We start from the raw sequence: 57,671 nt of genomic DNA on the forward strand, positions 1-57,671 counted from the left end.
GCGAATGCGGTGAACTTCGTTATCTTATGTCGCGCAAAAAAAGCGAAAAGGAAGCGAAAATGCTTATTCGACGCATGGAATTGCGTGATTGTGACGCGATCAATACGATTTATAATTATTACATTACACACACTGCCATTACGTTTGACTTGTGCCCATGGCAACTAGCTGAACGTGAACAATGGTTCGCTCAGTTTGATCCGTCCTCCTGCTATCAAGCCTGGGTGGCAGAGCAAGACCAACAAATCCTTGGCTTTGCTTACAATACGCCTTTCAATCCCAAGCAGGCTTTCCACATCGCCTCAGAAATCACCATTTATGCGGCTCCCGATGCCGGTGGCCGTGGGGTTGGCTCGGCATTAATGCAAACCTTGCTTGACGGAATGCGCGATAAGGCCCTGCGCCGCGCCTATTCTCTCGTCACGCTACCCAACCCAGCGTCATTGGCATTGCATCGTCGCTTTGGCTTCCTACAAGTTGGACAGCTAAATGATGTCGGTGCAAAATTTGGCCAATACCACAGTGTGGCAATGCTAGAGTGCGACCTAACGGTTTGAGCATGTTATTTCCCTATCGAATAAGCCCCCACCTCCACTTTACGCCAGTAAGGTGCCTTGATTTGATGCCGTCATAACGACGTTTCAGGAGTTTAGTAGTATGAAAGTTCGCACCAAGGTTTCTGCGGCGATCATCTCCGCCTGTGTTATTTGTATTGTCGCCACCGCAGCGGTGTTGGCAAACCGAACCACCACACTGTTTGGCGATAAAATGCGAGAGCAGGCGATTAGCCAGCTTAAAGCCGTACGCGAAGCCAAGCACTCTGAATTAACCAGTTATTTTTCATTTATCGGCCAGCAATTAACCTCAATGGCCGACTCCACCATGACCGAAAATGCGGTGACCTCTTTTAGCCAAGCTTATCGACGCTACAGTCGTGAAGTCCGCACCGATAGAGCGGCCCGGCGCGCGCTGCAAGACTACTACACCGACACTTTCGGCGATGTTTACAAAGCGCGCAATGATACCAACGCCAATGCACGCTCCAACCTCGCAGCGCTAGCCCCTGCCACGCGGACACTGCAGCAATTTTATATCAGCGGCAGCCCCCATCCTTTGGGCGAGAAAGACAAGTTGGTGACAACCAACGATGGCTCCACGTATGACAAGGTGCACACTCAATATCATCCCAACTACCATCGCTTTGCCGAAACGTTTGGCTACCAAGACATCGTGTTAGCCGATGCCAATGGCCGTATCGTCTATTCAGTGGCCAAAGAGATTGACTTTGGAACCAGCTTATTTGCTGGCCCCTACGCTACCAGCGGCATGGGTGACGCCTTCTTAGAAGCCATTGATGCAAAAGCCGGTGACATCAGCTTTGTTGATTATCGCCCTTACTTTCCCAGCTACGATGAACCGGCCTCATTTATCGCCACCCCTATCGTCGAAAACGGCGAAACGCAGGGTGTACTTATCTTTAAATTGCCGATTCAGCGTTTAAGTGGCGTGATCAGCGGTCAAGGCCAATGGCAATCCGCAGGCTTTGGACAAAGCGGCGAAATGTTTATGGTGGGGCCTGATAAAGTCCTCCGCACCGAAGCACGCGCTTTACAAGAGGACAAATCTGAGTATTTACACTTGTTGCGCACCAATGGCGTCAAACCCGACTTGATTCGCCGCATTGAGTTCACCGATACCGCAGCGGGCCAAATGCCGATGGCATCCCAAAGCATTGCGCAAGCGCTGGCGGGCGAAACGGGCACTGGCAAAGAACAGAGTTATCGCAACCAAACCGTCTATACCGCTTACTCACCGATTGATGTCTTCGGCAAGCGCTGGGCGCTGGTCAATCAAATCAGTCAGCAAGAGGCGCTATCACAAGTCGCTGCCATGCAAGACACTATTTTAAAAGCGACGGTTATTACCTCGTTGGTACTTGTTGGCGTGGCGATCGTAATTGCCTATATTCTCGGTGGCAATATTGCCAAACCAATGATTGCGGTCACTACACGGATCAAAACCATTGCAGAAAATAAAGATTTAACCCAACGCTTACCTGATAGCGGTAAAGACGAAATGGCACTGCTCGGCCGCTCGCTCAATGACATGTTCGCCAGTTTCCAACAGGTGATTCAAGAGGCGCACCAAGCTTCTGGGTTACTCGGCCAAGCCTCTAACGACATTAATCAAGACGTGGTCACTATGCGCGATAGGGTCGCCGACCAGGTCAAGCATACCCATCAAGTTGCCTCGGCAGCGACAGAAATGGCCACTTCCGTCACGGACGTTGCCCAATATGCAGACCAAGCCTCCACCGCGTCTGATGACATCACAGAAGCCGTCAACACGGGCTCAAAAATTGGTGACGACCTGGTTGAGCAAATCCGCACCTTGTCATCGAGCATGGATGCTGCAACAGCGACCATGGGTCGCTTATCGCAACAGAGCGAAGAAATCGGTACCGTACTGGATGTGATTCAAGCCATTGCCGAGCAAACCAACTTATTGGCACTGAATGCGGCGATTGAAGCGGCGCGCGCGGGCGAGCAAGGCCGCGGGTTCAGCGTGGTCGCCGAAGAGGTACGCACACTCGCCTCACGTACCCAAGACTCTACCGAAAGTATCCGCGATAAAATTGCCGCATTACGTCAAGAGACGCAGTCAGCGGTGGCAGATATGGATACCACCAGCCAAACCGTCGACGCTTGTGTGGATTATTGTCAGCAAAATAACGCCGCACTGGTTGATATTGCCAACATGGTCATCGAAATCAATCAGATGACCTCACACATTGCCAATGCCACCCAGCAGCAAACGCAAGTGACGACAGAAATCAGCGAAAGCATCTCTGATATCGCGCAATCGGCTGAAACCGTCTCACAACGCACGCATGACACCGCAGAAACCGCCACCGGCTTAAGCCAACGGTCAGCACGTCTGGCTGATACTATCGGTCATTTCAAAACTGAGTAAATACTCACGCTACCTAGGGAGGTCATCGCACCTCCCTGCTTTACTCGCTGCCTGTCTAGAAACCACCCATTACGACTGACTAGCTAGACACACGCTCACCATTTGTTCAAGTTTTATCCCCTTTTCTACGCATTTTTTATCCGCCGTGACTAGATTCAAAACATGAGGTAGGAAGGAGTGTCACGATGAGAATCAGTAATAAGATCACGCTCGCAATCGTTGCGGCATCATTAACCTGTGTTTTAACTATTGCGGCTATCTTAGCGTTTAGAACCATCGGCTTATCATCACAAGCACTTGATAAGAAAGTAAAATCGCAACTAACGGCGGTGAAAGCGTCGAAAAAGTCGGAAATAAGTAATTACTTCAAGTTCATTGGTGATCAAATTAATACGCTGTCAGACTCCACCATGACAGAAGATGCACTGACACAATTGGCACAAGCGTTTAAAACCATCGCCGCAGACACTGCCAACTCCCCTAGCCAAGAGAGCCAACTGGCCAGTTATTATCGCAATCAATTCGGCGCGACCTATCAAGAGATTAACGATACATCCACCGACGTCATGGGAAGGTACAATCAGTTACCTGATGTAGCTAAACGGCTGCAACACGCGTATATCAGCGGCAACCCCCATCCATTAGGAAGTAAAGATGCCATGGCGAAAGCCAACGACGGCAGTGTCTACAGTGAGATCCACAGCGTCTTTCATCCCAACTTTCAGCATTATTTAAAGACCTTCGGCTACTACGATATTTTCCTGGTCGATAATCAGGGCAATATTGTCTATAGCGTTTACAAAGAGCTGGATTACGCGACCAACCTGTTAACCGGCCCGTATTCAACCAGTGGCTTGGCTGATGCCTATAAAGCGGTACGCAAAGCGCCTCAGGGTGAGCTGGGCTTTATAGACTTTCGCCCTTACTATCCCTCCTACGACAGTCCAGCTTCATTTATCTCGAGTCCAGTTTATAAAAATGGTCAGCAGATCGGGGCGTTGATATTTCAAATGCCGATCGATCGTATCAGTGAGCTCATTAGTAATAATGGTCAATGGGCAGAGTCAGGCATGGGCACAAGCGGTGAAATATTATTAGTTGGTCCCGATAACCTGTTACGCACGCAGCCACGTCTGTTGAGTGATGATAAAGACGCCTACCTCAGTGCACTAGAAAGCCAAGGGCTTAATGCCGATACCATTCACCGCATTGATTATCAAAACTCCGCCGCTGGTAACCAACCCCTCGATAACCCTGCGGTAAAAAGAGCGCTACGGGGAGAGCAAGGGTTTGTCACGCAAACGAGCTATCGTAATACTGAGGTACTGGCTTCTTATTCGCCCATTGACGTCTACGGGGTGACATGGGCGGTGATCAGTCAGCAAGACACCGATGAAGTCTTTACAGCCATTACCAAATTACGCACAGACATCGGCGTTGTGACCGCGTTTGCGGCAGTGCTGCTAGGCAGTCTCGCCGCACTAGCAGCGTATTGGTTGGGTAAAAGCATTGGCGCGCCTATCTTAAAACTCGCCACCAGTATCAAACAGGTGGCAGACAGTAAAGATTTGACGATCACGTTGCACCATACCAGTAAAGATGAGCTCTCTACGTTGGCTGACAGCCTCAATGAAATGTTCCAAAGCTTCCGAGACGTGATTCAAAAAACACACGACGCGTCAAAAACCTTGTTGTCATCAGCCAACGATATCAGTGATGACGTAGTGGCTGTGCGTGGGCAAGTGGACGAGCAAGCCAAAAGCTCGAACCAAGTCGCTACCGCTGCCACACAGATGGCCGCCTCCATCAGCGAAGTATCAGAGCATGCGAGCAATGCCTCTGAAGCGTCTGATACGATTACCCAAACCGCCAATGAAGGCAGCCAAAAAGGCGAAGCCTTGGTCAGCCAAATGCAAACACTCAAAGATCATATGGACAAAGCCACCCGCTCGATGGAGAAGCTATCACACGAGAGTGAGTCCATTGGGTCGGTGTTGGATGTGATTCAAGAAATTGCCGAGCAAACCAATTTGTTAGCCCTCAATGCGGCGATTGAGGCGGCCCGTGCTGGTGAGCAAGGACGCGGATTTGCGGTGGTCGCCGACGAGGTACGCTCTTTAGCCACACGCACCCAGTCGTCCACTGAAGAAATTCGCGCCAAGGTCGACGCCTTGCAACAGGAGACGCGCGGTGCCGCCGATGGGATGACCCAAGCCAATGACGCGGTGACCCAAAGCGTTGAGCATTGTCACGAAAACAACGACAAGCTGGGGCAAATCAAAACCATGATTGAGCAAATCAACGAGATGAACATGCAAATTGCCACCGCGGCCAACCAGCAAACGCAGGTGACCGATGAAATCAGCCAAAATGTCAACACGATGGCACAATCGGCCGACCATGTTTCAGAACGGACGCGCAACACTGAACAAACCGTCAACCACTTACGTGAGCATGCCCGTACCCTGGAAACGCGGATCAGTCACTTTAAAACCGACTAAAACCCAAAGGGGTCAACCTCACGGCCGACCCCCTTGTTTTCGCCTTGTCTTACGATTATTCCATCACCGGCTCACGCTCTAGCTCCCGACGCTTCTCTTCACCAAACCCGCGCAAGCCCACAACATGGACGTGCTCGCGATCATTGAAGATTTTACGGACCAGTTTATACGTTGTGCCTTGCTCTGGGCTGATGTTTTCTGGTGCCGCAATCAACAGCTGCATATCTAAACGATGACACAACTCAAACAAGGTCGAGATCGATTTGGCATCCAGACGGGCCGCTTCATCAAGGAAAAGTAAGCGACATGGGATCACATCTTTGCCACGCAGTCGGCGTGACTCCTCTTCCCAGCTTTGGATCACCATCAGCAAGATTGCTTGGCCGGTACCAATCGCTTCACCGGTCGACAACGCGCCGGATTCCGCTTTCAGCCAACCATCCGTTCCACGGTTGACTTCAATGCCCAAGTCCAGATAGTTGCGGTAGTCCAATAGCTCTTCGCCCAGTGTCTGCGGGGCACGTTGTCCCATTTCAATGTGCGGGTTCAAACGTTGGAACAACTTGGCCATCGCTTCTGAAAACGTGAGATTTGGATTGCCGAATAAATCTTGGTGCTGGTCAGCATGTTCAGCCAAGCCCATCAGCAACTGTGCATGGGTTTCACGGATAGACACATTGAGGCGCACACCTTGCACTTGACCAAAGCCCACGCTCTGTAGCCCTTGGTTGAGCATACGGATCCGGTTTTGCTCGCGCTGAATGGTCTTGCGAATAATGTTGGCTACTGACTCGGAGCTGATCGCCAGACGTTGTTCACGCTGCGTGAGCTCTTCAGTGAGCCTTGCCAGCTCGACTTCCATTTCCTCAATCGCTTCGACCGGATCATCGGTGCGAATAATGTCGTGACGGATACGCTCGCGCAAATGCTGATACACAGCCACATAGAATAAGACTTTACGCTCAGGCCGTCCGACATCCTCCGACGCACGCAAGGCATCACGCAAGGTTTCATTGTCAGCGACCGCAAGGCGCAATGCCCCCAAGGATTTATCCGACAAAGAGCGAAGCTCGTCAGCTGACATGTATGCCATTTCTCGACGATGCAGTTGTTTTTCCACCCCGTTGTCGCGCGCAATACGCAGGACACTGCACCAACCCGCTTTGGCGTTGACCACAAACTGACGAAGCGCTTGGTACTGCTTGAGCAGTTTACGCAATTCCTTGGTGAGCGACTTGGTTTCCATGTCCAGTGACGTAATGCCACGCGAGAGTTCACTGTGACGCTGCCGGGCCTGATGCATTTGCTCGTACAAGGCATCACGGCGGCTTTGTGCGCGCATTAAAGCGTCTTCATCCGCTTGCACACCTAACTCACCGAGCTCTCGCTTAAACTCGTTCAGCGTCTCTTGCTTAGACTGATGGGCACTTTTGAGTGAGGCAAGCACCTGGTGATATTGACTCGTCTGCGACTGAATTTGCTTGAGCGATTCGCGTTCACGTTGGCGCACCTGCTCGGCATCTTTCAGTTTGGCTTTAAGCTGTTCATTAAGCTCACTGCTTTGCGTCAGCATGTCTGACGCATCTTGATAGGCAAAATGCGGACGACGCTCCGCTAAATCGGCAACAGCAAACACTTGCTGCTTAATCGCCTGCAAGGTGTTATCCGCCTCTTGGTAGGCTTGCTCCAGCTTATCAAATTGCTCAGGATCACTGTCGAGTGTTGCCAGGCTGGTTTCCAATGCCGCTAAGGTTTCTCCATTTTGCTGGATAAAGCCTTGTGCCTCTTTCGCCGTCTCTACGCGTGCCATAGCCGCTTGCAAGCGTGCCTCAAGATTATCCTCTGTGAGCGCCTCGGCACAGTAGCGAAGCTTATCGAGGATTTGTAGCGCTTGCTGACAGCGCGCCACCTCCGCCTCGTGTTGTGCCAACACTTGCTTGGCATCGGTTATCGCCCGCTGAGTCTGTGCGCGTTTTTCGCGGCAAGCGGCGATCGCCTGCTCAGGATCGGGCTCAAACGCCACCGTGAGATGCTCGGCAATAAATTGGCTAAATGCGTGTGATAGGCGTTGCCACTTTTGTACATCAAAGGACGCTTTGGCGTGCTCTTCAACCAAGGCCTCCCGTTGTTCACGTAGCTGCTCAAGGCGGTGCTCACGCGCAGCACGACCAAACAGTGGCGTGGCCGGGAAGCGAGAATAACGCATTTGCCGATCGTTTAGATGTACACACACGGCACCCGACAGCTCTTGTGCATCAAACACGCTATCATCAAACGCGTCGGCATCCCCCTCAATGATGTATAAGTCATCAGGGCAAGCGTCCAAATCCGTGAGCTTATCCTTAACGCCTTTGAGATCGGGCACCACGATGGCATGCCGCGCCGGGCCATAGAGTGCGCTGAAGTAAGGGGCGTCATCTAGGGTGATATCATCATAAATTTCAGAGAGTAAGGTGCCACCAAGGGTATCGGCGAGACCTTGCAATTGTGCATCGTCGCTGCCACCAGGCTGCGCCAATTGCTCAATCGCTTGTTCAATGTCTGCTTTTTGTTTGCCCAGCTGATCTTGGTGCTGCGTGCGCGTGCGTACCGCCTCATGCGTGGCATGCATCGCCTCCATCACCGCTTGACTGTCCACCAAGGTTTTTTCAGTTTGGCTTTCCAGTTTGGTCAAGGCGTCATTGGCCGCAAACCAAGTCGGTGCTTTTAGCTCAAGATCGTGGATTTGCGCGTCAACAGCATCCTGTGTCCGCGCAAGCTCACGCAGTTGCTCAGCTTGGGTGTCTTTTTCCTCTTGTAGCGCGTCGCGTCGTGCTTGCTGCAGCGCGGCGGCTTGCTCGACCGCATCACTGTCAGCCAGCGATTCCCCTGTTAGGTCCTGATATTCCGACACGAACTGGCTCGCTTGCTGATATTGCTCAGCCCGTTGGCTCAGTTCACGCTGCTCATACTGGCGTTGCGTCAGACTGTCGGCTAGATAGCGACGCTCTCTGCCCTGCTCAACCCAGCGTTTGGCGGCCTTGCCAGCCTCAGCACGGGGCACAGAGGGATCAAGACGGTGCAAAAGATGCAAGCCCTGTTCAAACTGATTGGCCGTCGCTGACGCCAAATCGCGTTTATGCTTGAGTGACAGTACGCGATCGGTTTGTTCAGACTCTTGTGCTTTCAACGCGTGTAAGCGTGTCGTGGCCTCGTCTGCACTGAGGGTCTCATCGTCAGTGAGGCGACGGGCCGTCTCCAAGGCATTAAGGGCTTGTTGGTGCTGCAGGGAGCGCGTTTGTTGCGTGTTGAGCGCTTGTTGGTAGTCGGCAAGCTGAGTCTTCAGACTATCCACTTCCTCTTCACTCTGCGCCGCGCGCAATTCGGCGTCAGCAAGCTGCTCTGTGGCCTCTTCCACCACCATGATTTGCTCTTCGAGTCGCTCCGACAACTCGAGCAAATCTTCCTCATAACGCTCAATTTTTTCTTGTTGACGCATCGCCGATTGCACCAACTGCAGATGATCAGCCGCCGCTTGGTGATCTTGTTCGAGGTGATCTTGCCCGGCTTCCAGCTCGGCTAATTCTGCGCGCATGGTTTCCGCATGCTGCTGCTTTTGCTGCAATGTCTGTTGTGCGGCGTTCAGCTCCGCCCGCAACGACAGCGCTTGTTCCAGCTTGCTTCGGCGCTCATTGGCATGACGCATGTAGTCCGAGGCCACATAATGGGTCGCTTCCGTGATCAAATGCTTAAACAAGTCACGATCGCGCTGCGTCAGCTTAATCGCCTCAAGCGTCATACGGTTTTCTTTCAGCGCCACTTCCATATCTTGGAAGGCTTTTTTCACACCACCATTTTGTGGCAACAAATACTCGCGCAACGACTTGGTGATTGCGCTAGAAATGCCGCCGTAGAGTGACGCTTCAATTAATCGATAAAACTTGCCTCTATCTTGCTGGGTGCGCAGCTTTTTCGGTAGCACGCCAAATTCAAACATTTGCGCGTGATAGTCGGTGACCGAGTTAAAGGCTTTAAAGTGCGCGGTTTCATAGGCGCTCGCCGCCTCTTTTACCTCGTTCAGCTGGCGTACACGCGCTTGACCGTTATTTAAGGTCTCGACCAACACATCGGTTGGGGCCACAGAAGAAGGCAAGCCTTGTAAAACGAACGGCTTGATATCCACCTTCTTATCACGCCCTGCCACTTGTTGAAGACGCACACCAAACAGCACCCGCTGTTGGCGTGAATTCACTACATCCAAGGCGGCATAGCAGGCACCTGGCTGCAATTTACCGTGCAACCCCTTATCACGAGAAGCACTTGAGCTGCCTGCCTCTGTGGTGTTACGGAAATGCAACAGGGTTTGGTCAGGGATCAACGAGGTGATAAACGCCGCCATGGTGGTCGACTTACCCGCGCCGTTCCCGCCTGATAAGGTGGTGACGAGGGAATCAATATCAAAGGTTCGTGCAAAAAAGCCGTTCCAGTTCACCATGGTGAGTGAGTGATACTTACCGCGCTGGCTCATACTGTCGGCTCCTCTGTTGTCTCTGTATCGGCATTGTCTGCGTCTTCATCCGAGTGCTCATCGAGCAAGCTTGATTGAATGTGCGCTTGGCTATGCACCACGGCTTCCCCGTCACGAATCAGACGCAATTGGGCTTCTTGTGGATCGTCACCGCTTCGTACATCAGCACCAAAACGGAACGTTGCTTCACTGACACGGAATTTACTTCCCTCACCAATGGGTAAGATCATCCCGAGACGACGCAAACGTCGCAGCGAGGTTTTCACTTTGTCGAAAAGCTTCTCACGGTCAAGATCTGAACCTGTTGCGCGATGCGTGACCAACTTCATCAGTTTCTTCTCGTCAGCCAACGCTAATAGCTCATCAAAAAGCTCTTGGGTGGTAAAGATCCCCTCTTGGGCCAAGCGCTCTGGGCTTAAGTACAGAAAACAAAGGACTTTGCCAACCAGCATATCCAGTTCAGACAGCACGCTGCGCCTAATTAAACTGGTTGAGCGAGGACGAAGATAGAAAAAGCCCTCTGGCGCGCGGACCAATTCAGCGTTATAACGCTGGTAGAAAATATTCAGCTCTTGCTCAAATTCCATCAGCAAGGCGTGGTTATCCAGATCGTCGCTGGCAATATGGCGGCCAGCACGCAGTGCACTGTCCAACGCCGGGAACAAAGGGTTAGCAATGGCTTTGGCCAGCCCTTCTGGCATTGGCTGTTCAGTATTTATCGATGACATTCGCTTGTACCTTAGCTCCGAAGTCGTTAATCGCCTGCCAATCAGGCTGAATCGCGTTAAGATCAGATTGGGAGTAGCCCATGCGGACCGCTTGGTTAATCACTAAGCGCGCGAGATCAAAATGGCGAGCTTGTGGGTGCTCGGCTAAGTAATCTTTCAGGACACGACCTAAGTCGATCGCTTGTCCGGTTTCTCGATGGCGGTTGAGCATCTGTGACACTTTCTGTGAAAGGCCATCGTCAACCACACTTAATTGTTCGAACGCCACCTCTTCTGGCATCTCTCCGGTGACTTCATCGTCACGTAACACCAAGGCTTCATCTCGCGTATCACGCAGTCGCTCAGCATCGGCATACGTTAAAAACCATGGCCCGTCAAAGTAGTCCGATACCGACTGGCGCAAACGCTGGCTGAATGCACGGTTTTTATCCATATCAATCGCGGTGCGAATAAATTTATGCACATGGCGGTCGTAACCTATCCATAGGTCGATCGCTTGCTGTCCCCAGTTCACGATACGATCCAGCTTCATTTGCAAGCTGTATACCATGCGATCGACGAACTCAAGATCATCACGCCCCCGCACCACTTCTTGAATCTCAAGCAGCTGACTCTGAAGCTCATCCCCCGCGGCCTGCAGCGTTTCTTGTAACTCTTGCAAAGTACTCGAGGTTTCGTTGAGCAAGTATTCACAGTTAGCGATTGCGGCTTGCCAGTCCTGGGTGAGGAGCGCAGCAATATCTTCTTTTACCTGTTGTTGCTGCTCATCCATCACGCGCTGATTAAGATCGATGCGGTCAAAAATCTCGGCGACCGAGTACTTCAACACACCATAGACGTTATGACGCCAAAAGGTCGCATCCCCATCTTCTTCCGCCGCACGGCGCGCCTTAGCGATTTCGTCAGCCACCATAGACAGTTGTACCGACAGCTTTAGCGTTGAGTATTCACGATGACGGGCGTAATAGTCCGCAATACCTAGCGCCAATGGCGTGAGGCGGTAAATGCTATCACCATCGGTCATTTCACTGGTAAACCGGCTTAGCAACCGTGCTTGCACCATTTCGTTGATCGCATTGTTGGCGCGATAAGCAACATTGCCAAGCGTGGCACCTTCACCGCTAACAAACTGCTCACTGACCAGTCGAAAGACATCCACGAGCTCATGCTCGCTCAGTTCGTCCTCCAACCGCTCTTGACTCATCACCGCCATTGCCAGCAAGAATGCCAAGCGCTCTGGCGGCAGGTTTAACCCTAAGTCACTTTGTTTTACCCAACTGACCAACTCAGGTACTGTCTGAGCGTCGTCTGTCCACGACTGGGAAGACTGAGCCTGATCACTCATCCGTTGTCCTTGTTTTTATCTTGATTGCTTGGGGCACTGTGCTGTCCCCATACATGGATATATCGCCCCAGAGACACAAATGGCTCTTGGCGGCAAAGCTGTTGCTCCAACGCCATGACCTGCTCAAAGGTAAAATCACCAATATTGGTATCACGCATATAATCGTGAAAGGTGCGTACGCCTGTTTTACCTTTGAGGATAATGTCACTGTCTTGCATCCATCGATACACGCTCTCTGGTTGCAAGCCTTTAGGTGGCTGAAGCTTAAACCGCTTACGATGCGGCATACCTTCCTCAACATGCGTGAGGTTACCGCACACGAGGTTCTTAAAGAGCAACCCGGTTTGGTTATAGAACATCACCGATGCGATCCCCCCCGGGCGCAGTTGCTTAAGCAAGTCTTTCAACACCTGCTCCGGCTCAGCGGTCCACTCCAGTACCGCATGAAATAAAATCACATCCGGCGGATCGCTCAAATGGTCACCAATCGTCTGCACCGACGAATGAACCAGCTGATACTGCGCAAGTAAGCCCTGTTGTTCAATCTCCTGACGGGCTAAGTCGAGCATTTGCGAAGAAAGATCACATAAAGTGACCCTGTGACCGCGCGCCGCCAAGTGCCGAGACATAGGGGCAACCCCACCGCCGGCATCTAAAATATGCAGGGTCTGCTCAGGCGCAAAACAGTGCAGGATCTGCTCGATGTCCTGCCAAACGACCGCTTGGCGGATTTCGCCTTTGCCCGATCCATAAATGTTTTTAACAAATTTGTGGGCAATGTCGTCGAAATTTTTATCCTCAGTCACAATGGCATTCGTTATCATTGAGTGGTAGAAAGGCATATTCTGTCACAAGCCTTACGTTAATAAAGGTTTATGGCATTATTTGTGCCTCGTTTGACTATATTTCGGGCGACATTGCATGTTTGAATTAAAAAAACTTATCTCAACCTTGATAATGCCCTTGCCCGCGCTGTTATTGTTGGGTCTTTTCGGGCTATGCCTGCTTTGGTTCTCTCAGCGTAAAAGGCTGGCATCTTTTGTTATCTTCGTTGCGTTTGCTGGGATTTTTCTCACTTCGTTTCAACCGGTCGCCTCTGGGCTCCTTCGTCCACTTGAGCGTCAATACACCGCGTTTCTCCCCACGGAAAAGCCGGTAGACTTTGTAATGGTACTGGGCAACAGTCATGTCGTAGATGACGCCATACCCCCAACCTCAGAGCTTTCTCGTGCGGCGTTAATGCGCCTCGCAGAAGGCATCCGTATTCACCGAATGTACCCCACCTCCAAGCTAATTTTGTCGGGCTATGACCATGGTTATGAAGTCAGCCATGCGCGTATGTTGGCACGCGTCGCAATGGCGTTGGGTGTCAATAAAAACAGTATCCTGTTGCTTGAAACCGCCAAGGATACGTGGGAGGAAGCCTACCAAGCCGCATCGGTGGTTGGGAGTAGTAACCTAGTGCTCGTGACATCCGCGGCACATATGGATCGTGCCGTTTACGAGTTTCAAAGCGCTGGACTCGATCCCATCCCGGCTCCCACTAACTTCATGGCGCAAAAGCAAATTAAGCAGCCATGGATAAAATACGGCCCACGTGCGCAATACCTCGAGCAGTTCGAACGCTATTGGCACGAGCGATTGGGACAAGCGTGGCAACGTCTCCGTGATTTTATCGCTCAGCCGGCCAATTAAGGTCCCACAGCACATCACCCACCAAAAAAGCCGCGATTGATTCGCGGCTTTGTTATTACCATTCGCAGTAGACGTAAAACCGCGCCTATGCGTTGCTATCTGCGGCTAAATAAGCGCGCACTGCCTCTAAGTCTGCTTGGGTATCGACGCCATGTGGGGGCGTCTGTGTGGCAACCGCCACATGGATTTTCTCACCATGCCACAATACGCGCAGCTGCTCTAACGATTCAATCTTCTCCAACGGGCTCGGTGTCCAGTGGATGTAACGGCTAATAAATCCCGCTCGATAGCCATAAATACCAATGTGCCGCAACAATGCTTGTGGGATGTCGGGAGAGTCAGCCTCGAAATGGGTGCGATCCCAAGGGATGGTGGCGCGGCTGAAGTACAAGGCAAACCCTTTATGATCCGTCACTACCTTGACCACGTTGGGGTTAAACACTTGCTCTTTGTCATCAATTGCAACTGCCAAGGTGGCCATCGGAGCCTGGTCATTCTGACTGAGGTTCTCCGCCACTTGACCAATCACCGCAGAGGGGATCAACGGCTCATCGCCTTGTACATTAACGATAATGTCATCTTCAGCAAAGCCATAGCGTTCAACCACTTCGGCTAAGCGCTCAGTGCCAGACTCATGGTCGGCACGTGTTAAACACACCTCGCCGCCAAACGCCCGTACCGCCGATTCAATACGTTGATCGTCCGTTGCAACAATCACCTGACTGGCACCGGCCGCTTGGGCGCGCTCATAAACGTGTTGGATCATCGGCTTGCCAGCAATATCAGCCAACGGTTTACCCGGCAAGCGGCTCGAACCAAATCGCGCCGGGATCACCACATAAAACGGGCTCATCCCTGGACCTCTTCCAATGACATATCGCGAGCTTCTGATTCAAGCAGCACGGGAATACCATCAATGATCGGATAGGCAACACGATCAAACTTACAAACTAACTCATTGTTATCGCGTTGATAATAGAGTTTGCCCTGGCATGATGGGCAGGCCACAATTTCAAGCAGGCGGTGATCCATAGCGTTCCTTTATTTTTTATTCGCGTTTGTTTGCAAACGTTCTATCTTGGTGAATACGGCCTGAGCTACCTCGTCAGGCAGCCGTGCCTCTACCGGTAAATACCACCAGTTATCTTGTGCGATCCCTTGGTATTTTACCGCATCTTTTTCTGTCATCAGCAAATGTTGCCCCTTCTTGCTCAACCTGTCCAGCTCGTCGGCGTTGAGGGTTTGATGATCATTTATTCCCTGGCTGTGAACGGGTGTCAAGCCCATTTGCTGCAAGGTATTAAAAAAGCGTGGTGGATGGCCAATCCCGGCGACTGCCACCACTTGCGGTAGCATTGAGGCTTGACAGCGTTGTCCCGTACGTAGATTAACGGCCAAGCCAGGCACCAGGTGCATCCCCCACTCTTGGCCTTGTGGTGTCCCACCGTTAGTGACCAACATATCGACGCTCTCAAGCCTATCGAGTGATTCGCGCAACGGCCCCAAAGGTAGATAATGACCGTTACCAAACCGGCGCTGGCCATCAATGATCACGATCTCTATGTCTCTTTCAAGCTGGTAGTGCTGGAGACCATCATCTGTGATCACGATATCGACACCTTCTTGCAGGATACGTTTAACCGCCTCGCTGCGGTTGGGGTCGACACAGACAGGAACTTGGGTGCGACGTGCTATCAAAACCGGCTCATCCCCCGCCGTGCGCGGTGGCGTGGTTTGGCTGAGTAAGAGTGGATAGTGCTCAGATTTACCGCCATACCCGCGTGACACCACCCCTGGACGGTAACCATTCGCTTTTAGTTGTTCCACCAACCAAATCACAAACGGGGTTTTGCCATTGCCGCCAATCATGATGTTCCCCACCACGATAACCGGCACTGGCGCCGAATAGCGCTGCGTTTTGCCGCGCAGATATTGACGCCGACGATGGCGCGCTATCATGCCAAACAACGCACTAAACGGTCTTAATAATACCGACCATAGCGGGCGTTGATGACCAAACCACAGTTGCTCTAGCATACTCAGTCACCAAACTGAATACGGTGAAGCTGCGCATAGGCCCCCTCACGTTCAAGAAGCGCTTGATGACTGCCTCGCTCGACAATCTCACCTTCATCCACAACCAAAATTTGATCAGCATCTTCAATGGTCGACAGGCGATGGGCGATCACCAACACCGTACGGTTTTTTTGCAATTCATCCAGCGCCGCCTGAATAGCGCGCTCCGACTCTGTATCCAGTGCCGACGTTGCCTCATCCAGGATCAAGACGGGTGCATTACGTAACAAGGCACGTGCGATGGCTAAACGTTGGCGTTGTCCGCCAGACAGGCTGACGCCGTTTTCACCAATCATGGTGTCATAGCCATGATCGAGCCCGCGGATAAAATCATCGGCATAGGCAAGTTTCGCGGCGTGCTCGACTTGCTCACGGCTATACTTGTCTTCTGCGGCATACGCGATGTTATTCGCGACCGTGTCATTAAACAGATGAACGTTTTGCGACACCACCGCGACATGCTGACGCAAATTACCTAGGGTATAGTCCTCAATCGGTACGCCATCGAGCGTAATCACACCACTGTCTAGTTCATAAAAACGGGTTAACAGGTTAGCAATGGTGCTTTTTCCTGACCCTGAACGCCCAACCAAGGCCAGCGTCTGCCCTGCTGGCAATTCAAAGCTCACATGGTTGAGGGCCGGCGCATCTCGAGTGGGATAGGTGAAAACCACATCCTCAACCTTAATGTCGCCACTCACTTTCTCAACCGCGTGTGTCCCGGTGTCTTTTTCCGTTTCCAGCTCCATCAGGTTAAATAAACTGTGGCAAGCCGCCATCCCGCGTTGGAACTGAGAGGTCACGTTGGTCAAGGATTTAAGTGGGCGCATCAGACCAAACATGGCACCAAACACCACCGCAAAGGTACCTGCAGTTAGCTCAGAGCGAATCGCCTCTGTGTTGGCCAAAATCAACACCACCACCAATGCCATTGATGCAATCAACTGGATCACTGGGTTGGCAATCGCTTGTGCGGACACCAGCTTCATGGTCTGCTGACGCATACGGTTACTGACTTTCTCAAAACGTGTCTTTTCAACGTCTTGTCCACCGTAACTAAGCACCACTTTGTGCCCTTTGAGCATTTGCTCGGCGGAGCTAGTCACCGACCCCATTGCATCTTGCATATTGGAAGAAATGCGACGGAAGCGCTTAGAGACGATGCGGATAGAAACCGCGACCACCGGCGCAATCACCAGAAGAATGGCGGAGAGCTGCCAGCTTGACCAAAACATCAACGCCATCAAACCAATGATGGATGCCCCTTCGCGCACCAAACTGACCAACGCGCTACTGGTCGCTGACGCCACTTGTTCTGAGTCATACGTAATCCGAGAAAGCAGTGCCCCGGACGACTCTTGGTCAAAAAAGCTGACGGGCATTTTCATAAAGTGATTGAACATCCGGCGGCGCATGGTCATCACCACATGACCCGACACCCAAGATAAGCAATAAGCGGACACAAAGCTCGACAAGCCACGTATCAACATGAGTGCGACCAAATAGACAGGCATCCATTTGAGGAAATCGCCTTTGACATCATCATAGGTAAAGCCTTGATCAAGCAACGGCTTCAGCATTGAGAGCATCAGGGTGTCACTGGCGGCATTAATCACCAAGGCGATAATGGCAACAATGAGCCCTACTTTATAGTTGGCAATGTAGGGCCACAGCTGCTTAAACGTCTGCCAGGTCGTTTTATCTTGATATTCGCTCATTAAAATCGTTTAGATGTGTTAAACAGACGGGCATTCTACTCTTTTACAAGTCCGCGTCCAAATATACTGGCCGACGTTTAAACATCTGACGATACCAATAATCGCTGCGATCCTGCCGCCAACGTGTTAACTGCCAACCAGAGCCGACACTCTGCCAACGCACTTGGCCATTCGCCGCCGTATCAAGCCAGGTGATACCGGCGTTTTGATAAGCCAATTTCACCTCTAGTGACGGAAGCTGCCATGGGTTGAGAAGCCCGGTTGACGCCACGCCCCAAACCGGATCAACGGCGCGAATAAACGCGGAGGAAGACGAAGACGCACTACCATGGTGGGGCACCAAAATGATGTCACTATCAAGTGCCTTTTTGTCGGTCAGAGACGCCAACAAATCAGCCTCCCCACTGGCTTCTATATCGCCAGTGAGCAACACGCTACGCCCATCGCCAGACACTCGGATCACACAGGAATCATCATTATCAGCACGCCGCTTTTGTGCCGGAGGCCAGAGTACCGAAAAGGTGAGTCCTTGCCAGCGCCAACGCTCGCCGGCCACACAGGCTTGATACCCAACCCGACGCTCACTGGCGCGGCGCCACTGTGGTGAATAGGTCTCAGACATAAACGTCGCGCCACCATCGTGATCACTGTCGCCATGACTGAGAATGAGGCCATCTAACTGCTTGATTTGCCGATGTGTCAGAATCGGCGCGATAACCGCCTGAGCAATGCCACCCACCTGCCAGCGGTTGCCAGTGTCATAGAGCACCGCGCGGTTATTCTTACTGATCAATACCGCCAACCCATGCCCGACGTCCAACACATCAATTTGCCAGTTGACCGGTTTGGGATCTCGCCAAGCTACCACGGCTGCGACAAGGACCAGCATCACCGCCTTTAAACGATGCCAATGCCACCCGTAGAGTCCCCAAGCGAGCACCATCGCCGATATTGCCCAGCCTGCCGAAGCGACTGGGGCGGGTAACCAGGTGTCCGCCGCCTGATCGGCCAGTGCCATCACCGGTTGAAGGCTGGCATTTGCCCCATCCCACACCAAATCTGCGACACGGGAAAGTGATAAACTCTCACTCAGCAGGCCGACAAAGACCAGCGGTACGGTCACCATACCCACCCAAGGCACCGCCACGAGGTTAATGGTCGTGGCAGCGGCGCTGATCCCTGCAAATAACCCTAGCTGCAAAGGAAGCATTCCTACCAATAGAATCAATTGTATGCCGATAAGCTGCTTGATAGGACGAAGCCAAGGCCGTGTTTGTTTTCGACCCTCGGTGGTGTGAGCAAGCGTGTAATGCGCCATGCATAAGGCCCCCACGGCGGCAAACGAGAGCCAAAAACTCATTGAGAAACCGGCGAAAGGGTCGCGGAGCAATACCAATAATAAGGTCAACTGCAACAGATTTAGCGGCGAAATCCGCGCTCCCAAGCGCTTACTGATCGAGACCAACATCAAGGCAATGAGCGCGCGTTGAGTGGGCAGTGCAAACCCGGCTAATGCCGCATAGAGCGACGCCACCCCAACTGCAACGTACAAAGGCAACCATAAAAACAGGCGTCGTTCTGGGAGAAAGACGCGCGCCCAACGGCCGATTTGCCAACCTATTCCGTAGGCCAAACCAATATGCAACCCTGAAATAGCCATCAAATGCGCCAAACCACTGTGCGTCAGCGTGTCCCAGTGCGCTGGGGTTAACCACCCTCGCTCGCCAAGGCTCAATGCCAATAAATGCGGCCCATAGGACAGTGTTGATAAAGCGGGACTAAGCGTATCGAGTAGTTGTTGACGCCAACTCACTTGCTCAGTCAATTGCGTTGCTTCTTTTAGCCGAGCTTTGGCATGTACTCGCCGTGCAACATAATATTTTTCAGCATCAAAACCTGCCTCGTTTAATCGCCCATAAGGCGGCTTAAACGTTACCACCAATTGCCAGCGCTCGCCTTGCTTAGGATACGGGGGAGATTGCCAATAAACGCGCACTCTGGCTGAGCGAAAAGGCGGCAATCTTGTCTGATTAATTTTATCAACGTCAAAAATAATCGCTTGCGCCCCTTTTTTTGCGCTGAAAAGGGTGCCCACTGTCCCACTGATTGTAGTATCCTCTTGGTGTGAAATGACGTGGATCACGTCGGCTTGATACAAGTTTGCGGATAATACAGCCCAAGTGAGCCCTAACGCGCTTCCAGCAAGCCACCACCAACGTCTTTTCCACCCAACAAAGAAGACGATCACTGTCATGATGCAGACCCAAATTGGCGGTAACATTGGCCACCAAGGTAGCGACAGCACAGCCAGTGCGGCAATCAATGTAAAGGTCAGCGTCATTGCGTAATTTCCAGGTAATGTAAACAGGTATGCCTAAGAAGTTTTTCCAACGCTACATGCCCAAGCGCGAAACATTGCGCGACAATAAGGCACTCAGGGTGTTTGGTAGCCTGTTGCATGATCCCAACTTATGGTGCCTTAACCGCCGGTCGGCCTCCGGTGCCTTTGCTGTCGGCCTGTTTATGGCATTTGTCCCCCTACCAAGCCAAATGATCATGGCTGCCGGCCTAGCGATTTTGTTTGGGGTCAACCTGCCGCTCGCCGTTGCGCTAGTATGGGTAAGCAACCCCATCACCATGCCTGTGCTTTTTTATCTTGCTTATAAGCTCGGCACCTGGATGATGAACAGTCCCCCATACCCGTTCCACTTTGAACTATCGTGGCATTACTTGGCGGAGCAAATGAGCCACATCGGCCCACCGTTCTTATTAGGCTGCGCCACCAGCGGACTGGTGATGGCTGTCATCGGCTATTTCACCGTACGTGGCATCTGGCGCTATTCTGTGGTCAGAAGCTGGGAAAAACGTAAGTTACGCTTGCCTAAGAAAATTAAAGAAGTGTTGCCTAACCCAAACAAGCCCTCTTAAATCGTCCTGATTTAATCTACGTGAGGCATCAAACGCGTCCAAACGCCGTCAGGCAGAAGTGCGATTCAGGCGTCAGCGCCGCGTATACACATGATATTCCCTGCAGGGTTCAACGAGGCAGATCAAAAAGAGCCCATTGTCGGGCTCTTGGTTTTTATAAAATAAAGCGTATCAGTGACCAAAGCATACCAAGCGATATGGCCACTATTTAGCACTCAACACCGCGGCAGGCTCAAGCTGACAGGCTCTTCGGGCTGGATACCAAGCGGCAAGCAAACTAAGCAGTATGGCCGTGGTACTCACCAGTATGACATCGGCGGCATGCAGCTCACTGGGTAAGAAATTAATAAAGTACACATCCCCTGATAAAAAGCGATGCCCGAGCCACTGTTCGACCTGAGACAATATCGCCGTGAGGTGAGTGGCGAGGGTAACCCCCAATAGACTGCCCAACACACTGCCTAAGGCACCAGAAAAGAGCCCATACCAAATAAAGATGCGGCGGATCAGTCGATCGTCCGCCCCCATGGTGCGCAAAATAGCAATGTCAGCGGCACGGTCTTTTACCGACATCATCAAGGTTGAAACCACATTAAAACAGGCCACGCCGATCACTAACACCATCACCAAATACATGATGGTTCGCACCAACTGAATATCCCGATATAAATAACCGAACTCACTCGTCCAGTCTTTCAGATACACATAGGTGGTTAGCGTTTGCCCGACTTCATGCACAATCTGACGGGCCTGCAACACCGGAGACACCTTTAGAGACACACCGGTCACTGACTGTCCTATTTGCATAATAGTTTGCGCGTCCTGAAGTCGCATCAGAGCCAATGAATGGTCGATTTGTCCACCGAGACGCAACAGTCCAGCCACTTGCATTCTCACTCGCTTCGGGGCGCGCAATGCAAGTTGGCTATCCGTCGCGGGAACCATGACCGTTAACCAATCTCCTTGACTGACGCCCAACTTCGCCGCCACGCCTTGTCCCAACACAATCTGCGACTGCCCAGCTGGCAAGCTCTCCCAGCTACCTTCAATATAATCACCAATGCGACTCACGGTTTGCTCATCATCCGGATCGACAGCGCGAATTTGTGCAGGTTGCAGCGCAGAGCCATGCTCCATCAACACCGTCATCTCAACATAGGGAGCCGCAGCCTTGACATTGGGATGCTGCTCAGTCTGATGTTTGACCTGTTGCCAGTTATCGATAGGGCCATTGACACCAAACACTTGTGCATGCGGCACCACAGACAGCACACGTTGATTCAGTTCGCGCTCAAAGCCGTTCATCGTAGACAGACCCACAATGATCACCATCACCCCCACCGCAATCCCGATCACTGACGATAAGGAAATAAAAGAGACCAAGCGATTGCGTTGTCTGGCGCGACTAAAACGACGACCGATGGCCAACGATAAAGGCTTCATGCTCCCTCCTGCCCCAGCAGTTGACCATCTTGCATGGTCAGTTGACGATCCAATTTTGCTGCCAGCTCACCGTCATGGGTCACCACTAAAAAGGCCGTGCCATGCTGGGCATTTAACTGGCGCATCAAATCGTAGATTTCGAGCGCAGTGGTATGATCCAAGTTGCCGGTCGGCTCATCGGCCAGTACCAACTTGGGTTCATTGACTAATGCACGTGCAATGGCCACACGCTGCCGTTCGCCACCTGATAGCTCTGCCGGGCGATGGCTGAGCCGGTGTCCGACCCCTACCGCGTTGAGCATGGCCGTCGCACGTTCAGACGCGGCGCTGTGGCTCATTTTGTTGATCAAAAGCGGCATCATCACATTTTCCAGCGCGGTGAAATCGGCGAGCAAATGGTGAAATTGATAAACAAACCCAAGCGTTTGATTGCGCAGCTTTGCTTGCTGCTTGGCCGTCATCGCATTGACCGCCTCACCCTCAATCCACACGTCACCTTCCGAGGGCAAATCGAGCGTCCCCAAGGTGTGTAATAATGTACTTTTCCCTGAGCCAGAGGAGCCCACTATCGCCACCAGCTCTCCCGGGGCAATGGTCAAGGAAACATCGTTTAACACGCAGGTCGGCTGTCCGCCCTCTTGATACGTTTTACTGACGCGGTGACAGGACAACAAAGATTTACTCATAACGCAGTGCCTCAGCAGGGTGAACAGATGCCGCTTTAAACGCAGGAAATAGCGTGGCTAGCACACTTAGCACGACCGCTAAGCCTAATACCATCGCCACATGAAAAGGATTAATAACCACAGGTAACGCTAGGCCGTTACCCAGCAGACTCACACCAAAAATAGACATGATTTCATTGATGTATGCCGATAGGAGCACACCGAGCACGCCACCTACCGCGGCGCCCAGCACACCACTCAAACTGCCCTGGGCAATAAAGACAGCAACAATGTCTTTATCTTGCATCCCAAGAGTTTTTAAAATCGCGACCTCAGATTGTTTCTCCATGACCACCATGATCAGCGCGGAAATAATGTTAAACGCGGCGACAATCACAATCAGGCTGAGCATCAAGCTCATCATGTTCTTTTCCATTTTTACCGCTTGAAACAGCTCGCCGCGCCAAACACGCCAATCCGTCCACGTATCGGGATCGGCGTTTGCCTTTAATTGGGTAATGGCAAATGGATCATCTAAAAACAGGCGTAAATCGTTGGCTTGAGACGGTGACACCCCACTGAGTCTCGCCACATCGTCGATGTTAGCCAGCATTAATTGCCCGTCGACATCCGTCCCTGTGTGAAAGATACCCGCCACCGTAAATAAGCGCTGTGCGGGGATCCGACCTATCGGTGTAAAACGACTGGCACTGGTTACCATCACGCGGACAGCATCCCCGACGCGAAGTTGTAACTCAGTGGCCATGCTACGCCCAATGATCACTTGATAGCGCCCGGCTGCCAGTGCCGACAGTTCACCTTGCAATAGGTGGGAAGCCAAGGGCTCATGTGCACTGGGGTCGATGCCCTCTAACAAGCCGGCGCTTAAGCCTTTGCGGCTTTGAATCACGGCATCCGTGGTTTGTATCGGCGCCGTATCAATCACGTGAGGCCAACGCTCAATCGCGGTTTGATCTGGGTTTGCTTGCCCGTTGGCAATAATCGCGTGAGGCAACACGCCGAGAATTCGGCCTTTCAGCTGAGCTTCAAAGCCATTCATCACCGACGAGACGGTGATCAACGCCATCACGCCAATGGCAATGCCCGCCGTCGACATCGAGGAGACGAAGCGTCCAAAACGGTCGGCTGAGCGGCCGCGTAAGTATCGCAAGCCAATAAACACCGACAAGGGTTGAAACATAGCGCACCTAGCTTATTGTTTTGATTCGCTGCAAGCATACCTGTCCAATGGGGGGACGCCAAGCCGACCTTGTACGAAAGGCACCATTGTCACCCCAATTAACGCCTCACCGCCCCCAGAAACTGCGACTGATCTTTACCTCTTGCCAAGGGTGCGTGATAATCATTAATACAACTGCAATCTAAGGCACAGTGATGAGCCAAGACGAATATTTTTCTGTGCGAGCGGCGATTCGCATTAATGTTGAGCCTCTTGCTGACAATCAAGCCCAGCCAGATGCGCAGGCTTTTACCGCCGAAATCCCGGCACCTTTTCGCCTGGCGAGTCAATGCGGCCAGCTCGATAGCGACGTAGAAAAAGATCTTAAAGCGATCGATCCGGAGGATGCCTCTGCGTTATTCCGGGTGCTGCAGGCGCAAAACGAAAAAATGACACTGATGATGGGCTATATGCTCAGCCACGAAGATCAGCCCGACCATCGCTTTGTGACACACGCCTTTGGGGCGAGCAGTTTTTCTTATCATAGTCATTCGCCGCTTAAAAAAGGCGTGCACGCGCGCGTGAAGTTGTTTCTCGATTATCCGCCGACGGCCATCTATTGCTACGGCGTCGTGACGAGATGCGAGCCTCACAACGACAGCGATCAAGAAAACCCTGACTATGTGATCCAAATTCAGTACACGCGTTTATTGGAAGAAGACCGCGACACGCTCATTCGTGCGGCGCTGCATCATCAGCAAAAACTACTAAAAAAGCGTGCACGAAACCGAAAACAATCAAGCAGTTAAACTCATGACCCAACAACCGCTCTATGCTTTTACCCTGCCCTCAGGGCCAGGCGACGTCAAACATCTTGGCAATTTATCAGGGGCTGCGTTACCGCTAGCCATTGCGACGCTCACCCAGCAACACGCCGGTCCGGTGTTCCTTTTGGTGCCCGACAACCAGACTGCGGTGCGTTTGCAGCCCGCCATTCGTCAATTTACCCAGGGTAACTGCGACCTCCTGCCTGATTGGGAAACCCTGCCTTACGACAGTTTTTCTCCCCATCAGGATATTATTTCCGCGCGTTTGTCTTGCCTGTATCAGCTTCCTCATCAACAAGACGGGGTACTCATTGCGCCCGCGAGCACCGCATTACAGCGCGTGACGCCGCGACATTTTCTCCATCAACATGCCTTAATGGTGAAAAAAGGCGATATCTTATCGCTTGAGAAGTTGCGTGATCAGCTGACAGACGCCGGCTACCGCCACGTTGACCAAGTGATGGAGCATGGCGAGTTTGCGAGCAGAGGCTCGATTCTCGACTTGTTCCCAATGGGCAGTGACGAACCTTACCGGATCGATTTTTTCGATGATGAAGTCGATACCATTCGCCAATTTGATCCAGAAAACCAACGCTCCACGGGTGAGCTAGAACAGATCCAGCTATTACCCGCGCATGAATTCCCCACCGATGACGCGGCAGTGGAATATTTCCGAGGCCGTTTTCGCGAGCATTTTGAGGCGCGCCGAGAGCCAGAATCTATTTACCAACAAGTGAGTAAAAAAACCTGGCCGGCTGGGATTGAATACTGGCTGCCACTGTTTTTTGAACACACCGAAACCTTGTTCGATTACTTACCGAACAACACCTTGGTTTTATCGGTCGGGGATATTGACAGTGCGATTGACCATTTCCAAGCCGACGTGGCAACCCGCTATGATCAACGACGTGTCGACCCGCTTCGCCCACTGTTACCCCCCGAGGCGTTGTGGCTCAGTAAAGAGCGCTTACACACCACCTTAAAGCAGTACCCTCGCTTAAAGCTAGAAAGTGACAGCGTCACAGAAAAAGCGGGGCGAGAAAACCTCGACATTGCGCCGCTGCCAACGTTGACGGTCAATCACCAAGCCAAGGAGCCCCTCGCGGCGCTACGCCAATTTAGTGAGCAATTTAGCGGCACCTTGGTTTTCTCGGTCGAATCGGAAGGACGACGCGAGGCTCTGCTGGATCTTCTCGCCCAAGCCAAAATTCGTCCCATGGTGGCCGACGGCTTGCAAGAAGCTTTGTCGCAACCCGGTCGATTTGGCTTAATCATCGGCCCGGTAGACCAAGGCTTTATTGATAACACCCGACAATTTGCCCTGATTTGTGAAAGCGACATGTTTGGTGAGCGCGCGGTGCAGCAGCGCCGGCGCGATAAACGCAAGCAAAGTGTCAGCAGCGATGCGGTGATCAGAAGCTTGGCGGAGCTAAAACCCGGCCAGCCTGTTGTCCATCTCGAGCATGGTATTGGTCGCTACCAAGGCTTACAAACTCTGGAAGCGGGCGGGCTCAAAACAGAGTACATGACGCTCGAATACCAGCAAGGCGCCAAGTTATATGTTCCGGTTGGCGCCTTACACCTGATTAGTCGCTATTCTGGCGGCGCAGAAGATGCCGCTCCCGTGCATAAGCTTGGCGGAGAAGCCTGGGAGAAAGCACGCCGCCGCGCCGCAGAGAAAGTGCGTGATGTCGCCGCTGAGCTACTCGATGTGTATGCCAAACGAGAGACCAAGCCTGGCTTTGCGTTTAGCCATGACAAAGACGCGTATCGCGCTTTCCGGGCGACTTTCCCGTTTGAAGAAACCAGTGATCAATCACAAGCGATCAACGCGGTGCTTTCGGATATGTGTCGCCCCATTGCCATGGATCGCTTGGTATGTGGCGATGTCGGCTTTGGTAAAACCGAAGTGGCCATGCGTGCCGCCTTCTTAGCGGTCAATAACAGCAAGCAAGTTGCCGTGTTAGTCCCCACCACCTTGCTGGCGCAACAGCATTTCGAGAATTTCCGCGACCGCTTTGCTAACCTTCCCGTCCGGGTGGAGGTGTTGTCACGCTTTAAGTCTGCAAAAGAGCAAAAAGCAATTTTGGCCGATTGTGAAGCGGGTAAGGTCGATATTCTGATTGGCACCCATAAGTTACTGCAATCGGATGTGAAGCTACGCGACCTCGGTTTATTGATTGTTGATGAGGAGCACCGTTTTGGGGTTCGCCAGAAAGAGAAAATTAAGGCGATGCGAGCCAACGTAGATATTCTCACATTAACCGCCACGCCGATCCCCAGAACACTGAATATGGCGATGAGCGGCATGCGCGATCTCTCGATTATCGCCACCCCACCGTCACGCCGCCTCGCGGTAAAAACCTTTGTCCGTGAACGCGAAGATACCCTAATTAAAGAGTCATTGCTGCGTGAGATTATGCGCGGTGGCCAGGTATACTTTTTACACAATGATATCGAGACCATAGAAAAAACGGCGAATGAAATCAGTGAAATGATCCCAGAAGCACGCGTGACCGTGGCCCATGGTCAAATGCGCGAGCGTGAGCTAGAAAAGATCATGAGCGATTTCTACCATCAACGATACAACGTGTTGGTATGTACTACCATTATCGAAACCGGTATCGATATTCCCTCAGCCAACACCATTATCATTGATCGCGCCGATCACTTTGGCCTCGCACAGCTCCACCAGCTGCGTGGTCGTGTTGGTCGTTCGCACCATCAAGCCTATGCGTATCTGCTGACCCCCCATCCAAAACGGATGACCAAAGATGCGGTGAAACGACTGGACGCCATTGCCTCGCTCGAAGACCTTGGCGCTGGCTTTACCCTCGCGACCCAAGATCTAGAAATACGCGGCGCCGGTGAGCTACTCGGTGACGAGCAAAGTGGTCAAATCCAATCGGTCGGTTTCACCCTGTACATGGATATGCTTGAGCAGGCCGTCGAGGCACTAAAAGAAGGTAAAGAGCCGAGCTTAGATGTATTGCTGAATGAACAAACAGACATTGAGCTGCGTTTGCCTGCGCTGTTACCGGATGATTATATTCCCGATATCAATATGCGTTTATCGATGTATAAACGCATTGCCAGCGCTAAGTCCAACGATGATATTAATGAGCTGCAAGTTGAGCTGATAGACCGCTTTGGCCTGCTGCCTGACGCCACCAAAAACCTCCTTCATATCCAGCAGCTCAAGATACGCGCCGCGGCATTAGGAGTGAAAAAGATCGAAGCCAGTGATCGTGGCGGCATGGTCGAGTTTCATGAGGACGCGCAAATTGATCCCGGATTCTTGGTCGGGCTGTTACAATCGCGGCCAGACAAGTATAAATTTGACGGGCCAACCAAAATTAAGTTTATCGAAAGTCTCACCGATCGACGGGAGCGGATGAACTTTATTGATGAGCTGTTGACTCAATTTGCAAGTCACCAACTGGTCGCATAATGGCTTGCCAAAGAAAACGGAGTAACCTGTGAAAAATCATTCATGTCACCCACCAGGCTGGCTAGCACGCTATACCAAGCAGAGCCTTTGGGCGTTGCTACTGATCTCACTTAGCCAACCGGTTTTAGCTAAGCGACTTTATGATGTCGAATTGATTGTGTTTAAGCGCAACCAAGACCCTGCTAGCGTGGAGGAAAGCTGGCCAGCACAAACCGATATGGGATCGGTACGTCGTGCAACGCCAGTGACGAACAACAGCGCACTACAAAATGCAGGACTGACCCCACTACCTCGTAGCCAATGGCAGCTGACAAATGCCTACAACAAACTGTCTAACCATGCGGGCTTTACGCCCATGGTGCATGTTGCATGGCGTCAAGATGACAGTGGCCGCGCTGCCCTGCCTTTGCTGCGTGTCAGTGCCGGAAAAGACTATCGCGACCGTTTTAATCCAGACGGTACGCCGGTGACAGCGCAAGCCACCCCGTCAAGCAATACAGCGTCAGATAGCGAACAAGCGTGGGATGAGCAGGCGCTTGAAACCGCGCCCCCTCGCCAGCCCCTCTATGAGCTAGATGGCACACTGCGCGTCTACGTCCAGCATTACTTGTTCGTCGAGGCCGACATGGTGCTACGAGAGCCAAGCGAGCGGCGCGCACTGGTGGAAGACGTGGTCAATATGCCACTGCAAACCACAGATGCGCAGCAAGGGGCCTCATCAAACACGAATAACGTGCAAGTCGCGGGCCTAGAAAAGGTAAAGAAGCAGTACCACATCGAGCGCTTTTTGCAGCCCTATGCATTCACGCACAAACGACGGATGCGCAGTGGCGAAACCCATTATTTGGATAACCCCATGATGGGAATGATTATTCAAGTACGCAAAGTGCAGGAGCAATAAGTCCCCGATTGCCGGTGCGACTTATAAGCCTTAAAACAAGAAAGCCGGTGTCACCACACCGGCTTTTTACTAAACAAACTTAGGCACTCAATCAGCATGCCGATGCCTACCCATGAGCCCCATTTATGATGGCGTTTTACTCTGTGAACGAGATGAGTTGGGCTTACCACCACGTGGTTTGTCGGTATGGCGACGATTTTTCCCTACCGGCTTGTGGCCACGTGCATTGTCACCAGAGCGTTGACCATCCTGACGCGGTTTATTCTTTTTCGGCTTCTTGGGCTTGATCGGACGCGTGTCGAGTTTAGACTCTGGCACTGGATTCGCCACCGGAAAGTCCGCCAAGCTATGGCGCGGGAGCACCTGTTTAATCAAGCGTTCAATGGCAAACAAATCTTTGGCTTCATCAGCGCACACCAAAGACACGGCATTGCCTACCGCCCCCGCGCGACCGGTGCGACCAATACGGTGAACATAATCTTCCGCCACATGAGGTAAATCGAAGTTCACCACTTGTGGCAATTGGGCAATATCAATACCACGCGCTGCGATATCCGTTGCCACCAACACTCTCACGTCACCGGTTTTGAATTGTTCAAGTGCTTTGGTGCGCGCGCCTTGGCTCTTGTTACCATGAATGGCGGCGGCACTTACGCCGTACTCATCCAGATAACGCGACAAGCGGTTGGCGCCGTGCTTGGTTTTGCTAAACACCAGCACCTGTTGCCAGTTATTGTCAGCAATCAAAGAAAGCAGCACCGCGGGCTTTTTCTTTTTATCAACCGGATAAATGCACTGCTCCACCCCTGTCGCGGTTTGGTTCGCAGGGCTCACCGAGATCTCAACCGGATTATTCACCAGCTCTTTCGCTAGCTGGCGGATGTCAGCCGAGAAAGTGGCAGAGAACAGCAAGTTTTGACGCTTGGCTGGCAACAGTCCCAAGATCTTACGAATATCACGAATAAACCCCATGTCTAGCATGCGATCAGCTTCATCCAGCACCAGCACTTCCAGCTGAGAAAAACGCACCGCATTTTGCTGATACAGATCCAATAAACGCCCTGGCGTCGCCACCAGCACATCAGCGCCTTTGCGAAGCTTCATCATCTGCGGGTTTATCTTTACCCCGCCAAATACCACCATAGAGCTCAGCGATGTATGCTGGCTGTACTGCTCAACATTTTTATGCACTTGGGCGGCAAGCTCACGGGTTGGGGTCAAAATCAGGGTGCGCACGTGGTTAGGGCGCGCGCGTTTACCTGCTTGTAAACGCTCTAAAATAGGCAAAGTAAAGCCTGCGGTTTTGCCCGTCCCGGTTTGCGCGGCCGCCATCACGTCTTGCCCTTCAATCACCGCTGGAATCGCTTTTTCCTGAATCGGTGAGGGTGTGGTATAGCCTTGTTCTTCTACGGCTTTTAATAGTGGTGCAGATAGTCCTAAAGAGGAGAAACTCATCAATTGATCTCAATAAATTAAAAATGTCGTCACAGGCCGCATGGCCCATCACTTAGGGTCATGAATATCAATATCGTGGTATGAGAAAAACTCGGCGTCAGGAGGGTTGCTCTAGAAGTGATATCAATAATCTTGATTGCGGGGCTATTGTGACGCCTTTCATGTCAGGCGGCAACCTCTATTGGAAGCTCGTGGCAAGAAAAAGACCGAGGCATGCCCCGGTCTTATCGTTTAATGTCGCGGTGCCTGATTCAGGCGCAACGTTTAGTGCAACTTTAGACTCGGACGCAACACGCGGTTAATCCGCCCAACCAGCATCATCAAACCGGTTTTGACATAACCGTGTAACGCAATTTGGTGCATCCGGTATAGGGAGATATAAACCATGCGAGCAATCCGGCCCTCAATCATCATCGAGCCTTTGGTCAGGTTACCCATCAAGCTACCCACGGTAGAAAAGCGGCTGAGTGAGACTAACGAACCGTGGTCTTTAAACACATACGGCTTCAGTTCACGCCCATTCAATTTCGCCACAATGTTACTAAAACAGCGACTGGCCATCTGATGCGCAGATTGTGCACGCGGCGGTACTTTGCTGCCGTCTTCTTGCGTGCACGCCGCACAGTCACCGATCACAAAGATATCGTCATCACGGGTAGTCTGCAGGGTATTTTTCACTTCTAACTGATTGATACGGTTTGTTTCTAACCCGGCGATCTCTTTCAAAAAGTCAGGCGCTTTAATGCCAGCGGCCCACACCATAATATCAGCATGAATGCGCTCGCCTTCTTTGGTTTCTAGCCCTTCTTCATCGGCCTTGGTGACAAAGGTATTGGTTTTCACCTTCACACCTAACTTTAATAATTCTTGATGTGCGGCACTAGAAATGCGTGGCGGCAATGCGGGTAATATCCGCTCACCAGCTTCAACCAAGGTCACGTTCAGTTTCGAGTTATCTAAATCACGGAAGCCATAGTTCCGCAGTTCTTTAATCGCGTTGTGTAGTTCGGCAGACAGCTCCACCCCGGTGGCACCGGCCCCGACAATGGCGATATCAACACTGCCTTGGCCGTGTTTGGCGTGCAATCGCATGAATTCGTTGTTCATCTCACGACGGAAACGATGCGCCTGCTTAGGGTTATCGAGAAAAATGCAATTGTCCCGTACCCCTGGCGTATTGAAATCATTCGACGTTGAGCCAATCGCCATCACCAAGATGTCGTAATCCAACTCACGCTCAGGCATCAACAGTTCGTTGTTTTCATCATACATGGGCGCTAGCGTGATCACTTTCTGGTCACGATCAATGTCCCACAGCGTGCCCATTTGAAAGTCAAAACCATGGTTTTTAGCATGCGCACGGTAACTAAGCGCATCGACGCCTTCGTCCATCGACCCTGTCGCGACTTCGTGTAACAACGGCTTCCAAAGGTGGCTGCTATTTTTGTCCACCAAGGTAATCTCTGCTCGGCGCTTGCGGCCTAACGTGCGGCCCAGCTTGGTTGCAAGCTCAAGCCCGCCTGCACCGCCACCGACAACGATAATTTTGGTCACTTCTACATCCTTACCTAACTAAAAAAATACACGCTAGCCGCCCATCGGCGACTGGCTAAAACTGGCACTCATTGGCATTTTGTCAGTAACTAACAACATCTGTTGCGTATTCTGCGTTCTTTTTTTATTGGGTTGTTCGTCAACGCAAGGCTCTATTTTGCCGTAAAACGACAATTACTTCGAGCCTTGTCTGCGCTTAATTAATGGATTACATGTAAGAAAATTACACCAAATGCTCGCAACACTGTGGTTACGAGCATGGCATTAGGCCGATTGTTTAAACTCGGCAATGGCTTGTAGGTGGGCGGAGAGGTTTTTAAATTTGTGGCTTTGTTTTTCATCCCAACGTACGGGATAAAACGGAGACAGCAGATGGTAGCTACGTTGACTGTCTAACACGTCATCTTCTCGCGACAAAATAACCAACGCGCGCTGCTGATTACGTTGGCGAAAATCGGTAACGCATTTCGTGGCGATATCTTCATACTCTTCCGGACGGTCGATTTTGCCCTGCATGTTTTCATAAGGATGCAGATTGGGGTTAATGATCACCTGCTTAATGCCACACAGAAAGCCAATGCGCTCAGACCAATAAGCACCAAGCCCCACGCCGCAAATCAAAGGGGCTGGATCACTGCTTGCTTCAATTTGCGTCTGAACTTGTTTCAGCAGGTGTTGCATATCGTGCTTGGGGTGCATGGTGCTGTAGTTGATGGTGCGCACATCGTCATCAACAAATTGAAGCTGCAGCACCTTTTCATGGTTGCCTGGGCTCGTGGCATCGAAACCGTGAAGATATATGATCATGTAAAGCCATCCTTGGTTGTCGCAAAGCTGTGACCCTTATCAATAGCATAGCCCTCCGGACAGAAAAATGAGCAAGATCACCCTAGAAATAATCAGGGTATTTGACCCGCCACGATGTCACACCTCGTCCCGATAATAAGATAACACGACCCGCTCCAGCAGACATTGCGCTAGGCAAGGCTCAACGGCTCATGTCACTAAGGCGCGTTTGCCACTCACTAAGGCTTTCCACTAAGCGGTTGCGTTGTCCGTCATCCAGGCTGCGATCCAGGCGCAGCAGCCAATCAAGCCGCCGAGAACGATAGATTGCCATTTCGGTTTCCGTACCTGGCCCGGCTCGCCACGCCACCACATCATTCACCCATTGCGACAACGCCGCTTCGGTATCAATCGATTGTCTGTTATTGATAATGTTGAACAGGCGGCTGACTACCCGCTCACGTACTTGACGGAATGTCGGCATCGCCGCTTGTTGGTATTGCGCCATTTCGGTGAAGAGCGGCTGCTGATGGCGGTCGGTATCACCCACCCACTCTTCGGTATCTTCTTCCAAGTCATCCCGCTGATAGGCAAATTGCTCGTCCTCAGAACGCTTAGCGCGGCGCTGGGTGGCTTGTTCAATTTCCTCTTCCATCCACTGCGTCAGTGCTTTGGCTTGCTCATTGTCAAAACTATCAAGTAAACGTGCGGTGGCGGGCACAAAAGCCTGTAACGTCGCGCGAATTCTCTCTTTCACCGCGTCTTGATGCGCGCGTAATTGCGCCATGGTTTGCCGTTCGGTACTTTGTGTGGCGATCAGTCCTAAGCGCTCAGCAATCGCCGGTAATTCGTGTGTGCGGTGCCATTGTTGAATCTTGTCGAGGTCGGCTTTGACTTGGCGGGACTGCTCGGGGCGCAAATTGACAATATCGTCAATGTAGTAATGAATCCAAAACGGCAAGGTGTTATAGGCCAGCTCTGTGGTACAACCTACCAGCAAAAGCAAACAGCCAACTAGCCACCCTGTTCGACAACCTTGTTTGACCATCCCTTCCTCCGTGTTCAATTAGCCTCGCCTTTGTGCCGCCAGCTGTTCAAAAAGCTGATTAGCCGCCTCTTTATAGGCCGGTAGCCGATACAAGTTCGCACCTACCTCATACCAGCATAGCGCCAAATAGTCGGCAAACGGCAACCACGCCAACACACGCCTGCGCACCGCCTCCGTCGCTTTTATCTGTTGCTGCGCACAGTAGGTTTCAATCACCGCATCAGGCTGAAGGGCATTGGCACGACAAAACAGCGCAATATCAAGGTGCGCATCGGCCGTACGTGCATATTCCCAATCAAGCACAACCGCCTCTCGAGTCGGCGTTATCACGATGTTGTAAGCCCCCAGATCCATGTGGCATACCACGCGCTTCTCTCCCTCCGCGGCAGGTCGCTGCGCGTTTACCCACCCTTTCACCTCTTCGAGTTGCTGCTTACAGGTTAACGAAAGCTGCCGCTCGTAATGCTGGCATTGTGCATCCACCGAGGCGGTTTCAATTTCAACCGGTAATTGGTGTATACGAGCCAACAGGTCGATTAAGATCGCTGTGTGATCATCGTTACATTGATCAAGCGGCTGACCTGGCACCCAGGGCACCAGTAAGCCTTCGTCCAACAACGCAACCGGCTGACGTGCCAAACCATGATTGGCAACCAAGGATTGTGCGCTTGCTTCGCGTGAGCGATCGATATCAAACGCCCTGACTGCTTCGCTATTGGGACGCCATACAGCCAGCCCACCTTGCGAGTCCGTCAAACGCAAGCATCGGTTGGTCAAGCCTGCTTCCAGTGGCTCAACCGCCGTAATCTGGGTAGGTTGCGCGTAATATCGGCTTAGCTCGGTGTTAAGCTTGGCCTCTAACGCTGGTGCCCAATCATTCACTGACAAACGATTCAACCCCTTGCCACGCGATAACACCAGAGTGTAAGTCCATCAGCTGTAAACGCAGTCGATGCGGACTGCCGCCAATGATTTTGCCACTTAGCTGATACTCTGCGCCCAGCATGCGGCCATACTGAACAATGGTAGAGGGATCCACCAATGCTTGATTTTGCGCGAGCCCAAGGGATTGACGCACCGCTTTTACTCTCGCCTCTGGTACTGGCGTGATGCGGCCAGCGCTAACGAGCCCCGCTTCAAGCTGCTCGGAATAGCGCTGTGTCGGAAAGTAGGTGTTACTGAGGTTTTGAATCGGCTGCACCAAGGTCACCGGCGAGGATTGCAACGGCTGACTATCGAGCAGTGCACGTACTGCTGCGCGCATCGCTAGCTCAACGCTCCGATGTGGCTGACGAGATGCTGGCATGGGAGATGGGTTATCTGTGCCTGACGGTTGATAGACAGGTTGGGTGCGCGGCGCACAACCCACCAAGCCGAGCAGAAAAATGGCCACCACGAGCTTGATTAGCTGTGGACGCTGATGTCCCAGCCAACCTGGAGACGAAAAAGCAGAGCAAACAAGTGCCATTGTGTTGTTTCCTAGATTGTAAACGTGAGTCTGCGGGTGTATTGGGGCTTGAGCAGCCCCTAGTGGACAATCACCATACGGTATTGCGTCGCGCTTGCAGAAGGGACCTGAGTGTCAATATGCTTTGAGGCTTCTGCTGGCAAGGTAATACGTTGCCAATCAGTCGGTGAAGCCTCAACTTGTAACCCTTGTTTGTCGTACCAGTAGAAACGGTATCGCATCCACTGTGAATGCTGGCTACGGTTAATAAGCGTTAGACAGGTTTGTTGCGTGGTCTCAGATGCAGCACACGCGCGGCGCTTAACATCCAGTGCCTGTGCAAGCGCACTGTCTGAAAAAACGACAGATTGCCTAGGCGTGATGGTCAGAGACTGCGACTCGGTAGCGCACCCAGTCAACACGCTCAGGGTTGCCAATAGACACAGCCATTTCTTCATACCCTTCCTCTCTTCACACTTGATACTTATCGCGACTAGCCGACCACCATCGGCCCCAACGCCCGGCCACCCACTAGATGCATGTGAATGTGGTAAACCTCTTGCCCACCATGCTGATTACAATTCATGATCAAGCGGTAACCGTCTTCGGCGATCCCTTCGTCAGCGGCTAATTTTTTCGCCACCGTAATCATACGTCCCAGCGCAAGCTCATCATCGGTATCCACATCGTTAGTGGTCGGAATCAACTTATTGGGCACGACTAAGATATGCACAGGGGCACGCGGGTTGATATCGCGAAAGGCGGTCACGAGTTCATCCTGATACAAAACATCCGCAGGGATTTCTTTACGAATGATTTTGCTAAAAATTGTTTCTTCCGCCATGGTTCACTCCCTTTTATTGTTGTTTACCGCGCCAAGTATGCGGCAGCCCTACTTGAAGGGCAATATGCTGACAATGCTAATGTACAACAATTGCGTCAACATCCGGTTAAAACTTGGTTAATCTCCCTAAACAATCAGGGGCTGAATCAAGTAATCGATTGCGTTACCATAGCGACAATACCTTGACATGTAAGGATCACAGCATGACCACCCTATTATTTAAGAATGTCTCCGTTGTCAACGAAGGACAGATTGTTGAAACGGATGTCCTGGTTGAAAATGGCCGAATCAGCCAAATCGCCCAAGATATCAGCGCGCCCGCCGCGGCCGATTGCCGCGTGATTGATGCCACTGGCAAGCACCTTCTCCCTGGGATGATTGACGACCAAGTGCACTTTCGCGAACCCGGTTTTCCGAAAAAAGGTACCATCGCCACCGAATCCAAAGCGGCGGTAGCGGGAGGCATTACCACCTACATGGAAATGCCTAACGTCAACCCACCCACCACGACGCTAGACGCGCTGGAAGAAAAATACCAACGCGCCGCGCAATCCAGCCATGCTAACTATGCATTTTACCTCGGCGCGACCAACGACAATATTGACGAAATTCGTCGTTTAGACCCAAATAGCGCCTGCGGGGTAAAAGTGTTTATGGGCGCCTCCACCGGCAATATGCTGGTGAATGATCCAGAGACACTCAACGCCATTTTCGCTGATTGTCCCACGCTCATCGCCACCCACTGCGAAGACACTCCCATGATCAGCGAACTCGAGAGCATCTATCGCGAGAAATATGGTGAAGATGTGCCGATTGATGCCCACGCGCACATTCGCTCTAAAGAAGCGTGCCTTAAATCATCCCAGCTGGCGGTTAACCTCGCTAAAAAGCACGGCACCCGTTTGCATGTGCTGCACTTGACCACCGAAGATGAGCTGTATCAGTTTGAGCCAGCCAAAACGCTCGAAGCCCTGCAGCAAAAGCAGATCACTGCTGAAGCCTGTGTCCATCACCTGTTTTTCAACCGAGATGATTACGCGACCAAAGGCACGTTGATCAAATGTAACCCAGCGATCAAAGAAGCTCACCATCAGCAGGCACTGATTCAAGCGGTCAAAGACGGCGTGATTGATGTGATTGCCACCGATCATGCCCCCCATACGTTTGAAGAAAAGCAAAACAGCTACTTCAACGCGCCGGCTGGCCTGCCACTTGTGCAACATGCGTTACAAGTGGCCTTAGAGTTTTATCATCGTGGTATCTTCGATTTGCCTTTGGTGGTGCAAAAAGTGGCACACGCCCCTGCAGTTCGCTATCAGGTGAAAGATCGTGGCTTTATCCGTGAAGGGTATTGGGCCGATTTAGTGCTGGTGGATCTCAACCAAACCCAGACGGTTGGTCAAGATAACCTCTTCTACCAATGCCAATGGTCACCGTTTGACGGCCACACTTTCGGCTCTAGCATTGATATGACTATCGTCAATGGCCAAATTGCCTTTGAGCACGGTCAACACAGCGACGAACGCTATTCAACGCGCCTTGAGTTCGACCGTCAGTAAGTCATTGCATAGGCGCGCGACTATGTGTCGCGCGCACAAGACAGATATTTCACTGTATAACGCGTCAACAAGGGTGTTTTTGTCTGACAGGTCAAACTCTGGCATCACAAACCTTGCGCACAATAACGATTTGCTTTTATATCCGAATCGTATATTGTGTGGGTGATATATGGATATTCACGCTGCTTGGTTTCAACACCGGATGATGTTGAAAAGCTGTGTTCGCAAGGAGAGGTAACCTTAAGCGTCTTTCGGTTATCGCGACACTCGTATCCTACCTCTTCCACTGGCGCAAGCTGTTCATCATGCCTGTTTTGGCCTTTGATGAAACGCTCCAGCTGGCTGATATCCGCATCAGGGCGTGCATTGTGGCTCCGGCCAACAATGACCAACCCAACACGAATGACGGGCGTTTGCGCATAAATCGCAGGCGACCATCCAAATCATCGAGTATCTGCCGTGCCAACGATACTGAGCGCATTCAGCGTCTATGGCTATCGGTGAACTCGTGACGTCGAATAATCAACCAGTGAGGTGATGATGTCTTCATCTGCTTCTAAGCCACTTCTCAGTGTCGAAAACCTGAGTGTGTCATTTACGACCAACGACGGCATGGTCGATGCCGTTAAAAATGTTAGTTTTGACATCATGCCCGGTGAAACCGTGGCAATCGTTGGTGAATCAGGGTCAGGAAAATCGGTTTCTAGTAGCGCCGTGATGGGGCTGCTCCCCAATAACGCATTAGTTAAGCCGGCCTCTAAAGTGACCTTTAATGACACCAATGTCTTGACGCTGTCCACCAAGCAAATTCAGAAGATGCGCGGCGATCGTGTCGCCATGATCTTCCAAGAGCCGATGACTTCGCTTAACCCTTACATGCGTGTTGGCGAGCAGTTAACCGAAGCGATTCAATGTCACCATCGCACCACAGCTGATAAGGCAAAACAGCGCATCATCGACTTGTTAAACCTGGTTCACTTGCCTAACCCAACCAGCGCGTTAGAAAAGTATCCGCACGAGTTTTCTGGCGGTCAGCTTCAGCGCATCATGATTGCCATGGCACTGGTTAACGAACCGGATTTGTTGATTGCCGACGAGCCAACCACCGCCCTTGACGTCACGGTGCAAGCGGAAGTGCTTAATCTGATTGGCGAGCTCCAGCAAAAAATGGGCATGGCCATCATGTTTATCTCGCACGACCTCGGCGTGGTGAAACACCTGGCCGATCGTGTGGTGGTCATGTGCAAGGGTGAAGTGGTCGAGACCAACGACACCCAAGCCCTGTTCGACAATCCACAAAAAGATTACACCAAGATGCTGATCGACGCCGTGCCGCGTGGCCGCAAAGAAGCCCCGCAGGACGATGCAGAAAACTTGCTGACGGTGGATAACGTCACCATCAAGTACTTCTTGGGGGCAGACTTCTTTGGTGGCAACAAACGCTATTTTGAGGCGGTCAGTGATATCAGCTTATCACTGCGCCGTGGTGAGACATTGGGCATTGTCGGTGAGTCTGGCTCAGGGAAATCGACCCTAGGCCGCGCCATTATGCGCCTGTTACCCGTCGCTGAAGGTCGCGTTTGCTTTAAAGGCCAAGATATTCACGGGATCAAAAACAGCGAGAACAAAGCGCTTTGCCGCGATATGCAGATGGTGTTCCAAGACCCATTTGGCTCTTTGTCGCCACGCATGACAGTCGGCGAAATTGTTGCCGAAGGCTTGCGCACGCATTTCCCCGAGTTGAGCAAAAAAGAGCGTCTCGAGCGGGTGAAAGATGCACTGTATGAGGTACGTCTAGATACCTCAGCGATCAACCGTTATCCGCACGAGTTCTCCGGCGGTCAGCGTCAGCGTATCGCGATAGCCCGAGCACTGATTTTGAACCCTGCGTTTATCTTGCTGGATGAGCCAACTTCGGCACTGGACCGCTCCGTACAGCTGACGGTCATCGACTTGCTGAAAGATATCCAAAAACGCCATAACATCGGTTATCTGTTTATCAGCCACGATTTGAGTGTGGTTCGTGCCCTATCCGATCGCGTGATGGTGATGCAAAAAGGGAAAGTCATGGAAGCCGGTACCCCAGAGGAAATCTTCCATCACCCACAAAACGAGTACACGCGTAACCTGATTGCTGCCTCGTTCGACCTTGCAGAAGAGGAAGTGGCCTAGCCCACACAGTGATGCCCAAACGGGCAACATCGTTAAACAAAAAATGCGCCAATTTGGCGCATTTTTTTATGGTTTCTATCCACTTATACGCTGCCCGACTCAACGCCTTCTTGTTAACGCAAGCAGGCGTTAAGCCAAACAGGCACCATTAACGGATTAGTCATCCATTTCGGCTATCTTCACCTTCCAGGTGTCTGGGCCAATCTGATGCGCATTTTGTCCTTGCGCGTCGACGGCCACCGTGACCGGCATGTCTTCCACGTCAAATTCGTAGATGGCTTCCATTCCCAAATCTTCAAACGCCACCACACGTGCGTGCTTAATTGCTTTTGAAACCAAATAGGCCGCGCCGCCAACCGCCATCAAGTACACGGCTTTGTGGTTTTTGATTGACTCGACCGCCGCCGGGCCACGCTCGGCTTTACCAATCATGCCCATCAAGCCGGTTTCGGCGAGCATCATATCGGTAAACTTATCCATACGGGTCGACGTGGTAGGGCCTGCAGGGCCAACCACTTCATCGCCTACCGCATCAACAGGACCCACGTAATAGATAAAGCGACCGTTAAAGTCGACGCCTTCGGGAAGGCCTTCGCCATTGCGCAGCATTTCTTGCAAGCGTTTATGTGCGGCGTCGCGTCCAGTCAGAATCTTGCCTGATAAAAGCACGGTTTCACCGGTTTGCCAGCTTTGCACGTCTTCTTTGGTGACCGTATCCAGGTTGACACGACGTACATTCTCGCCGACTTCCCAAGTGACTTGCGGCCACTCTTCCAGTTTTGGTGGTGCCAACTCGGCAGGCCCAGTACCATCAAGTGTAAAATGCACATGGCGTGTGGCAGCACAGTTTGGAATTAAGCACACAGGTTTAGACGCAGCGTGCGTTGGGGCGGTTTTCACTTTTACATCCACCACCGTGGTTAAACCGCCCAGCCCTTGGGCACCGATGCCCAGCTTGTTCACACGATTGAAAATATCGAGGCGCAGCGCTTCATCGGCATTGCTTGGACCACGCTCGATAAGTGCTTGAATGTCAATGTGCTCCATCAGTGACTCTTTGGCTAACACCGCGGCTTTTTCTGCCGTGCCGCCAATGCCGATACCCAGCATGCCCGGTGGACACCAACCCGCGCCCATTGCAGGCAACGTTTTTTCTACCCACTCGGCAACATCATCCGATGGGTTAAGCATCACCATTTTGGTTTTGTTTTCAGAGCCTCCGCCCTTCGCGGCGATTTGAATATCTACGGTGTCGCCTGGCACCATATCAATGTGCACCACCGCAGGGCTGTTATCACGGGTGTTTTGGCGTTTACCTGCCGGATCAGCCACCACAGAGGCACGCAACGGGTTGTCAGGATTGGTGTACGCACGTCGCACCCCTTCATCCACCATTTGCTGCACCGTCATATCGTGGCGGTCCCACTGTACGGCCATCCCTACTTTGACAAAACAGGTGACAATACCCGTGTCTTGGCAAATCGGGCGCTTGCCCTCGGCCGACATTCGCGAGTTAATCAAAATTTGCGCGATGGCATCTTTCGCCGCTTGGCTTTGCTCCTTGTTGTAGGCTTTTTCAAGGGCTTGAACAAAATCAAGAGGGTGGTAGTAAGAGATATATTGCAGGGCATCTGCAACGCTTTCGATCACGTCTTGCTGTTTAATAGTGGTCATCATTGCCTCTGGTGTCATTTGCAGGACCCAAAGCGGGTATCCAGTGTTGGGGAAGCCTTCCCCTCGTTATTATCGTTTGGCTAGGCAGTTTTACTGCTCTGTGATGAGAGAAGTCGATGGTTGACAGCAACCTCGCTTCGTCTTTTATTGTTGCTCGTGCCGGAAAAGGCCTAGCTATGATACGCTTAGCGCTATCTGCGCGCCACACGGCGTCTTAACCGTGATCACAAAAAGAAGAATGCAACCACAAAACGCCATGAAGCTCACTACCACGCCAATCGACTACGCCCCGGATCTTGCGTTGACCCTGTTTGATAAGATAGCTCATCAGCCCTGGGCGATGTTGCTCCACTCGGCCACACGGACACATCCAGATAGTCGCTTCGATATCCTGGTCGCCGATCCCATCGCCACGGTGACCGCGCGCCACAACCAAGTGACCACGCGGTATCCCGATGGGCACACCACCACTGACGATCACGATCCGTTTCACTGGGTCGCACAATTACAAGCACAGCTGTTACCGGCGGTTTCTGAAATCGCCCCCTGGCCGTTTGCCGGCGGTGCCCTTGGATATTTTGGTTATGACTTAGGGCGCTGTGTTGAAACCCTACCCACGCGGGCTAAAGACGAGCTCAATGTCCCTGACATGGCGGTTGGCCTCTACGACTGGGCAGTGGTGATTGATCATCACCAGCATCAAGCGGTGGTGATTGCCCCTGACAGCGATCAGCGCTGGCAATGGCTCACTCATCAGGCTGCACCGTCCCGTCCATCATTTGCACTCACCGAACGCTGGCGCGCGAACATGACCGAGGCGCAATACCAGCAAAAATTTGCCCAAGTGCAAGCCTATTTACATGCCGGTGATTGCTACCAAATCAACTTAGCTCAACGCTTTTCCGCCCACTATCAAGGGGATGAATGGCACGCCTATCGTAAACTGGCGACCCGCAATGGTGCCCCCTTCTCTGGTTTTATCCGCTTGGCAGACAGCGCCATCTTATCGGTCTCGCCCGAGCGCTTTCTCTCGCTACACAACCAACAGATTGAAACCAAACCTATCAAGGGCACGCGCCCTCGCTATACCGATCCGCAACAAGATGCAGACAGCGCTCAGGCACTGAAATCGGCGGAAAAAGATCGTGCTGAAAACTTGATGATTGTCGATTTGCTCAGGAACGATATTGGCCGAGTTGCCTCGCCAGGTTCGGTTTCTGTGCCTAAACTCTTTGATATAGAGAGTTTTCCTGCCGTGCACCATATGGTGAGTACGGTCACAGGTAGGCTCCCCGAAGACAAAACTGGCCTCGATCTGCTTCGCGCGGCGTTTCCCGGTGGCTCGATTACCGGGGCACCCAAAGTACGCGCAATGGAAATAATTGAAGAGCTTGAGCCACATCGTCGCCATATTTATTGCGGCAGTTTTGCCTACCTCAGCCGCTGTGGTCGCATGGACTCGAGTATTACCATTCGCACCCTGGTCGGTCATCAAAGTCAACTGCACGTGTGGGCGGGCGGTGGCTTGGTTGCTGATAGCAAGGCAGACGCCGAGTACCAAGAGACGCTCGACAAAGTCAGCCACATTCTCCCCGTGCTGGCAGACGATGACAGCTTGGCTGTCCCTTTAACTGATTTAACGGAGTCACGATGACGCTAATCGCCGAAGAGCATGCTTATTTCACGCCTATCCGCTGTACGTTACGCGCGAAAGCCGCCTCTTGGTCTGCGTCCTCGACTCATCCTCAACCCATCTGTGACGCGCCAGGCCACCCCTTATCGCCCGCGGATGTCACCCGGGCTTTTTCGTTAACCCCGCTGGCGCGCCACGACAGTCGCATTTTAAACCGCGTTCGCCTCTCGCCCAGGATATTGGGAGGCGCCGATTTTCAACCTGCCGCGGTATTGATTGGCTTAGTGCCACGCGAAAACGGGATTCAACTGGTGCTAACCCAGCGCGCGAGTCACCTAAAACATCATCCTGGCCAAGTCAGTTTCCCTGGCGGCAAGCGAGAGCCATCCGATAAAGATAATACCGACACCGCCACGCGGGAAATGTGGGAAGAAACCGGGATTCGCGTTGCCCCTGACGCGATTATTGGCCACCTGTGCCCGCTTCCCACCGTCACCGGCTACTACATTCACCCGGTCCTCGCGTGGGTAGCACCGGATTACCAACCTTATCTTGATGACAATGAAGTCGCTGCCTGCTTTGAAGTACCGTTAGATACCCTTTGCCGTCCCGGGCATATTCGCGAACAGTCTTTCCTACTGTATGGCCAGTGGCACCCTGTGTGTGCGTTTTATCACCAAGACCGACTGGTTTGGGGTGCCACTGCGCAATTACTTCGCGCATTAATCAGCCAGCTAACATTGTTTTCACCCTCGGGTAACCACCCATCAACCCACTCATAACCATGTAGTCAATGGGGATTTAGACGCACTTTGATGCATATTTATCCAACAAATATCTATACATCCATGCCTATATAGAAGCGCAATCCGCTCTCCGTTATTGATAGTCATCACATTTTGGTGCAATAGTCTGCGCACTGCTTTTCATATAGCGATCTAGCTCTTGGTTTTCTCTGTGGAAATCGCCAGAATTCGCCTTCCCTGATTCCTGTTCCCTACAATGTGAGTAGTATTGTTATGCAAACAACCTCGACGACTGGTACCAGTGCAACGTCGCGCCCGCGCTGGACCAAACAAGATACAACCTGGGCGCTTTCCCTTTTTGGCACCGCGGTTGGCGCGGGTATTCTTTTCCTTCCGATCAACGCAGGCATGAGCGGCTTTTGGCCTCTCGTGGTCATGACCTTGCTTGTTGGCCCAATGACCTTCTTTGCCCACCGCGGCCTCTCTCGTTTTGTTTTATCTTCTAAAAATGCGGGCAGCGACATTACCGAAGTGGTTGAAGAGCACTTTGGTGTTGGCGCGGGCAAACTGATCACCTTGCTGTACTTCTTCGCTATTTATCCGATTGTGTTGATCTACGGCGTCGGGATCACCAACACCGTCGACTCCTTCTTGGTCAACCAGCTTGGCATGGCGTCGCCACCACGTGCGATCCTCTCGCTAGCGCTTATTCTCGGCATGATGTCGGTGATGCTACTGGGCGAAAAAATGATGCTGCGTGTCACTCAGTTTTTGGTCTATCCGCTGGTTGGTATTTTGGTCTTTATGTCCATCTACCTGATCCCTGAGTGGAATACCGCGGCGCTATCGCAAGTGCCGTCTGCCGGTGACTTTGCCATTACCCTTTGGATTTCGATTCCGGTACTGGTTTTTGCGTTTAACCACAGCCCGGCCATTTCGTCTTTCTCATTGGCACAGCGTCGTGACCACGGCGACGAAGCGGAATACAAGTCTGGTCAGATCCTGATGCGCTCGGCCGCCATGTTGGTCGGTTTCGTGATGCTGTTTGTCTTCTCTTGCGTGCTGTCCCTCACGCCAGCGGATTTGGCAGCGGCAAAAGCGGAAAACATCGCAATCCTTTCTTATTTGGCCAACAAGCATGAAAGCCCGTTCATTTCCTTCTTGGGTCCATTGGTGGCCTTTGTCGCGATTGTGTCCTCGTTCTTTGGTCACTACCTAGGCGCACGTGAAGGCCTGAACGGCATTGCCACCAAAGCGCTGCGCAGCATGGAGAAACCCGTTGATCGCAAAAAAATCGACGTGTTCACCGTGGTATTCATGATCCTGACCATTTGGTTAGTCGCCACCCTCAATCCAAGCATTTTGGGGATGATTGAATCACTTGGCGGCCCAATCATTGCCACCATCCTGTTTATTATGCCAATGTATGCCGTGAAAAACGTGCCAGCAATGCAGAAATATTCAGGTACAATCAGCAACGCCTTTGTTCTGATTATGGGGCTGGTGGCAATTTCCGCGATTACGTACAGCATGATCTCTTAATCACTAACGATTCTGAATCAGCCGTTTTGCTTAATCGAACACAGCGCGCGCAGCAGGCGCTATAGGACTGCTGCGTTGGGCTCTATGCCCACCGCATCCATCGATGTTTGCGGATAACAAGGAGCAGTGAAGGCTGCTCCTTTTCATTATGGCGAGCGTGCGCTTGCCATCACAGTCAATACCATGGACGGATGGCGTAAACACTAAATCCATTGCCCTTAGGGCATTGACTGAGGTAGACACATGATCAGTGTTTTTGACATTTTTAAGATTGGCGTTGGCCCATCCAGTTCTCATACGGTTGGCCCAATGAAAGCGGGCAAGTGCTTTGTTGATGAGCTCACCGCCAGTCAGCGTTTAACCGACGTCGATCGCGTCACGGTTGACGTATACGGCTCATTGTCACTCACCGGTAAAGGCCATCACACCGACATCGCCACGATTATGGGCTTAGCAGGCAACAGCCCTGAAACCGTTGATATCGATTCGATTCCCCGCTTTATTAAGCGGGTAGAAGAGACAGAGCAATTGCCACTGGGTGAGCAACAACACGCCGTCGCCTTCCCGCGTGATGGAGGGATGAACTTTCATACCTCTAACCTCTCACTGCACGAGAACGGCATGCAAATCCATGCTTGGCAAGGCGATGAGTGTGTACTGAGTAAAACCTATTACTCGATTGGCGGTGGCTTTATTGTTGAAGAAGCCGAATTTGGTCAGCCCGCCATGCAAGCGGTGCAAGTCCCTTACGACTTCAATAGCGCTGACGGCCTACTGGCACTCACCCAAGAAACCGGTTTTTCGATCAGCGGCTTGGTGATGGCCAACATGCGCAGCATGCACAGCCAGGACGAGATTGATACCTACTTCGCTGACATTTGGAAAACCATGCAGGCGTGTATGGCGCGCGGGATGGAAAACGAAGGCGTGTTACCCGGCCCGCTGCGTGTGCCGCGCCGTGCTGCCGCCTTACGTCATCAACTAAAAACCAGCGAAAAATATAACATTGATCCCATGGCCGTGGTCGATTGGGTGAACATGTTTGCCTTTGCCGTTAACGAAGAAAACGCTGCCGGTGGCCGCGTGGTGACCGCGCCCACCAATGGCGCATGTGGCATTATTCCTGCAGTGCTGGCCTACTACGACAAATTTATCGAGCCGGTTGATAAGTCAATCTACACCCGGTTTTTTGCCGCCTCCGGCGCGATTGGTGGTTTGTACAAGCAAAACGCCTCTATCTCAGGTGCCGAAGTCGGTTGCCAAGGCGAAGTGGGCGTCGCCTGCTCTATGGCCGCCGCTGGCCTCGCTGAGCTGATGGGCGGTAGCCCGCACCAAGTTTGTATGGCGGCCGAAATCGCTATGGAGCACAACTTAGGCCTCACTTGTGACCCGGTTGCCGGGCAAGTACAGGTGCCTTGCATTGAGCGCAACGGCATTGCGGCGGTGAAATCCATTAATGCCTCACGCATGGCACTTCAGCGTTCGTCCGAGCCGCGTGTATCACTGGATAAAGTGATTGAAACCATGATGGAAACCGGCAAAGACATGAACGCCAAATACCGCGAAACCTCACAAGGTGGGTTGGCCGTGAAAGTGATGTGTTAATCCTTCACTGTCAGGCTTAATCGCGGATAAAAAAAGCTCGGCCTCTGATGGCCGAGCTTTTTTAGATCTCAACAATGTACTAGGCGTTTAGTGTCAGGCGTTTACGCCGTTTGCGGCGCTAGCGCTGCTTTTTGCTCACCAACGGGCAACACAGTACGGCCGTACTCTTCGTTAAGCACCTGCGCCATCGCGAAGTAAATCGCACTCAAGCCACACACAATGCCCTCAAAGCCTGCAATGGTGCCAATCAGTGCACTGCCGGTAAAATCGCGCGCTGCCAGCAAGAAGAAAAGTACGGTCAAGCTAGCAAAGACAAACTGCTTAGCCAGGCAGTAACGGCGTGAACCGATGTACATAAAGCCGGTAAACACACCCCACATCACCAAGTACCAACCCATAAAGCCCGCTGGGCTCGGTTGAGCAATCCCCATTTCTGGCATGACGATTAGCCCTACTAGCGTCAGCCAAAACAGGCCATAAGAGGTGAATGCCGTGGTACCAAAGGTATTGCCCTTTTTGAATTCCATGATGCCGACAATCACTTGCGCCAAGCCACCATAAAAAATGCCCATCGCCAAGATCATGCTATCGATAGGGAAAAAACCCGCATTATGAATGTTCAATAATACCGTGGTCATTCCGAAACCCATCAACCCCAAAGGGGCAGGATTTGCCAGTTTGTTTTCCATCAGAGCCCTACTTCGTATAAAAACAATTTAATGTTGAAAATGAGCGCGGATAGTGTCAGATAAAAGTGATTATCACGCGCAAAAACGCGGCAATATTACGGTTTACAGGATAGATGTAAATAGGTTTTAGCGCTTAGAGGCAGGATTAGACAATAAATCCATCAAATCAGATAGCAAACTGGACAAAATGAGGCGATAAATAATAAAAAAGCAGCAAAACGCTGCTTTTTTATCCATCACGTTTAGGCGCTCTCTTAACGGATGCTAAACCCTTTGCTGTGCAGAAAGTCTTTCATAAACGGACGCGCTTCTTTTTCTAGCGTGGCGGAGATCTGCTCGCTCCAACTCATGTCTTTATTGCCGCCCGTGCGCGTTTGATAATACTCGCGCACTTGGTTGTCATAGTCGCTTAGCGCCGCCTCATCGATGGCTTGATAGCTGTTTTCGTGCACCAAAAGCTGTGCAGGTAATTTAGGCTTGGTTTCGGGGTCTTGCGCTGGCACACCCAAGCACATACCAAACAAAGGCATCACGTGATTCGGCATCGCCAACAACTCGGCCACCTTTTCCGGCTGATTGCGTAAGCCGCCGATATACACGCCGCCAAGGCCCATCGACTCCGCTGCCACCATCGCATTTTGCGCCATAATCGCGCCATCAATCGCACCGATAAGCGTCTGCTCGGTAAAGCCCAATTTGGCATTAGGGTTGATTTGCTCGTGACGATGGAAGTCCGCACACCACACCAAAAACTCCGCACAATCGGCCACATACGCTTGGTTGCCCGCGTATTCTGCCAATAAGCGTCGTTTTTCTTTGTCCGTCACACGAATAATGCTGGTGCATTGTAAGAAGCTTGAGCTCGATACCGCGCGCGCCGCATCAATAATCTGGGTTAATTGCTCGGGAGAAATGGCATCTTGAGTAAATTTGCGAATAGAGCGGTGAGAAAGAAGTGTCTCAATCGTTGGATTCATTGTGCTTCCTTATTTGACGTTGAGCCGTAAAAGCGGGACTTGATGGTTTTACACCTTTATACTCAGCGAAGCAATCACCCTGCTCTGGCGCTTTATGTCCCACTCACCCCACAAGCACGTGACCCCACGCACTGGCACGCCTTGACGCTTATCATCGGTTTTTCCTATTGGTGCGAGAGGGAAATTCATCTTTTCTAACGCGCGCCCATCAGGCATAGTAAGACCATTAACGCTAAAGGAGATGAATATGTTCGTCGTGATTTTTGGTCGCCCCGGCTGCCCATTCTGTGTTCGCGCTAAAGACCTCGCGGAAGAGCTAAAAACAAACCGTGACGATTTCAACTACCGTTATGTTGATATCCACGCAGAAGGCATCAGCAAAGCCGATCTAGAAAAAACCGTCGGCAAACCGGTTGAAACCGTGCCACAAATCTTTGTTGACCAAGAGCACGTTGGCGGCTTTACCGAGTTTGAAGCCTACGCCAAAGAAAACCTCGGCCTTTTCCAAGACTAATCTGCCGAGTGACCGATTTAAAAAAACCAGCTTATTGGCTGGTTTTTTTGTGTTCTGTGTTCGTGACGACCTTGCACATGTGCACCAGTCAGCTGCACCAGTCAGCCCGTCATTGGTGATCAATAAAGCGGGTAATCGCATTCATAATCAGCCTATGCGCCTCTTCTCGGGATTGTTGCGCTGACGTTTGGCAAAGATGGCCTTCCCCTTCCAATGCTAATATCTGCACACCTTTTGCCGTACACCGATTAAAGGCACTAAAAATGGTGGTATGCGACGTTGTCATTAGCGTCATATTCGGAATCGCGGCAATAGACTCAGCGACCTCCAATTCCGGCAGCGCAGCATGACGACCACGAATATCCATCACTTTCACAGGCACCTTGATGTCACCAAGACTCTGCGCATCCAATGTTTTGGTTAATTCAGGATTAATCGCCACAATGGCTTTGACACGATCATCGTGATTGGAGCGGCCAAGCATTGGCTCAGACACCTTGCTCAAATCCACCTTGTTTTTCTGGAGCCATTGGCAATCAATATTCACCCCTTCCTGTGCGCAAGATTGCTTGTAAAGCGCCGGCTCAAACCTCGCCCCCGCCAGTGACAGCATGGACGTGCCGCCCAAGAAAAAACCAACCCCATACACATGGTCAGTGTCGATAGCCTGCTTAAACGGCGCGGTATCTATGAGATGCGTCAAACTGATTGATAGATCGCTCGGCCGCAACCACAACTCACTTGGTGCCGACGTAACATTCGCGGCCGAAAACCCAACTTGCTGCGGCACCACCACGATAAATCCAACGCCCATACCGCTCTCCCTACTTGGCCATATTTCATTATTATTAGACCAAAGCGCATTAACATGCCAATGCAATAACACCCTACAGTGAAGCCTTGTGGTTAGCAAAAGAAAGGAACGGTCGATGATCGACGTAACATTCGCCATTTATTACGCGTTATTAGGGATGGGAGTTGGCTTTATTGCCGGTTTAGTGGGTGTGGGAGGAGGTGGATTAACGGTGCCAGCCTTTACCTTATTGTTTGCGGCGCAAGGGATTGGCGACCAACACGTCGTCCATATGGCGCTCGGGAGCTCAATGGCCGCGATGGTGTTCACCACCTTCAGTAGTATGCGTGCCCATTATGCCAAAGGCCATGTCCATACATCACTTGCCACTAACATGGCGATCGGTGTGATGGCCGGCACCTTTATCGCCACCACCATAGCCGCGGCTGTCAACGGTGTGGCGCTCGCTCTCTTTTTTAGTCTGTTTATGCTTTATGTGGCTTACAAAATGTTCCAACCCAAACGCCCACAAGCCAACTTAACGCCACACAAACCGGCAGGCAATGTCGCGGTCGGTACACTGATTGGTACCATTTCTGCCCTCGTCTCAGTCAGCGGCGCCGGCATGATCGTCCCCTATTTAATCGGCCAAAACTTAGCAGTAAAAAACGCGGTTGGCACCTCGGCAGCGATTGGGTTTCCTCTCGCCATCACAGGCACCTTGGGGTATTTGCTCAACGGCTGGGAAAACACCACACCGGAGCAACTGACATTTGGCTATATCTATCTGCCCGCGGTGGTGCTGTTCTCGCTCGCCAGTTACTTCTCGGCACCACTGGGTGTAGCCTGTGCCGCACGCTTGCCCGCCGATAAACTGAAAAAGACATTGGGCGTGTTATCCCTCTTGCTCAGCATCAAAATGCTCATGTATGTTTTGCAGGGCGGCTAGTTTAAGATATCGATAACCTCATCAATAATAGTCTTGGCCGAGGTCTACCCCCAATATCGACTATCCAACAAGCGTTAGTTATTAGTATCATACCTCTGGCGAAACGCCGGAGGTGTTTTGAAAAACGGAAACTTTTAATTGCTACGAGCGAGCGTGGACGGTACTACTGCAAACGCCACAAACAGGAAACTCGTTGATTGTTTGCTTGGTAAAGCTTTCACAAATACAACATTTATTAAACGCTTTATTAAAGCCAACTTTGAGTTTTGGGTTACTTGCTTTAAAATCCTCAAAGGTCGAGAACGTTACACTAGGTGCCGCATTCAGTGGCGCAAGCTTGGTTTTTATCTCAAATATCTCAACTATCTCGCTATGATCCAGTGATATCAGCCATAACCCTGCTACTATCGTTATCACCGTGTACCAAAAATATGCTTGGTAGACCGTCGCTAAGAAAACCGCCATGGCTACACCAGACCAAATGAGGTATTTGGCTTTTTGTCGCTCGTTTATGACTGCTTTTGCTTGATCAAATTTTTCATCATCAGTATGTAAAAGGACCCCACACTCACACGCAAGAGCACTGCCATTTTTCAATGTCAATAAGTGGTCATGAGTCAAGTGGATGGCATCACCACAATTCACGCACGATAGAAAAAATTCACATCTGCTATCCATTTAAAAATACCAACAAGATTTTTTAATTAAAAAGCGAAAGCTTAGAATAATACGCATCACGAGGATGAATGTATACAAACCCACACACGTAAAGTGAGTTAGTGTCTATATTGTTATCTTATCGACTTGGATGTGCGAATAGCTAACCCAACAAAAAAGCCAGCTGTGTGCTGGCTTTATTCTTCTAGCCTCGGGGGCAAGGCATTAGCAATCGCAAACAGTGCCACTATTCATAATGGCTCCAGAGCCTGAGCACTTTCACCACTTGTTCATCCTCGAGGACTTGATAGACCAAGCGATGTTGAATATTAATACGGCGTGAATAGGCACCAGTGAGATCACCGACAAGCTTTTCAAACGGAGGAGGTTTACGGTAGGGATCGTCTTCAATCAGTGCTAACAGTTCTTGCGCTTTTGGTTTGAGGCCACTGGAAGCCAGCTTTTTTGCGTCTTTCTGGGCTTGTTTGGTGTAAACCAACTTCCATGTCACCAGTCCAACGCCTCATCGCATTCATCCGTCGGCGTGGCGATGCCTTCGCGAATTGACTCACGCATCCCTGGTACAGAAAGCAAATAGAGTGTTTCCTGAATTGCTGACCAATCTTCTTCTGAAATCAGCACCGCTTTGTTACGTTTGCCCGCAATAACAATGGGCTGATGTGATTCGGCGGTTTCATCAATGAGCCGATACAATTTGCTACGCGCTTCAGTGGCAGTGATCCCCGTCATAGCGCCTCTCCGGTGATTAACTTTTAAACAATTGTACGACATCGAGTACGTACGTCAAGACGAACGTACTCGTTAATATCCGCTCACTCAAGCCGCCGCGTTAGCCGTCACCTTTGCAAACGCGGTTTCCAACACCGCTTTCGGCGGTTGCAATAAAAACACCTCGTGAACCAGCTGAGTTAATGCCTCAACGCTATCGATGCTTTTATCGGTGACAAGTTGCCCTGCCGCATCCCAGACCAAAAACTGCTGATTACGAATCAAAAAGCGGTGTGAAGCGGTGATCAACGACACCACAAGGTTATTGACGAAAATCGCATCGGGGTGTTGATGAGAATAGAAGTGCGCCACGTCAAAGTCAGCTTCTACTACGTCATAAAGCTCAACTTCGTACAGTGTTAATGGCGGTTGCTCGGGCTCGTGTAATACCACCGTCACTACATCGCCATTGCGCGTGATTTGATAGGTATCGTGCCCGATATTGCAGGTGCACTGATTGATATTGAGTAACCCGCGCGGGGTTTTATTGCCAAAACCAACGTCCACCAGATACGTTTCACCATCGAGCTCAAGCACATTCATACGGTGAGTGCGGGGATTGGTGGGTTTACCATTAAGCATCACCCGCGCCAGCACACTGCGCAACTTAAACCCCAAATGTTTAAGGGCAAGGTAGGCAATCTTATTATGTTCAAAGCAATAGCCGCCTTGTTGGTTCACCACCAACCGTTCAAACAAAGCATCGGCCTGTAAAGAAAGCGACTGCCCTGCCAAGGCATTAAGGCTAGAAAACGCATACCGCGCCAAGTGCTTTTCAATAAGTTCAATGACCAGTGCCACGCCCTTCGCCTCACTCAACGCGAGGCGATGTAAATACTCTTCAATCATGGGTGCTGATGTCATCGTCGACTCCTTATGTGAATGGCACCAGATTAATCCCTCAAGTTGGGTTGAGGTAAAGCCTCACGCAGGATTGCGGCTAAAGGCGGAACGTAGCAACCCTAATCCTGCCAACGCAAAGATCCCAGATACGACGCGCTCAACCCAATGCGCCACTTTTTGGTAGACGTTCATTACGCCGTTGATTGAAAACAACAGAGAGTACATCCCATTCACCAAAAAGCCGACCAGCATACAAGTCAGCACCGCAGCGACAAGAAATAGCCCATCGCTGCTTGAGCCCATCCCAACCGACAAAGCCGCCATCCATGCCACCACGGTTTTAGGATTGGAGGAATTTAAAACCACGCCACGAACAAACCACTTTCGGTATCCCACTTCTTGGTTATACCGACCCTTGCAGCACCACCCCCAAGCCACTGGCGGCGACAATGCCCCAAAACAGCAGCCCAATGGATAACCCTGCGCCGTAAACAAGGCTAACTTTTCGCCCCTTACTCATGGCGATGGTTGCATTGGAGATGTTCGCCGGCCCCGGGGAGACCGCGACAACAAAAAATGCGAAACCTATTGAAACGAGTGATAAAACACCAGTCATCCTTGCTCCTTACTATCGATGTTGTGTTTGAAGTTGCTTTTCCATCGGCACGCAGTCTAAACGGATCCCTTTTGGGGAGTGATACGTTGATGCCTCATCACCCACAAAGCCGCATGCGCGATAGAATGGCGCTGCATTGAGCGTGGACTCAAGCGTTAGCAATCGCAAGCCCTGCTCTTTCGCTAGGTGCTCTAAAAACTGGAGCATCTTTTTCGCCGCGCCCCTGCCACTGTAATCTGGCTCTACGAAGATGGCATCGACTAGACCAGTTTGTGTGTTGAGCTTACCGCTACCGATAACCTGCCCGTCCATTTCAGAAACGTAAAACGTATCGACCACGTCGGCAATAAAACGCTCAGACACGCTACCCTGCGTCCAAAGTGAGAGCTGCTCTTCCGTATAGTGTGCCGAACACTTTGCTAAGATAGCTCGGTTTCTTAAATCAAAAATAGCCTGTGCGTCACTTTGGTTAGCTTTTCTAATGGTGATCAAAACGCTTCCTTGTTTGTGTAAGCTGAGTGACTTTCTGTTATGCCGTGAAGGTAAAGAGTTTGTATTCTTGTCTGGCTAAGCGGAGTAAGTCTAGTGTCATCTTGATACCTTTGCTATGTTTGTAGCTAATTGAGGCTACTGACCGTTTAAAAACTACGTCTACTAGATGAGACAAACTTCCTCAACTTAGATGCTGTAACACTTCAATTTGAATGCTTCGTAACAAGCTTTGAGTATGTTCTGACTGTAAATCGAGTTCGCACCAACCGTCAGTTCCCATGTATTCGGCAGAAATATATCTAATACTTTTAAGATCAATTTCATCGTTGATGACTCCAGTTAGCCTGAAAATACCTGACTTTGTATGGATTCTGCTAATTTTGAAATTTGCCATAAACCTCCGAGAACATAACGAATGACATGGACTCCCCCTCATGAAGATCTGCCACACACTTAGGTGCGGTCTTTAATACCGGAGGTAACCATATCTACTCAATTCTTTAACTCGTTCCCACGCTCCTGCGTGGGAATGTATACGGATTTGAATCATAGGCAGGGATCGCCACAAGATCACCGAACTGCACTTGACCTCTGTTCTTACAGTAGCGGACAGCGTCAATATCTGTAGCGAACAGCCAGTTCAATGCCCTAGGCAGCATTATGTTACACTGCTTATGGTGCTGTTTGTGTTTGAATGATATCAAGAGCTAGATATGCATTCCCACGCAGGAGCGTGGGAACGAGAAAAAAGTCACCATTATTGCCTGTGTGCGTAAGATGGTGGTGATCTTAAATTCGATGCTCAGAGACGGCGTGATGTGGGATAAAAACCTCGCCAAAATTTAACGATTGACGAAATACTCGTTTGTTATATTCAATTTTCACGTTAGTTACCAACCATTCCAACTACATTTTGGACCTGGAGAATAAGCACTAACGCGGCGTATAAAATCGGTACCACGACAGTCACAAACTTAGATATACCCGCCCGCCAATAGAGATCCAAGGAGCTACGTAAAACCTCTAGCTCGAGTTGAGATAGATTTCGACGAGAGTGATATACCAACTCACATACATCGTGGTTAATTAAAACCTCAAATCCAAGCATTTCCATTCGGTGCTTAGCTATATTGAACTTCGGAATAATTACGCTGATAGCATGTTGATGCTTTTGCGAAAAAGTAAGTTTATCTGGTGTAGGCAATGCGCCATTTGTTGCCAAGTAAGCTTTCATATACGTTACCCGAGCCTTGGACTCGGATAGAGCCGAAATATATTCCGCTTTAATCTGAGAGTATCGTGAAACAGTTAAATTCCTACAATGGCTGACTAAAAGTGCAACGTAATATAATAGCGCTGTAATCGCGAAAGCATATAGATAAATCGGGTTATCGATTGAACCTTTTAGAACACCAATATTGACGTCATACACACCACTCGATGATGGTTTGACAAAAAATAACAATAACGAAACTGTAGATGCAAACATAAGATTTCTACGGATTGTGAAAAACTCCGTATCAAATTCAAAACTGAACTTCCCAGCTTGCTTTTCTACAAAACTTTCTGGAGCTACCCGAATACTTTCAAATTCATCTGGCGTGAGCATACGCCAGTTTTCCACATCTTCAGGCTTGAAGCCAATTAACTTACCATTGTGGATGTTGATGTAATGTCTTGTTTTCATCCAAACTCTCTAAAAAGTCAAGCAATGCTGATTGAATATAACGCCTCGCTTAACCGGCGCAAAATAGCAGGCTAAAATTAGCGACGAAGGAGCGCAAGCCTACTATTTTGCGCCCCTTGGTTAAAGAGTTTTTTAGCAATACATTAAGCGCGATATATCTTTAGCGTAGTAATATTCTTCACTTCCAGATATCAACTGCATATTGAGTGATGAAATTGAGTCATAGGACATCACGTCCAAATCTGAACCTTGGGGTAAAACCACAATGTTAGGTGCAATTGGGATAATTAACACTCCATTGATAGTGTCGGGAAGAATACAATCTAAAGCGACTAGACGATATACCTGCCACTCAATATTTCTGAGTCCAATTCTATTGGCATCGTACATCCGTTGAGCTTGCAGGCTGTTTAACTCATATGATTGAATAACACCACCTACAGACGCTCTTTCTTGCTCAAGGTTTTGTATCTGATGCTGCGTAAGCTGTGGCTCAGGGATACCATTTAAGATCAATTTACTCTGATCATTTACTCTGAAATTAAACCTAGCTGCCCAAAGACTTATATAATTCGTCAGAGTTTGATGATCTTTTTCAGTGAGATAGTCTTGCCCGTTGCATATACTTTTTGAAAGTTCAAAATATGGAGTTTCAATACTGTTGAAAAATTGCTTCTCCGCTTTTTGAGTCCAAGCTCTAGCTACTACAGCGCCGGGCTCATAGCGAGCTAACTTCTTGAAATTAACCTGCCCTTTGATCTTGTTTACTACGTTGAGCTTTCCGCTCCCATCGCAAAAGCGCTTCATCGATGAATATGGTAGAAAATGTTGGCGCCAAGTGAATTTATATTCTTCATTATCCACAATACCAACATCGATAGCTTTCATCTTCCTCTTGTACTTCATATTACACCTGTATTGCTAACGCCTCAATAACTGGCGCAGCTTTGCTGCGTCCGGCGCCGAAGGCGCGAAGTTGATTGACTTGTTATGTGCTTTTGACTTGTTCGAACAGAGCATCTGTAATGTCGTCCATTTCATATGAATGGTTAGTCATGCCCACTAGGGCATCATCGAAAACCTCTATTGCGAACAGTGCCAAAGACCGTGCTAAGCTTTTATCAATTTTTTCAGAAGGTATAACCAAACCACCCTTTTCCCTTTGAAAGTACAGAGCATTTTCCCTAGTTTGAACAAAGCCTGCGTTTTGAGCCATATTCATAACTCGCTGTAACTCACCTTTCCCTAGAGCCTCTTCTAGGCGCTGGCCCATCGGTACAGTTGGCAAGGCAGCCATAACATGTTTGGTTTTATGATCTCGAAAAACATTACGGCCTTTCTTCTCTGGGTGCTTTCCATCCGTGAAGGATCCGATATGAGCTTTTGCTACTTCTTCACAGGCTGTGATACTTAAAAATGCTGAACTTGGATAGCTACCAGCAGAATATAATGTGCATGCGTCTTGGATAAGCTGAACAATATGATTAATTGCTTTATCCAATTCTTCAGAACTTCGAATCAGATTTTCATCTGTTCTTGCCATGCCTTGAATGAGTTCAAATACTTCCATGCGATATTCTCGATTCACACATAACGCCGGCGTAACGGGCCGGCTTGTGGAGTGCAGCAGAACAAACCGGTCCCGTTGACGCATTGGTTATG

At 51.0% G+C, this 57,671-nt stretch carries 51 protein-coding genes and 1 pseudogene (1 of these 52 only partly in view); 17 read left to right on the forward strand and 35 right to left on the reverse strand.

What is annotated here, in order from left to right; genetic code table 11:
- The first annotated feature begins 59 nt into the window (after window positions 1–59).
- From EHW58_RS06300 to EHW58_RS06310, 3 genes are all read left to right on the forward strand, one after another.
- A complete protein-coding gene (locus tag EHW58_RS06300) occupies window positions 60–557 on the forward strand; it encodes a GNAT family N-acetyltransferase (protein ID WP_152795440.1) in 498 nt (165 codons plus the stop codon).
- 100 nt (window positions 558–657) lie between these two features.
- The gene (locus tag EHW58_RS06305) at window positions 658–2,973 is read left to right on the forward strand and encodes a methyl-accepting chemotaxis protein (RefSeq protein WP_152795442.1); all 2,316 of its coding nucleotides are present in this window, start codon (window positions 658–660) and stop codon (window positions 2,971–2,973) included.
- Window positions 2,974–3,158: 185 nt separating this feature from the next.
- On the forward strand, window positions 3,159–5,474 hold the full coding sequence (locus EHW58_RS06310; protein ID WP_152795444.1) for a methyl-accepting chemotaxis protein: 2,316 nt from the start codon (window positions 3,159–3,161) through the stop codon (window positions 5,472–5,474).
- A 55-nt stretch (window positions 5,475–5,529) separates the two neighbouring features.
- Here the strand turns inward: EHW58_RS06310 and mukB are convergent, their stop codons facing one another.
- Genes mukB through cmoM form a run of 4 tightly spaced genes read right to left on the reverse strand, consistent with a single transcriptional unit; the run spans window position 5,530 to window position 12,860 of the window.
- Window positions 5,530–9,981 carry a chromosome partition protein MukB gene (gene mukB / locus EHW58_RS06315; RefSeq protein WP_152795445.1) on the reverse strand — a complete coding sequence of 1,484 codons (4,452 nt, stop codon included), beginning with the start codon at window positions 9,979–9,981 and terminating at the stop codon, window positions 5,530–5,532.
- Window positions 9,978–10,709 (reverse strand): chromosome partition protein MukE, encoded by a 732-nt coding sequence (mukE, locus tag EHW58_RS06320; protein WP_046073147.1) that lies wholly within the window; start codon window positions 10,707–10,709, stop codon window positions 9,978–9,980. The genes mukB and mukE overlap by 4 nt, the downstream gene beginning before the upstream one ends.
- Window positions 10,690–12,054: a chromosome partition protein MukF gene (gene mukF / locus EHW58_RS06325; protein ID WP_152795447.1), complete on the reverse strand. Its 1,365-nt coding sequence runs from the start codon at window positions 12,052–12,054 to the stop codon at window positions 10,690–10,692. The genes mukE and mukF overlap by 20 nt, the downstream gene beginning before the upstream one ends.
- Entirely contained in the window at window positions 12,051–12,860 is an 810-nt protein-coding gene (cmoM, locus tag EHW58_RS06330; protein WP_172969951.1) for a tRNA uridine 5-oxyacetic acid(34) methyltransferase CmoM, read from the reverse strand. Before cmoM ends, mukF begins: the two co-directional genes overlap by 4 nt.
- Window positions 12,861–12,975: 115 nt before the next feature.
- Here cmoM and elyC point away from each other — a divergent pair, with 115 nt between their 5' ends.
- Window positions 12,976–13,749 (forward strand): envelope biogenesis factor ElyC, encoded by a 774-nt coding sequence (gene elyC / locus EHW58_RS06335; protein WP_046073145.1) that lies wholly within the window; start codon window positions 12,976–12,978, stop codon window positions 13,747–13,749.
- 85 nt (window positions 13,750–13,834) lie between these two features.
- On the opposite strand, the gene kdsB is transcribed toward elyC, so the two are convergent.
- From kdsB to EHW58_RS06360, 5 genes are read right to left on the reverse strand one after another with little or no spacing between them, the layout of a single operon-like run.
- A complete protein-coding gene (gene kdsB / locus EHW58_RS06340; protein WP_152795451.1) occupies window positions 13,835–14,602 on the reverse strand; it encodes a 3-deoxy-manno-octulosonate cytidylyltransferase in 768 nt (255 codons plus the stop codon).
- The gene (locus EHW58_RS06345; RefSeq protein WP_046073143.1) at window positions 14,599–14,781 is read right to left on the reverse strand and encodes a Trm112 family protein; all 183 of its coding nucleotides are present in this window, start codon (window positions 14,779–14,781) and stop codon (window positions 14,599–14,601) included. The genes kdsB and EHW58_RS06345 overlap by 4 nt, the downstream gene beginning before the upstream one ends.
- 9 nt (window positions 14,782–14,790) lie before the next feature.
- Window positions 14,791–15,786, reverse strand: coding sequence for a tetraacyldisaccharide 4'-kinase (gene lpxK, locus EHW58_RS06350; protein ID WP_152795453.1), 996 nt, complete (start codon window positions 15,784–15,786; stop codon window positions 14,791–14,793).
- A 2-nt stretch (window positions 15,787–15,788) separates the two neighbouring features.
- Window positions 15,789–17,543 (reverse strand): lipid A ABC transporter ATP-binding protein/permease MsbA, encoded by a 1,755-nt coding sequence (msbA, locus tag EHW58_RS06355; protein WP_152795455.1) that lies wholly within the window; start codon window positions 17,541–17,543, stop codon window positions 15,789–15,791.
- Between the two features lie 43 nt (window positions 17,544–17,586).
- Window positions 17,587–19,884, reverse strand: a complete 2,298-nt coding sequence (locus tag EHW58_RS06360; protein WP_152795457.1) for a DNA internalization-related competence protein ComEC/Rec2 — start codon at window positions 19,882–19,884, stop codon at window positions 17,587–17,589.
- 29 nt (window positions 19,885–19,913) lie between these two features.
- On the opposite strand from EHW58_RS06360, the gene EHW58_RS06365 reads away from it, so the two are divergent.
- Window positions 19,914–20,471: a DUF2062 domain-containing protein gene (locus EHW58_RS06365; protein WP_046073140.1), complete on the forward strand. Its 558-nt coding sequence runs from the start codon at window positions 19,914–19,916 to the stop codon at window positions 20,469–20,471.
- Between the two features lie 204 nt (window positions 20,472–20,675).
- Here the strand turns inward: EHW58_RS06365 and lolE are convergent, their stop codons facing one another.
- Genes lolE through EHW58_RS06380 form a run of 3 tightly spaced genes read right to left on the reverse strand, consistent with a single transcriptional unit; the run spans window position 20,676 to window position 23,780 of the window.
- Window positions 20,676–21,914 carry a lipoprotein-releasing ABC transporter permease subunit LolE gene (gene lolE, locus EHW58_RS06370; protein WP_152795459.1) on the reverse strand — a complete coding sequence of 413 codons (1,239 nt, stop codon included), beginning with the start codon at window positions 21,912–21,914 and terminating at the stop codon, window positions 20,676–20,678.
- Window positions 21,911–22,600 carry a lipoprotein-releasing ABC transporter ATP-binding protein LolD gene (gene lolD / locus EHW58_RS06375; RefSeq protein ID WP_046073138.1) on the reverse strand — a complete coding sequence of 230 codons (690 nt, stop codon included), beginning with the start codon at window positions 22,598–22,600 and terminating at the stop codon, window positions 21,911–21,913. The genes lolE and lolD overlap by 4 nt, the downstream gene beginning before the upstream one ends.
- Window positions 22,593–23,780 (reverse strand): lipoprotein-releasing ABC transporter permease subunit, encoded by a 1,188-nt coding sequence (locus EHW58_RS06380; protein WP_152795461.1) that lies wholly within the window; start codon window positions 23,778–23,780, stop codon window positions 22,593–22,595. Before EHW58_RS06380 ends, lolD begins: the two co-directional genes overlap by 8 nt.
- Window positions 23,781–23,974: 194 nt before the next feature.
- Between EHW58_RS06380 and EHW58_RS06385 the strand changes: the two genes are divergently transcribed.
- From EHW58_RS06385 to EHW58_RS06395, 3 genes are read left to right on the forward strand one after another with little or no spacing between them, the layout of a single operon-like run.
- Window positions 23,975–24,568, forward strand: a complete 594-nt coding sequence (locus EHW58_RS06385; protein WP_152795463.1) for a PilZ domain-containing protein — start codon at window positions 23,975–23,977, stop codon at window positions 24,566–24,568.
- 4 nt (window positions 24,569–24,572) lie between these two features.
- Window positions 24,573–28,037, forward strand: coding sequence for a transcription-repair coupling factor (mfd, locus tag EHW58_RS06390; protein WP_046073135.1), 3,465 nt, complete (start codon window positions 24,573–24,575; stop codon window positions 28,035–28,037).
- A 28-nt stretch (window positions 28,038–28,065) separates the two neighbouring features.
- Window positions 28,066–28,938 carry a peptidoglycan binding protein CsiV gene (locus EHW58_RS06395; protein ID WP_370517834.1) on the forward strand — a complete coding sequence of 291 codons (873 nt, stop codon included), beginning with the start codon at window positions 28,066–28,068 and terminating at the stop codon, window positions 28,936–28,938.
- 123 nt (window positions 28,939–29,061) lie between these two features.
- Here the strand turns inward: EHW58_RS06395 and EHW58_RS06400 are convergent, their stop codons facing one another.
- The 8 genes from EHW58_RS06400 to hinT form a co-directional block, all read right to left on the reverse strand.
- On the reverse strand, window positions 29,062–30,393 hold the full coding sequence (locus EHW58_RS06400) for a DEAD/DEAH box helicase (protein WP_152795465.1): 1,332 nt from the start codon (window positions 30,391–30,393) through the stop codon (window positions 29,062–29,064).
- Window positions 30,394–30,657: 264 nt separating this feature from the next.
- The gene (locus EHW58_RS06405; RefSeq protein ID WP_046073129.1) at window positions 30,658–31,947 is read right to left on the reverse strand and encodes an NAD(P)/FAD-dependent oxidoreductase; all 1,290 of its coding nucleotides are present in this window, start codon (window positions 31,945–31,947) and stop codon (window positions 30,658–30,660) included.
- Window positions 31,948–32,211: 264 nt separating this feature from the next.
- Entirely contained in the window at window positions 32,212–32,754 is a 543-nt protein-coding gene (ycfP, locus tag EHW58_RS06410) for an alpha/beta hydrolase YcfP (protein WP_046073128.1), read from the reverse strand.
- 181 nt (window positions 32,755–32,935) lie between these two features.
- Entirely contained in the window at window positions 32,936–33,799 is an 864-nt protein-coding gene (locus tag EHW58_RS06415) for a DUF6279 family lipoprotein (protein WP_152795467.1), read from the reverse strand.
- Entirely contained in the window at window positions 33,800–34,663 is an 864-nt protein-coding gene (locus EHW58_RS06420; protein WP_370517134.1) for a phosphotransferase, read from the reverse strand.
- Window positions 34,656–35,249, reverse strand: coding sequence for a hypothetical protein (locus tag EHW58_RS06425; RefSeq protein WP_152795471.1), 594 nt, complete (start codon window positions 35,247–35,249; stop codon window positions 34,656–34,658). The genes EHW58_RS06420 and EHW58_RS06425 overlap by 8 nt, the downstream gene beginning before the upstream one ends.
- A gap of 59 nt (window positions 35,250–35,308) precedes the next feature.
- Window positions 35,309–35,686 carry a YcfL family protein gene (locus tag EHW58_RS06430; protein ID WP_152795473.1) on the reverse strand — a complete coding sequence of 126 codons (378 nt, stop codon included), beginning with the start codon at window positions 35,684–35,686 and terminating at the stop codon, window positions 35,309–35,311.
- A gap of 35 nt (window positions 35,687–35,721) precedes the next feature.
- Window positions 35,722–36,072 carry a purine nucleoside phosphoramidase gene (gene hinT, locus EHW58_RS06435; RefSeq protein WP_046073123.1) on the reverse strand — a complete coding sequence of 117 codons (351 nt, stop codon included), beginning with the start codon at window positions 36,070–36,072 and terminating at the stop codon, window positions 35,722–35,724.
- Between the two features lie 203 nt (window positions 36,073–36,275).
- On the opposite strand from hinT, the gene EHW58_RS06440 reads away from it, so the two are divergent.
- Entirely contained in the window at window positions 36,276–37,631 is a 1,356-nt protein-coding gene (locus EHW58_RS06440; protein ID WP_152795475.1) for a dihydroorotase, read from the forward strand.
- A gap of 540 nt (window positions 37,632–38,171) precedes the next feature.
- Window positions 38,172–39,803: an ABC transporter ATP-binding protein gene (locus EHW58_RS06445; protein WP_152795477.1), complete on the forward strand. Its 1,632-nt coding sequence runs from the start codon at window positions 38,172–38,174 to the stop codon at window positions 39,801–39,803.
- A 156-nt stretch (window positions 39,804–39,959) separates the two neighbouring features.
- Here EHW58_RS06445 and EHW58_RS06450 read toward each other — a convergent pair whose 3' ends face one another.
- The gene (locus EHW58_RS06450; RefSeq protein ID WP_046073795.1) at window positions 39,960–41,477 is read right to left on the reverse strand and encodes a fumarate hydratase; all 1,518 of its coding nucleotides are present in this window, start codon (window positions 41,475–41,477) and stop codon (window positions 39,960–39,962) included.
- Window positions 41,478–41,733: 256 nt separating this feature from the next.
- Here EHW58_RS06450 and pabB point away from each other — a divergent pair, with 256 nt between their 5' ends.
- The 4 genes from pabB (at window position 41,734) to EHW58_RS06470 (ending at window position 47,003) form a co-directional block, all read left to right on the forward strand.
- On the forward strand, window positions 41,734–43,131 hold the full coding sequence (pabB, locus tag EHW58_RS06455) for an aminodeoxychorismate synthase component I (protein ID WP_152795622.1): 1,398 nt from the start codon (window positions 41,734–41,736) through the stop codon (window positions 43,129–43,131).
- Window positions 43,128–43,892 carry a CoA pyrophosphatase gene (locus EHW58_RS06460; protein WP_077639081.1) on the forward strand — a complete coding sequence of 255 codons (765 nt, stop codon included), beginning with the start codon at window positions 43,128–43,130 and terminating at the stop codon, window positions 43,890–43,892. Before pabB ends, EHW58_RS06460 begins: the two co-directional genes overlap by 4 nt.
- Window positions 43,893–44,129: 237 nt before the next feature.
- Window positions 44,130–45,398: a serine/threonine transporter gene (locus EHW58_RS06465; RefSeq protein ID WP_152795479.1), complete on the forward strand. Its 1,269-nt coding sequence runs from the start codon at window positions 44,130–44,132 to the stop codon at window positions 45,396–45,398.
- Window positions 45,399–45,641: 243 nt separating this feature from the next.
- Entirely contained in the window at window positions 45,642–47,003 is a 1,362-nt protein-coding gene (locus EHW58_RS06470) for an L-serine ammonia-lyase (RefSeq protein ID WP_077577728.1), read from the forward strand.
- A gap of 101 nt (window positions 47,004–47,104) precedes the next feature.
- Here EHW58_RS06470 and EHW58_RS06475 read toward each other — a convergent pair whose 3' ends face one another.
- Together EHW58_RS06475 and nfsA are read right to left on the reverse strand one after the other, a co-directional pair.
- Entirely contained in the window at window positions 47,105–47,692 is a 588-nt protein-coding gene (locus EHW58_RS06475) for a GPR1/FUN34/YaaH family transporter (protein WP_077666173.1), read from the reverse strand.
- Window positions 47,693–47,946: 254 nt separating this feature from the next.
- Window positions 47,947–48,669 (reverse strand): oxygen-insensitive NADPH nitroreductase, encoded by a 723-nt coding sequence (gene nfsA / locus EHW58_RS06480; protein ID WP_077668285.1) that lies wholly within the window; start codon window positions 48,667–48,669, stop codon window positions 47,947–47,949.
- 247 nt (window positions 48,670–48,916) lie between these two features.
- Here nfsA and EHW58_RS06485 point away from each other — a divergent pair, with 247 nt between their 5' ends.
- Window positions 48,917–49,183: a GrxA family glutaredoxin gene (locus EHW58_RS06485; protein ID WP_077577726.1), complete on the forward strand. Its 267-nt coding sequence runs from the start codon at window positions 48,917–48,919 to the stop codon at window positions 49,181–49,183.
- Between the two features lie 109 nt (window positions 49,184–49,292).
- On the opposite strand, the gene EHW58_RS06490 is transcribed toward EHW58_RS06485, so the two are convergent.
- The gene (locus EHW58_RS06490) at window positions 49,293–49,997 is read right to left on the reverse strand and encodes a hypothetical protein (RefSeq protein ID WP_152795481.1); all 705 of its coding nucleotides are present in this window, start codon (window positions 49,995–49,997) and stop codon (window positions 49,293–49,295) included.
- Window positions 49,998–50,112: 115 nt separating this feature from the next.
- On the opposite strand from EHW58_RS06490, the gene EHW58_RS06495 reads away from it, so the two are divergent.
- On the forward strand, window positions 50,113–50,925 hold the full coding sequence (locus EHW58_RS06495) for a sulfite exporter TauE/SafE family protein (RefSeq protein ID WP_152795483.1): 813 nt from the start codon (window positions 50,113–50,115) through the stop codon (window positions 50,923–50,925).
- Between the two features lie 141 nt (window positions 50,926–51,066).
- Here the strand turns inward: EHW58_RS06495 and EHW58_RS06500 are convergent, their stop codons facing one another.
- From EHW58_RS06500 to EHW58_RS06525, 7 genes are all read right to left on the reverse strand, one after another.
- Entirely contained in the window at window positions 51,067–51,603 is a 537-nt protein-coding gene (locus EHW58_RS06500) for a hypothetical protein (RefSeq protein WP_152795485.1), read from the reverse strand.
- A 226-nt stretch (window positions 51,604–51,829) separates the two neighbouring features.
- Window positions 51,830–52,093 carry a Txe/YoeB family addiction module toxin gene (locus tag EHW58_RS06505; protein WP_069587257.1) on the reverse strand — a complete coding sequence of 88 codons (264 nt, stop codon included), beginning with the start codon at window positions 52,091–52,093 and terminating at the stop codon, window positions 51,830–51,832.
- Window positions 52,090–52,332 carry a type II toxin-antitoxin system Phd/YefM family antitoxin gene (locus tag EHW58_RS06510; protein ID WP_077577721.1) on the reverse strand — a complete coding sequence of 81 codons (243 nt, stop codon included), beginning with the start codon at window positions 52,330–52,332 and terminating at the stop codon, window positions 52,090–52,092. The genes EHW58_RS06505 and EHW58_RS06510 overlap by 4 nt, the downstream gene beginning before the upstream one ends.
- A gap of 87 nt (window positions 52,333–52,419) precedes the next feature.
- Window positions 52,420–53,235, reverse strand: a complete 816-nt coding sequence (locus EHW58_RS06515; RefSeq protein WP_152795489.1) for an arylamine N-acetyltransferase — start codon at window positions 53,233–53,235, stop codon at window positions 52,420–52,422.
- A 60-nt stretch (window positions 53,236–53,295) separates the two neighbouring features.
- Entirely contained in the window at window positions 53,296–53,652 is a 357-nt protein-coding gene (locus tag EHW58_RS06520; protein ID WP_370517835.1) for a LysE family translocator, read from the reverse strand.
- Window positions 53,618–53,830 carry a hypothetical protein gene (locus tag EHW58_RS15825; protein ID WP_227986288.1) on the reverse strand — a complete coding sequence of 71 codons (213 nt, stop codon included), beginning with the start codon at window positions 53,828–53,830 and terminating at the stop codon, window positions 53,618–53,620. The genes EHW58_RS06520 and EHW58_RS15825 overlap by 35 nt, the downstream gene beginning before the upstream one ends.
- Window positions 53,831–53,842: 12 nt before the next feature.
- A complete protein-coding gene (locus tag EHW58_RS06525) occupies window positions 53,843–54,322 on the reverse strand; it encodes a GNAT family N-acetyltransferase (RefSeq protein WP_152795491.1) in 480 nt (159 codons plus the stop codon).
- A gap of 735 nt (window positions 54,323–55,057) precedes the next feature.
- Between EHW58_RS06525 and EHW58_RS06535 the strand changes: the two are divergent.
- Window positions 55,058–55,168: pseudogene (locus EHW58_RS06535) on the forward strand (IS110 family transposase); the annotation flags it as partial.
- Between the two features lie 40 nt (window positions 55,169–55,208).
- Here EHW58_RS06535 and EHW58_RS06540 read toward each other — a convergent pair.
- The 4 genes from EHW58_RS06540 to EHW58_RS06555 form a co-directional block, all read right to left on the reverse strand.
- Window positions 55,209–56,009: a hypothetical protein gene (locus EHW58_RS06540; protein ID WP_152795495.1), complete on the reverse strand. Its 801-nt coding sequence runs from the start codon at window positions 56,007–56,009 to the stop codon at window positions 55,209–55,211.
- Between the two features lie 132 nt (window positions 56,010–56,141).
- Window positions 56,142–56,897 carry a hypothetical protein gene (locus EHW58_RS06545; protein ID WP_152795497.1) on the reverse strand — a complete coding sequence of 252 codons (756 nt, stop codon included), beginning with the start codon at window positions 56,895–56,897 and terminating at the stop codon, window positions 56,142–56,144.
- Between the two features lie 100 nt (window positions 56,898–56,997).
- Entirely contained in the window at window positions 56,998–57,579 is a 582-nt protein-coding gene (locus EHW58_RS06550; protein WP_172971734.1) for an AbiV family abortive infection protein, read from the reverse strand.
- 87 nt (window positions 57,580–57,666) lie between these two features.
- Window positions 57,667–57,671 carry the 3' portion of a hypothetical protein gene (locus tag EHW58_RS06555; RefSeq protein ID WP_152795502.1) on the reverse strand. It continues 487 nt past the right edge of the window, so 5 of the gene's 492 nt are visible here — the last part of the coding sequence; its start codon lies off the right edge, out of view — the gene reads right to left on this strand; its stop codon occupies window positions 57,667–57,669.

Source organism: Salinivibrio sp. VYel1, assembly GCF_009377945.1.
GTDB lineage: Bacteria > Pseudomonadota > Gammaproteobacteria > Enterobacterales > Vibrionaceae > Salinivibrio > Salinivibrio siamensis.

What these genes read in the sequence shown, in the direction of transcription:
- EHW58_RS06300 (WP_152795440.1), top strand. Translation starts at nt 60, where the DNA reads ATGCTTATTCGACGCATGGAATTGCGTGATTGTGACGCGATCAATACG.
- EHW58_RS06305 (WP_152795442.1), top strand. Translation starts at nt 658, where the DNA reads ATGAAAGTTCGCACCAAGGTTTCTGCGGCGATCATCTCCGCCTGTGTT.
- EHW58_RS06310 (WP_152795444.1), top strand. Translation starts at nt 3,159, where the DNA reads ATGAGAATCAGTAATAAGATCACGCTCGCAATCGTTGCGGCATCATTA.
- mukB (WP_152795445.1), bottom strand. Translation starts at nt 9,981, where the DNA reads ATGAGCCAGCGCGGTAAGTATCACTCACTCACCATGGTGAACTGGAAC.
- mukE (WP_046073147.1), bottom strand. Translation starts at nt 10,709, where the DNA reads ATGTCATCGATAAATACTGAACAGCCAATGCCAGAAGGGCTGGCCAAA.
- mukF (WP_152795447.1), bottom strand. Translation starts at nt 12,054, where the DNA reads ATGAGTGATCAGGCTCAGTCTTCCCAGTCGTGGACAGACGACGCTCAG.
- elyC (WP_046073145.1), top strand. Translation starts at nt 12,976, where the DNA reads ATGTTTGAATTAAAAAAACTTATCTCAACCTTGATAATGCCCTTGCCC.
- kdsB (WP_152795451.1), bottom strand. Translation starts at nt 14,602, where the DNA reads ATGAGCCCGTTTTATGTGGTGATCCCGGCGCGATTTGGTTCGAGCCGC.
- EHW58_RS06345 (WP_046073143.1), bottom strand. Translation starts at nt 14,781, where the DNA reads ATGGATCACCGCCTGCTTGAAATTGTGGCCTGCCCATCATGCCAGGGC.
- lpxK (WP_152795453.1), bottom strand. Translation starts at nt 15,786, where the DNA reads ATGCTAGAGCAACTGTGGTTTGGTCATCAACGCCCGCTATGGTCGGTA.
- msbA (WP_152795455.1), bottom strand. Translation starts at nt 17,543, where the DNA reads ATGAGCGAATATCAAGATAAAACGACCTGGCAGACGTTTAAGCAGCTG.
- EHW58_RS06360 (WP_152795457.1), bottom strand. Translation starts at nt 19,884, where the DNA reads ATGACGCTGACCTTTACATTGATTGCCGCACTGGCTGTGCTGTCGCTA.
- EHW58_RS06365 (WP_046073140.1), top strand. Translation starts at nt 19,914, where the DNA reads ATGCCTAAGAAGTTTTTCCAACGCTACATGCCCAAGCGCGAAACATTG.
- lolE (WP_152795459.1), bottom strand. Translation starts at nt 21,914, where the DNA reads ATGAAGCCTTTATCGTTGGCCATCGGTCGTCGTTTTAGTCGCGCCAGA.
- lolD (WP_046073138.1), bottom strand. Translation starts at nt 22,600, where the DNA reads ATGAGTAAATCTTTGTTGTCCTGTCACCGCGTCAGTAAAACGTATCAA.
- EHW58_RS06380 (WP_152795461.1), bottom strand. Translation starts at nt 23,780, where the DNA reads ATGTTTCAACCCTTGTCGGTGTTTATTGGCTTGCGATACTTACGCGGC.
- EHW58_RS06385 (WP_152795463.1), top strand. Translation starts at nt 23,975, where the DNA reads ATGAGCCAAGACGAATATTTTTCTGTGCGAGCGGCGATTCGCATTAAT.
- mfd (WP_046073135.1), top strand. Translation starts at nt 24,573, where the DNA reads ATGACCCAACAACCGCTCTATGCTTTTACCCTGCCCTCAGGGCCAGGC.
- EHW58_RS06400 (WP_152795465.1), bottom strand. Translation starts at nt 30,393, where the DNA reads ATGAGTTTCTCCTCTTTAGGACTATCTGCACCACTATTAAAAGCCGTA.
- ycfP (WP_046073128.1), bottom strand. Translation starts at nt 32,754, where the DNA reads ATGATCATATATCTTCACGGTTTCGATGCCACGAGCCCAGGCAACCAT.
- EHW58_RS06425 (WP_152795471.1), bottom strand. Translation starts at nt 35,249, where the DNA reads ATGGCACTTGTTTGCTCTGCTTTTTCGTCTCCAGGTTGGCTGGGACAT.
- EHW58_RS06430 (WP_152795473.1), bottom strand. Translation starts at nt 35,686, where the DNA reads ATGAAGAAATGGCTGTGTCTATTGGCAACCCTGAGCGTGTTGACTGGG.
- hinT (WP_046073123.1), bottom strand. Translation starts at nt 36,072, where the DNA reads ATGGCGGAAGAAACAATTTTTAGCAAAATCATTCGTAAAGAAATCCCT.
- EHW58_RS06440 (WP_152795475.1), top strand. Translation starts at nt 36,276, where the DNA reads ATGACCACCCTATTATTTAAGAATGTCTCCGTTGTCAACGAAGGACAG.
- EHW58_RS06445 (WP_152795477.1), top strand. Translation starts at nt 38,172, where the DNA reads ATGTCTTCATCTGCTTCTAAGCCACTTCTCAGTGTCGAAAACCTGAGT.
- EHW58_RS06450 (WP_046073795.1), bottom strand. Translation starts at nt 41,477, where the DNA reads ATGACCACTATTAAACAGCAAGACGTGATCGAAAGCGTTGCAGATGCC.
- pabB (WP_152795622.1), top strand. Translation starts at nt 41,734, where the DNA reads ATGAAGCTCACTACCACGCCAATCGACTACGCCCCGGATCTTGCGTTG.
- EHW58_RS06460 (WP_077639081.1), top strand. Translation starts at nt 43,128, where the DNA reads ATGACGCTAATCGCCGAAGAGCATGCTTATTTCACGCCTATCCGCTGT.
- EHW58_RS06465 (WP_152795479.1), top strand. Translation starts at nt 44,130, where the DNA reads ATGCAAACAACCTCGACGACTGGTACCAGTGCAACGTCGCGCCCGCGC.
- EHW58_RS06470 (WP_077577728.1), top strand. Translation starts at nt 45,642, where the DNA reads ATGATCAGTGTTTTTGACATTTTTAAGATTGGCGTTGGCCCATCCAGT.
- EHW58_RS06475 (WP_077666173.1), bottom strand. Translation starts at nt 47,692, where the DNA reads ATGGAAAACAAACTGGCAAATCCTGCCCCTTTGGGGTTGATGGGTTTC.
- nfsA (WP_077668285.1), bottom strand. Translation starts at nt 48,669, where the DNA reads ATGAATCCAACGATTGAGACACTTCTTTCTCACCGCTCTATTCGCAAA.
- EHW58_RS06485 (WP_077577726.1), top strand. Translation starts at nt 48,917, where the DNA reads ATGTTCGTCGTGATTTTTGGTCGCCCCGGCTGCCCATTCTGTGTTCGC.
- EHW58_RS06490 (WP_152795481.1), bottom strand. Translation starts at nt 49,997, where the DNA reads ATGGGCGTTGGATTTATCGTGGTGGTGCCGCAGCAAGTTGGGTTTTCG.
- EHW58_RS06495 (WP_152795483.1), top strand. Translation starts at nt 50,113, where the DNA reads ATGATCGACGTAACATTCGCCATTTATTACGCGTTATTAGGGATGGGA.
- EHW58_RS06500 (WP_152795485.1), bottom strand. Translation starts at nt 51,603, where the DNA reads ATGGATAGCAGATGTGAATTTTTTCTATCGTGCGTGAATTGTGGTGAT.
- EHW58_RS06510 (WP_077577721.1), bottom strand. Translation starts at nt 52,332, where the DNA reads ATGACGGGGATCACTGCCACTGAAGCGCGTAGCAAATTGTATCGGCTC.
- EHW58_RS06515 (WP_152795489.1), bottom strand. Translation starts at nt 53,235, where the DNA reads ATGACATCAGCACCCATGATTGAAGAGTATTTACATCGCCTCGCGTTG.
- EHW58_RS15825 (WP_227986288.1), bottom strand. Translation starts at nt 53,830, where the DNA reads ATGACTGGTGTTTTATCACTCGTTTCAATAGGTTTCGCATTTTTTGTT.
- EHW58_RS06540 (WP_152795495.1), bottom strand. Translation starts at nt 56,009, where the DNA reads ATGAAAACAAGACATTACATCAACATCCACAATGGTAAGTTAATTGGC.
- EHW58_RS06545 (WP_152795497.1), bottom strand. Translation starts at nt 56,897, where the DNA reads ATGAAAGCTATCGATGTTGGTATTGTGGATAATGAAGAATATAAATTC.
- EHW58_RS06550 (WP_172971734.1), bottom strand. Translation starts at nt 57,579, where the DNA reads ATGGAAGTATTTGAACTCATTCAAGGCATGGCAAGAACAGATGAAAAT.